This window comes from Mycobacterium sp. Aquia_216, assembly GCF_026723865.1.
GTDB lineage: Bacteria > Actinomycetota > Actinomycetes > Mycobacteriales > Mycobacteriaceae > Mycobacterium.
Genome location: NZ_CP113529.1, coordinates 5,164,665 through 5,222,335, shown reverse-complemented (window position 1 = coordinate 5,222,335; position 57,671 = coordinate 5,164,665). Strand labels below are relative to the sequence as shown.

The following is a 57,671-nucleotide window of genomic DNA, read 5'->3' as shown; positions in this document are numbered from 1 at the left end:
CCGAGCCCGGCCAGCAATTCGGCGATGCCGGCAACGGCATTGGGGTGATGACGTTCTTCGGCTTCTACCACCAGCGCTGGTTGGTTGCGCGCGACCGTGTCTGTGGCGCCGAGCAACACGGCCAGTTCGTGGCCCTCCACGTCGATCTTGATCAGGCCGATGCCGTCCAGGTGCAGGTCGTCGAGGCGTTTGACCGGCACGTCGATGCTCTGGACAGCGCCGCCGTCCACGTCGCTCAGCACGTTGTCGGTATCGATCGTGCTGCGCCCCGGCTCCGACTCAACCACCCGCATGGTCGTCACACCGGGCTTGTTCGACAGCGCGACCGCCTCCACCCTGACCGGGACGCCGACCGCGTCGAACATCGACGCCAAATCGTGGGCCTGGGTCGGCCGGGGTTCGAAAGCGATCACCGATCGCGACGTTGCGAGCATTCCGATCGTGAATTCGCCGACATCGGCCCCGATGTCCAGCGAAACGCGGTTGGGGTCGCACAGCGACGCGACCAACTGCACGTCCGGGCGGGTTTTTCCCAGCTGTTGCAGGATGCGGTACTTGCGCCGCCAGAACAACCGTGGTGCGACCGCCTTTACGGTCGGGGCGAGCCATTGTCTGGCCGAACGCGCGACGGGCATCTTCGGTGCCTCCAGCAGTGTGTTTCCCGGGGATCGCAAGCTCGGCAGAGCCGGACGCAGCTGGTCGCGAGCAGTACGCTTCAAGAGTCATCAGCGTAGTTGACATATCGGCGCGTGAGCGTTTGCGGGACTCTCGTCTGGAGCCCGTTTGAGGATGACGTTTGACATCCCGCCGGGGTCGGCTGCTGCGTGTTAAGCTGCGCCAACGCCAATTCGTGGCCTGCCACCGGCCGAAATTCCAGCCTGAAGACGACCGCCTGATTGGGCTAGGCGCCCAGCCGGGACATGTGCCCCGTATCGGAGGAGCCCGTGCCACGCAGCAGGCTGGATTTGGTTGTTACCTCTGTTGCTGCTCAGCTGATGGAGGCTACGGCGTCCACGGCGACTCAGGTGAGCCAAAAGGTCCTCGCGCAGCTTGTCGAGCAGTTCGGTCTGGACGCCAGCTTCCTGCGGCACCGCGACGAGCTTTCCGGCGCCTCGGTGCTGATCGCGGAGTGGCCACCGCGAATCGAGCTTCCGGATCCGGATCCTACGGCCGCTGCCCAATACGTCGGAACGGACGCCCTGCTCGCCCAATGCGAGCAGGGCAGGAAACCGGTGCTGATATCGGCCGGTCAGTCCCGCCGTTCGTGGAGGCGCCGGCCCGAGGGACCCCAGCAACCCGCCACTCCCTCGGTGGCGGCGGCACCGCTGGTCTCGGGCGAGGTGACGACCGGTTTGCTCGGGTTCGTGAAGTTCGGTGTCCGCAAGTGGAAGCAAGCCGAGATCAACACGCTCGAGGTGGTCGCGGCCCTGTTCGCGCAGCTGCAGGCTCGCATCGCGGCCGAGGAGAAGCTTCGCTACCTGGCCGAGCACGACGATCTGACCGGCCTGTATAACCGTCGGGCACTGGTCGCGCACTTGTCCGAACGGCTCGCCCCCGGAAAGCCGGGACCGGTTGCCGTGCTCTATCTCGACCTCGACCGATTGAAGCCGATCAACGATTATCTGGGCCATACGGCGGGGGACTGGTTCATCAGGGTCTTCGCGCAACGCATTCAGGCCTGCGCCGGCAGCGAAGCCATGATCGCCCGGCTGGGTGGCGACGAGTTCGTGGTTGTTCCCGGGCAATCGATGTCGCCGGAGACCGCGGAGTCGTTCGGTCGTCGCTTGTCGACGATGCTGTGTGAACGCTTGGCCATCGGTGGCCACATGATCAGCCGCACCGTCAGCATCGGGCTGGCGCTCGGTATGCCGGAGCGAGACAACTGCACGGCTCTCTTGCGCCGTGCCGACGAGGCTGTGCTGACCGCCAAGCGCGCCGGAGGCAACCAGATCGCGGTATTCACCGATGACATGTCGCTGAAAAGCGCGTTCCGCAACGACATTGAGCTGCATCTGCAGGGGGATATCGGCAGCGAGGCGCTGCTGTTGCACTATCTGCCCGAGGTCGACTTGTGGACCGGCGCGATCGTGGCCGCCGAGGCGCTGGTCCGTTGGCGGCACCCGATCTGGGGACTGCTGCTGCCCGACGCCTTCATCGGGGTAGCCGAATCCACCAACCTGGCCGCGGAACTGGGCCGCTGGGTGATGCGCACGGCGTGTGCCGAATTCAGTCGGTGGCGCGCCAACGGCGTGGGGCTGGGCGCCGTCTTGCGCATCAACGTGTCGCCCGTCCAGCTGATCACCCGCGGCTTCGTTCGCAGCGTCGCCGAAGCCATCGAAGAATTCGGCATCGATGCCGCATCGATATGCCTGGAAATCACCGAGCGCGCCGTCGTGCACGACATCGAAACCACCCGCAACACCCTCGATGAGCTCAAAGAGGTCGGGGTGCAGCTGGCTATCGACGACTTCGGTACCGGATATGCGGTGCTGTCACATCTGAAGTCGCTGCCGGTTGACATGCTGAAGATCGACGCCGGCTTCGTGCGCGACTTGGGATCAAACGCCGGCGACCTGGCCATCGTTCGGGCGATCATCGGACTCGCCGAGGCATTCGGTCTGCAAGTTGTCGCCGAGGGGGTCGAGACACCAGCTGCGGCACTGACTTTGATGCAGCACGGATGCCACCGGGCGCAAGGGTTCTTGTTGTCGAAACCCGTCCCCGGCGATGCGATGGAGGCGTTACTCTCGGCGCGCTGGATGCCGATGCCATTCCTCGCCGATCGCGAGGCGCTGTCACTCGGCGTGATCTAACTTAGAAGAGAATGGTCTGAAAAATTAGCAAGAAAGCACTGGCTATTGCCATGTTCGCAATGTTGGTACTCAACGGATGTGGCGGTCAGAAGCAAACCGGCCCGTTGAGCGCGATGGTCAGCCCGGCCATCCCGTCGAACACGCAGGAGATCCCCAACCCGCTGCGCGGCCAGTACGAAGATCTGCTGCAGCCCCTTTTCCCACAAGGAAATCCGGCGCAGCAACGGTATCCGTCCTGGCCGGCGTCCAACGATGCCAGCCTGCGTCTTTCGTGGCGCCAGATACAGCCCGTAGACCCGCACACGTTGCCACCCGATGCCCCCGATGATCGCAAGTTCGACTTCAGCGCGATCGACGATGCGCTGGCCAAACTGGCCGACCGCGGCATGCGAATGACGTTGCGGGTGATGGCCTACAGCTCCTGCTGCGACGACTCATACCCGAACAACACGAACATCGACGTTCCCGACTGGGTGCGCGCGATTCCGGGCGCGACCACCAACTACCCCAACCCGCCGACCGGTCCCGCGGCCGGGGTGATGCAGGTGGTGCCGAACTGGAACGACCCCAACTATTTGCGTGCTTTTCAGGATCTGCTCGGTGCGCTCGGGCGGCGCTACGACCGTGACGAGCGGCTCAGCGTGTTCGAGTTCTCCGGCTACGGGGATTTCAGCGAGAACCACATCGCGTATTTGCGTGACACGCTTGGCGCGCCCGGCCCGGACCCCGACAGCAGCGTCGCAAAGCTGGGCTACTACAGCCAGTTTCGTGATCAGAGCATCACCACCGCATCCGTCAGGCAACTGGTCGCGGCGAACGTCAACGCCTTTCCCCACACCCAATTGGTCACCGCGCCAGACAATCCGGAGATCGTGCGCGAACTGCTCGCCGACGACGTCACGAAGAAGCTGTCCGCGCCGGTCGGTATCCGCGCAGACTGTCTCGGTGTCTACTCACCGTTGCCGACCTGGGCCGAGTCCAACGACTCGCAATACGTTCGAACCAACGATGCGGTCGTCAACGCGATCAAGCAGCGGTTGTCTTCGGCGCCGCTGATCACCGAATGGTGTCAGCTGCCCAGCGGAACCAACCCCCGGACCTACTACGAAAAGGGTCTGCACGACGTCGTCAGATACCACGTGTCGATGACATCGAGCGTCAATTTCCCTGACCGGGACTCGAATTCGGCGATGGACCCCCAGCTGTACGTGTTGTGGGCCCAGGCCAACGCCTCCGCCGGCTATCGGTATTCGGTCGAGGCCCGCCCCGGATCGCAATCGCTGGACGGCAAGGTGGCGACGATTTTGGCGGTGTGGACGAATTACGGAGCCGCGGCTGCCACCGAAAATTGGTTGCCGAGTTACAAGTTGGTGGATTTCTCCGGAGCCGTCGTGCGGACGATACCGGCAACGGTCAACCTCAAGTCGCTGGTGTCCGACGACACCAGCCAATCGCGCGAGCAAGCGGTGCCGACGTCGGCCACCGAGACGGTTCACGTCGACTTGGGGGGCTTGGCGCCGGGGCATTACACGCTGCGCGCATCCGTCGAGTGGCAGCAGCACAAGCCGGACGCGACGCATGTGGTGAACTATCCGCCGATGCAGCTGGCGCGCGATGGCCGGGACAACTCCGGGCTGTATCCGATTGCGACACTTGATGTTCCGCGCGACACGCTGATCTCCGACCTCGGTAAGTAGCGTGTCGCAGCTCCCACGCGCGGGCCTTCGGGTGCTGTGGCTTTCGCCCTGGATGCGGCCGTTGGCGCGCGTCCAGGTGGAGGCGTTGCAGCGGCGTGGCGCCGACGTGTTGTTGGTGACCTGTGACCTGCACCCGGAGTCTGACGCGCCCCGCGATTATGAGCTGGTGCTCGATCCACGATTTCGCACGGCGGGGACCTGGCCCGCCAGCCTCGCGGCATGGCGGCACATTCGCACGTATCGGCCCCACGTCGTCGTTGCCGAGCTGGTCCGCGATCCACGGTGGATCGCGTTGGCCGGCCGGGTTCCGCGCGTTCAGCTGGTGCACGACGACCGTCCCCACGATGCGATCGAAGAACGGCCGGCGTACGAGAGTGTGGTGTTCGACCGTTGGGGCGCCCACTCGGCGGCCACGATTGCCTACAGCGACTATGTCGCGGCGGCCGTCGCCGACCGGCGCGATGTGCGCGGTACCCGGGTGCACGTGTTGCCACTCACCAGTGACCTCGATCCGGCTCTGGTTCCCCCGCTGGTGGGTGCCGAAGAACGCCGCGACTTCGTCATGATCGGGCGGCTGCACCCCTACAAGAACATCGAGCTGGTCCTTGAGGCCTGGCGTCAACACGTGGCCGGCGGCGCCTGGCACGGTGACGACCTGGTGCTCATCGGCGACGGATCATTTGATCCGGGCACGCTGCCCGAACATGCGCGGCGCTGCGCCGGCAGTTACCGCTATGCCGACATCGTTGCGACTCTGGCCGCGGCGAAGGGTTCGATCGCCCACTACCGGCGCGCGTCGCAAAGCGGGGTGCAGGTGCTGTCGATGCAGCTGGGCGTCACACCGATCGTTTCCACGGCGGCCGGCCTGCTCGAATACCAACCGCCGGGCTGCCCCGCAGTCGGTGTCGATGACATCGCCGGTCTGGTCACCGCATTCGACGAGCTGGCCGACCCGTCCATCGCGGCGCAGCGCGGAGCCATCGCTGCGCGTCACTACGCGCAGCGATGCGCCGTCGACTACGTCGCGGATCGATTGTTGGGCGTGCTTACCGACGTGGTGGCCACTCGGCGCTGACCGGGGCATTGCCCGGCGAGCCGGCCGCGACGTGTCAGCGCAGGATCAAACGGCGACGTTTTCGCGCTCTGGATCCAGCGGAAGCTCGAGCGCGGGAACGTAGGTGTCGCGGATGCGGTTGATTCGGCTCACGAATACCAGGTTTCCGGTGATGTAGCGGTGAAACAGCCGTTTCGGCTCGTTCAGCAGCCGGAAGACCCATTCCAGGTGGGCTTGGCGCATCCACAGCGGTGCCCTTTTCGCCTTCCCGCCGATGAAATCGATCAGCGCACCCGCATTGACGATCAGGGGGTTGTAGGTGACGTTGTCCTTCAGGTACGCGGCGACGAACTCCTGCTTGGGCATCCCCATTCCCAGGATGATGATCTTGGGGCGGTGCTGCTCGACCAATGACAGGTACGTCGACCTGTCCTGGAAGCCGTCCTTGCTCACCGTCACGTGGTGACCGGCCTGCGTGAGCTGGTCGACGGCACTGGACAGGTACGGGTCTGCGGTGCCCAGGATGCCGATCGTCTGGCCTTTGGCGCGGTCCAGCAAGCGGGGGATGAAATCGGTGCCGTTCATGTTCAGCCCGGCGTCGATCTTCAGCGCCTGGAAGAGCAACTGCATGCCGATGCCGTCACGCAAAATGACGTCTGACCGCAACAGGGCGTCGGCAAACTCGCGGCTCCGGTTGCACAGGTTGAAGGCGTGCGCGTTGACGAACGAGAGAATCCGACTGGTGGGGGAAGATAAGCACTCGCGGATCAGGGTTTCGGCCTCGTCGGTGGTCTGGACCAGGGTGATGCTGTTGATGATTTCGGTCGTCACTTCGCGGTCGAGCGTGGCCGTTGCGACTTCCGCCGGCGGGATCGGCGGGACCGCGGCAAACTGCGGCAGGCTGAGAGCCTCGCCGGGCCATCCAGCGGTGTCGGCGAAGCGGAACACGTCGAGACGAAGCGGCTGCGACGAACTGAAAGCCTGCACAAAAGTAATAATACATGCGTCCAGTATGGTTTAGAGGCAGAAACAGACTGTGAGTTGTTTAATAGCTGGACGACCGAGCCGGGTGGCAACCGCCGCGATCCGGTTTACGTCAATGCGACCGCGAGGAGTGCTTGGGCGACCCGATAGCGGCGCCCGGGCCTTCTACCAGCAGCGGGATCGGCTCGGTTATCGCGTGATCGGCGGCCGCGCCGTCGTCGAGGCCCGCGCTGCTTGGTTCATCCGGCCGTCTGCGAGCCACGTTGGCGAATCCCATCGCCGAACCGAGCACCATACCGAACACCACGGAATCGGGCGTGTCTTCGATGTTTGGACCGATGATGTTCAAAACCAGCAGGCCAGCGCTGACGGCGCCGGCGACCTTGGCCGGCTTGGATGCGCTGCGCAGCGCCCTGATCACCGGCCTGACCGCAAACCACGCGAAGACCGCCATACCCACGGCCCCGGCTTTGACGAGCCACCATAGATAGAAGTTGTGCGCGTAGGTGGTGCCCAGCAGCACGGTGAAGCTGTCGAACCCGAACGCGTCATTCCCCGATCCCTCGTCGCCGAAAGCCAGTCGATACGCGTACCCCATTCCGTGGCCGAACAGGGGTGCTTTGGCAATTTCGCGGGTGAGGTCGGCGTTTTCGATCAGCCGGTACTTCGTCGAATCGTCCACGGCGAGCGAACTGGCTTTGACGCCGCCGAGCACCCGGTAGCTGAAGCCGGCGAACTGATGGCCCAGCCATGCTCCAGCCTTCGAATCCTGCAGCAGGAACAGTGCGGCCGGCACCATTGCCGCCAACAGCGCCGCGCTGGTGACGGTAAACGTGGCCGAGCGGCGCAGCGCTTGCCAGCCGGGGTTGGCGAAGAACGCGGCGATGGCGGCCACCGCGATCGCGATCAGGGTGCCGCGGGAAAACGCCAGCAGCGAAATGATCAGTGCGGGCACGCCCATCGCGAAAAACGTCGCGGGCCTGACCCGGCCGAGGACCCGGGCGGCGACCAGCGCGGCCAGCACCGCGACGGCCGGCGCGGTGGTGGGGATGATCAAGCGGGTGACCGAGCCGCCGGTGGTCGACTCGCCGATGGTTTCGAAGCGGCCGGTCAGGCGCAGCCCCAACGACGAGCTCACGATGGCCATCGCCGCCGAGAACCACAGCGTCAGGATGAGCGTCTGCGTCGCTCCCTTGATGTAATCGCCGTAGACGATCAGCAGTGCCAGCAGGTACCCCGCGACCATCTCGAACAGGCATGCCACTTCGTGGAGTACCGCCTCCGGGGAGTGGCCGGCCGCGAACCCGACCCCGGTGAAAAACATGACGGTCAACAAGAAGATCCCCGGCGGTACGTAATCAGAGAACCGCGGCCGCACCAGTTGGACCAGATACAAGATCGCCAACAACACCACGACGTGCCAGACGTAGATCGTCGTCGGGCCGACGACCTTTCCGATATACAAACCAATGGGCAGCGCGCCGAAGGTGTAGAACAACGCGATCCACACCATCGCCTCGGGTCGCGCCCAGTACACGACCAGACTGAACATCGCGCCGACGAGCACGGCGCCTTCGTACGGGTCGCGGACCGAGGCCACGCCGAAGGCGAAACATCCGAACAGGAACACCGCCATGACCACGGCGGCCAATGCCAAGCGGTGGCGATAACGCAGGTACCGGATCACGCCGACCCGCCGAGCTTCGCCCGGTAGGTCCGGGCGGCAGCCCTGGTGTGCCGCGCCACTTTGGCGTCGGTCAGCACCGTGCCGATGACGCGGGCCCCGGCCGCGTTCAGCGCGGTCAAGGCATCGGCAAGTTCTTCCTCGGTGGTGCGCCGCGCCCGGACAACCAACACCGTGGCGTGTACGGCGCCGGCCAGCATGCCCGAGTCGGCCGTCGCCAGCACCGGGGGGCCGTCGACTACCGTCCGGGTAAAGGTGGCCGACAGCTCCTGCATCACGTTGTCCAGCACTTCCGGTGGGTACGCGCTGCAGGGCAGGGTGTCACGCCGGGCGGCACGTGGCGCAAGCATGAACAGTTTGGCAATCGGGGTCGGCTTGACCACCTCGACCGCGATTTCGGGGTTGGCCAGCGCGCTGGCCAGTCCTTCGCCCGATTCCACCTTCAGCAAGCCGGCGATCACCGGCCGACGGGTGTCGCCCTCAACGAGCAGCACATCCTCGCCGGCCTCGGCGGATGCCTTCGCCAGGTTCAGGGCCGTGGTGGTGGTTCCCTCGCCGCCGAACGGTGCCGTGACCACCATCCGGCTTGCCCCGGGTCCGGCCGCCCGGAGTAGACGTGCGCGCAGGCCTCGGACGGCGTCGTCGAATGAGACGTCGGTGCCGAATCGCGGTGCAGTACCGCGCTTTCCGGGCAGCTCGGCCAATGTCGGTAGGTTCGAAAGCCGTTCCAGCTTCTCGCGATCGCGAACCGTGTGATCGGTGGCCTCACGGGTCAACGCCACCCCGACGCCGAGGAGTACCCCGGCCACCAGGCCCAACGCCATGTTGCGCATCGGCACCGGGCTGATCGGTCGGCTTGATGCACGGGCCGGCTCGACCACTGTCGCCCTGGTCGCGATTGCCTCGATCGTCTGGGGTTGCGGCGCGGGTTGGCCGTCGGCGCTCGGCGGCGGCGGGAGCGTCCCTTTCGGATTCATGCCCAACGTCCCGACGACCTCGACGAACTCGTCGGCCATCCCTTTCGTCAGTGCCGCAGCCCGATTCGGGTCGGTGTCGGTGACCGAGATGGTGAACATCAACGACTTCGGGATGTACAGGACATGAGTCTTGCTGACCAGGGCCTCGGCGCTGATCGGCAGGTCGTAGTGCGCGACCGCGCGCTCTGCTATGGAGCGTCCACCGGCAATCGCCGCGTAGGACGGCAGCCGGTCCTGTGCGGCTTGCGTGCCGTAGTACAGCTGCGACGGGTCGGTCTGCCCGGGAAAGGAGATGAGGACGGTGGCCGACGACTCGTAGGCCTTCGTCTGAAACTCCGTGACGGCCGCGGCACCGGCGAGACAGGCCAGCAGGGCGCCGACCAACAGCTTCCAGTGGACGGTAAGCGTCCGGGCAAAGGTGCGGAAATCCATCGGGTGATACCTCTCTATGCCCTACCCGGGCATATTCTTCAGACTGAGTTTCTCCGGGCCCGGTAGAGGAGCACGCCGCCGCCGATAGCGGCAACGATCACCCAGGCGCCGGCGACCCACCACACCCAGGTGTAGTCGTCTTCCTGCGTCGTCGGTTTCGCCGCGATGTCGCTGGGCGGATTGGCAACCGTGATTGGTTCACTGCCCGGGACGGAGATGGCCATTCGGCCGTCCAGCCCGAACCACCGGCCCGGCTCCGCGCCTAACCACCGCAGCAATTCATCGAGCTGCCCCGGTGCCCCGTTGGAGGTCGCGATCAGGATCGAGCGGTGACCGTCGAACACGGTCTGCAGTGAGCCGAAGTGCACCGATGGATCGAGGGTCAGGGTGGTGGACTCGCCGCCGGCATCCAAGCCCTCGATCGTGATGCTGCCCTGTTCTGCGTTGAAGGGCAGCGCGATCGTCTGGACCGGCCAAGCGCCCGCAGAAATCAGGACCGCCGGGTCATTGCTGTCGATCGCCTGCTTGAGGCTGGTCACCTTCGTCGGCAACGGCACCGCACTCAGCTGTTGCAGGCCCACCGCGATCTGGACCGCGCGCACGGTGTCGTTGAATATGTCGTCACTGATGCCGAATTCGATCCGTGGCATCAGCGACTGCGGCAGCGACGGAAAGCCTTTCGGGATGGGCGGATTGGCGCGACCGGTCTGGACCTCGGCCTTGGGGTCGATCTTCAGGGTGATCGGAAGGTACTCGCCGCAATGTCCGGCGTCCCCCGTGGTGTGCACCTTGATCGACAGGCTGGTGGCGCGGGACAGCAGCCGGTCCGGAATGTCCACCCAGTGATCGATCGTGCCATTGGCTTCGGCCGGCCATCGGTTGACCGTCTGCCCGGCGACCGACGCGAGCACTTCACCGCCGAAATTGTTGGGCAGGGGGGTGTGCGAGCCGAGCACGTGCACTCGGATGTGGTCGAGCGAATGGCCCCATCGGGTCTGTTCCAGGCTGATGCTCACGTCGGGCCACAGGTCCTCCGCGCTGAGCCCGGTCTGATTCAGTTGTTCAAGCGTGGTGGTATCGGCGGCCAACTTCTGCTTGTTCGGCAGCGGGCCGGCAACCGCGGTGGGGCCGTATGCGAACTTCACCGAGGGATCCGTCAACAGGCGTGTCTGGTTGGTGAGGTCGTCACCGGTCCCCGAGATCAGTAGTGCCGGAACGCCCATGGTGCCCTGCAGCGAAAGGCCCTTATCCGGACCCTCTCTGATGATGATCTGCCGCTCCAGGGGGAGCGACGGATCCACCGCGGTGCTCCCACGGTCGTAGAGGGCTTCGACGACGATCTGCGGGTTCTGCCCGCCGAAGCGATCTTCCAGTGCGGCGGCCAATTGCACGGCCGCGTCGGACTCCTGCTGCGTCGGTTTCGGCGGGACGAAGATGGTCAGCTTGCGGATCACCGGAGGCAGGAACTCGGCGATGGTTTTCGGTGCGACTTCTCCGCCGGCAAACGTGATCGATCCGTTGACGAGCCGGATCGGGGTTAGCGGATCCCAGCAGTAATTCTCCAGCGGAAGCACCGTCGCGGTCAGGGTGAGGCTGACCGAATTACCGGTGACCTTCGTTCCGGCCAGCGGAATGACCATCGGAGTCTGGTCCTTGGACGGTAACTCCATCCGGCTGATGGTGCGATCGTCCTGGGTGACCGTCAGATTGCCGAACCGCAGATTGACCGGGATTTCGAGCGTCGCGTTCAACGATGCCGGGCTCAGTCCTTCGGGCACCGCGAACGTCAGACCGGTGATGGAGAGCTCGCGGTGCGGATAGAACTCGATCGTGCTCTGCGCGCCCAGATTGGGCAGCGGGATGGTCGGAGCCTCGATGAGGGCCCCGCCGACGCTGGGCGGGTCCGCGATTGCGGGCGGCGCCGCCAAGAGAAGCATCGCGATAACCCCGGCGATTGCCCCGAGGCGGCGCGGCAGGCTCCGTATCATCGCTGCATTGTAGGCAGTCGAGTGACGCCGATCAGGCCCGATGTTATCGAGCCGCCGGGAGGTAAGGACAACGCGTCGTCGACGAGCGTTGTGACCGGGCTCCGCATCGCGAATCTGCTTGTCGCTGATCTTAATTCCCTCCGGCTACTCGGCTGGCACGAGCCAAAACCATCTTCATTTTCCGTCGCTGTTGGTGAAAGTCGTTGTGGAGTAGTAGATTTGCGCGGGCATGTGTGGCGATGCACGACGCGTAGCATTCGGTTCGTTCACAGTATTGCGTCTATCGCGTCGAGGTAGGCGTCGGTCATGGCTTCCACGGTGTAGTGCTTGCGCATGCGTTCGAAGCCCTGCATCCCCACCGACGGCAGCGCGTCAGGGTCCGCCAGTATCTCGGCCAGGCGCTCCCGCCATCCCTGCGCCGTCGGCGGATCGACGAGGAAGCCGGCCTTTCCGAAATCCAACATTTCCGGGACCGCGCAGATCGCCGACGCGGCAACAGGTATCGCCCGGGCCATCGCCTCGAGTATTGACAACGGGAACGCCTCCAAGCGGCTGGGCAGGCACAACAGGTCGGCCTCGGCCAGCGCATGCGCCGGACCGGGCGACCAGCCGCGCCAATGCACCCGGTCGCGCAACGCGGCAGGAGTGCGGGCCTCGAGTTTCGCCCGGTCCGGTCCGTCGCCGAATATCGATAGCGTCCAAGGGAATTCGGTAAGGTCACTGAGCGCATCGACCAGCAGGTGGGGGTTTTTGTGCTCGACGATCCGCGACAGCACCACCAGATGCACCGGAGCATCGGGCGGGCGGATCCGCTGGCGCGGCTGGTCCTCCAGGGTGACGCCGTTGGGTGCCACGAAGCGCCGTCCGGTCAACCGATGCTGAGCGGCCAGCATTTCCCAATGACGTTGTGCCAGAACAATAAAACCGTCCGCTCGAGACATTGCGGCGGCGAGTGGCCGCGAGTAGATCGGCCTGTCCTGCTCCGGCGGAGTGTGCGGGGCGACCAGCCAGCGCCGCTCGCGGGAGGCGGCCCGCCACAGCGTGCCGAACCCCGTCTCGGTATTGGTGTCGCCGCTGATCAATACCGCCGGGCCGTCGCGCAGGTCGACGGCCGGCGCCCACCACGGTTGTCGCACCACCCGCACGCTGTTCGGAATCTCCCCGATCATCGGGCCGAATCGTTGCACGCAGACGATGGTCACCGGGTAGCCGCGGCGAGCCAATTCGGCTGCCAGCAATGCCTTCTGCCGCTCGGCTCCGCCGTAGACCAGGCGGTTGGTGGCGATCACGATCTCCGGCAGTCCGTGGCTCCGACTGCGCCGCGCCCTGCGGCGCTCGGCGCGCTTCGGGGGTTGCAGTCGGTCCAAAAGCGTTGTTCCGGCTAGGTATATATCCGCGTGGTGAACGCCGAACTGGTGCTCGAGCACCAGCGCGGTATTGGCCCGCAGCAAGTCGTGATCGCGGCGGCGTCCGTCGGCCGAACCGTTCCCGTCGGGCAATGCGTCGACTCCGAGCGCACCGAAGTCGGCCACCGGACTACCGCGACGGAAGCCAAGTTCGTTGGCGAGCAGAATGCGCCAGCCCGCCGCGCGGGCGCGGGTCTGCCAGTCGACGTCCACCCCGTAGCCGAAGAACTCCTCGTCGAAGCCGCCGACGGTGTTCCAGGCCGCGCGGCTGATCGCCAGGCAGCCGCCGTCGACATAGCCGTCGATGCTCCGCGATTCGCCGGGTTGGTGGGTATACCGGGGTGAAATCGGGCTTCGGCGTAGCGAATTCGAATGGCCGGTGGCCGCCACCAGCGCACGGAGCAGCGTGGGACGGCGCATCGCCAGGTCCCACGGGGACGACTCGGATGCGGTATCGGCATCCGCCATCGGCGATACCGCCGCCACTCGTGGCTGACGCAGTAGTTCCCTGGTGCGCGTCAACGGTCCGCGCAGCTGGGCGGCGGGATTCAGGAGCAGTAGGTCGGCGTCGCCGGGAACGTGCTCCACCAACGCGTTGAACGCCTCGCCGACGCCGAGGCTCGCCGACCCCAGCACCCAATGGACCGCCGGATACCGGGCGGCCAGCTCCCCGCGACCGGGATATCCCGCACCGCTGTTCTCGTAGACGTAGACGGGCAGCTCGGGTAGCTGCGCGGCGACGCTGGTCAGACATTTCGCAACCAGGGCGTGGTTCTTGTCGGTCACGATCAGCACCGCGAGCGGCCGCGCGGCCGGCAGCGCGGACGTGTCACCGATCGGGAGTTTCAGATAGGCCCGGTCCCGCTGCCGGGTCATGCCGGTGCCGTTTTCCGGGTGAGCGATGTCAACATCGACCAGTTGACGGGCCCGATTGCCATGTTGACAGCCAGGTAGACGGCGGCCGCAATCGTCAGCGCCAACACCACGTGCAGACCGGGGAGCAGCAGCACGACGGCGACACTGGCCGCGGTCGGCACCAGCACCCGCAGCAAGAACTTCACCGGTGCGCGGTAGCCGCACCGGCGTCGCAGCCGCCAGCTCGCGGCCGCCGTGCCGAACAGCTCCGTGCACACCAGCGTCACCCCCGCACCGACAGCGCCGAACCGGCCGGCCAGCACGAGATTCAGCGCGATGTTGAGCGCCAGCGTGACGACCCAGACCCGGAACAAGAACCGCTGTTGATGTGAGGCGAACAATCCCTGGCCGAGGGTGCTGGCGATGCACCGCAGCGCGGCCGCGGCCAACAGCAGTGCCAGCGTCGGGGTTCCGCGAGCGACGAAGGCCCGGTCGCCGAGCAACCCGATCAACGGCCCGGCCAGTAACCCGCCGACCACGGCGACCGGCACCATCAGGAAATACATCAGTTCGACGCTGCGGCGCAGGAACTCGGCGAAAGCGCCGACATCGCGCGAGAACAGCTCCGTGGCGGTCGACAGCGATGACTTCAGGAAGAACAGTGCCAGCACCTCGGTATTGAACGCGAGCGTGTAGGCCAATCCGTATATGCCGACCTCGGATTGAGTGCTCAGCAAGGACAGGATGACGCCGTCGGCGCGCCAGTACACGAGGGCGACCACCATGACACCCATCAGCGGCAGGCTTTCCCGCATCAAATCAGCGGCCTCTCGCAGCGCGAAGATGGGGCGCAGCGAGACCTGTCGCGCCGCGGCGGTGCCTTGGATCAACAGTTGCAGGGCCGGCGGGATGAGCTGGACCACCGCGAACCAGATCACGTCCGCTCGGCTGGTCACCAGCCAGCAGACCGCGGCCAGCACCGCCAACCGGCTGGCAACGTCGGAGATGGCCACCGCGGAGAACTTGACGGTGGCCATGAAAACCGGCTCGAACCGAGTGGTCATCGTCATCATCAACAGCTGCCCGGACAAGACCACGAGCATCACCCGGACGTCGGCATCGTGGTACACGAGCAGCCCGGTGACTGCCGCCGCGGCGGCCAGCGGCAGGCAATACAGCAGGGACAGGCCACTGTTGACCCGGACGAGCCGCTCGAGATCGCCCCGGCCGGATGTGACGCGCCGGACGATGACGGTGCCAATGCCGAGATCGGCCAGGCTGGACCACATCCCGATGAACACGACCGCGATCGTGAGCTGTCCGTAGAGCCCGGGGCCCAGGTAGTGGGCAGTCATCGCCACCGACACGACGGACGCCACCATTCCCAAGGCCCGGCAGACCAGCTGGATTGCGTAAGCGTGAGCGATCTGCGAGAGCGGCACCGTCGGCCCGACTGCGGGGTCGACCACCGGTCCTGTCATCGCTGTGTCATCAGTAGGCCCCATCGCCTACCAGGACGGCCTTGACCGTCTTCGCGACGATTATCAGGTCCCCTGCCATTGACCAGTTATCGACATAGGACAGATCCAACCGGACCGAATCTTCCCAGGAAAGGTCTGAACGGCCGCTGACTTGCCACAGTCCGGTGACGCCCGGCTTCACCAGCAACCGGCGTTTGGCTTCAACGTCGTACATCTCCACCTCGCGCCGCAGCGGCGGCCGTGGTCCGACGACGCTCATGTCCTGCTTCAGCACATTGATGAATTGCGGCAACTCGTCGATGCTGAGCTTGCGCAGCACCCGCCCGACCGGTGTGATGCGTGGGTCCCGGCGAATCTTGAACAGCATGCCCCCGGCGGTCTCGTTGTGCGCCAGCAGATGTGCGACTTGCGCTTCGGCGCCATCCACCATGGTGCGGAATTTGAGCATCGTGAACGGCTTGCCCTCGAGGCCGATGCGTTCGGCCCGGTAAAAGACCGGTCCCTTGCTCGTCAGCTTGATTGCGACGGCGCAGGCGATCATGACCGGCGTCGTCGCGACGACGGCGGCCAGTGCGAAACAGAAGTCGAAGGCCCGTTTCTGAAAGCGGTTGGTCTCTTCGTATTGGGGCTTTTCCACGTGCAGCAGCGGGAAGCCCGCGTAAGGGCGAAGGGTCAACCGCGCGTTGGCGACGTCCATTACCCCGGGTGACACCACAAGGTCGATGTCCGTGGTTTCCAACTGCCACATCAGCTCTCGGATGCGCTGCACGCCCAAGCGCTCCGTGCGGGCCACCGCCACGGTGTCCGCCCCGCAACCCTCGACCGCGCGCGCCGCATAGCTGTCGTCGCCGAGAACCGGGATCGCGTGGCCATGAACCTCGAGCGTCTCGCCGCGTGGTGCTCCGTACCCGGGAATGCACACGCCGACCACGACATAGCCGTTTCTCGGGTTGCGCTCCAGTTCGAGCGCCAGATGCTGCACACCGGACCGGTCCCCGATCGCCAATACCTTCGTCAGGTATTCGCCGTCGGCGCGCTTGCGGCCGACATACCGGCGCCACCGGTTGCGGCTCACCAGCAATCCCAGGGTGCCGACGGGAAGCGCGACCGCCAGGTACCCACGCGCCAGCTCGATCTTGGCGAGCAGCGTGATGATCGCGATGATCCCGAAAGTCTGGAACGACGCGTGAGCGATGCGCCGGTACTCGTCGATTCCGGCTCCGATGACGCGGGTTGACCGTGTTTGAAAAATTTCGAGCGACGACAGCCACAGCGCCGCGAAGAGCACCGAGAACATCGACATGACCCCGCCGGCGTATCCGGAGGCGGAGGGTGAATCGCCGAACCGGGCAAACTGCGCAAGCATCACCGACCCGGCCACGATCGCCGCGTCGGTGATGCGCACGCGGTTGGCATACTTCCTCTGCCAGCGACGGAGGTTGCGGCTGCCGGTCGTTGGCACGGGAAGCGCGGCTGCTGGCGCGCTGCGAGTCCGGGTGTGTAGCAAGGCGGTTATGCTGACCCGCTCTCGTGGCGATGCGACAGCGCGTCGGGGCTGAACCGCGCGCCGGACGGCGTGGCGCATTCGCTGAGATGGACTGGCCGGCGCGGCGGTGCGATGCGTGCCGGGACAGCGGAGGCGTCATAGGTTGGCCGTTCGGCCAGCAGTCGATCGACGTCCACCATCACGATGACGTCGCCGTCGACGCTCTCCAACTTCGGCCAGGTGGCGTCCTCTTCGGAGATGACCGTTACCGGCAGCGGCCAGTCGATTCCGAATTCCGGCTCGTTGAACCGGAACCCCTCTTCGCCGGCAGGCTTGACCGAACCGCTGACCTGGCAGCTGACTTCGGTCTTGTCTCTCAAGGTCTGGAAGCCGTGGGCGACGTAGGGCGGCACGAACAGCGCCCGGTGGTTATCGGCGCTCAGCTCGACCATGACGTGTTTGCCGTAGGTCGGCGACTCGGGACGAACGTCCACCACGACGTCGGCGATCGCACCGCGAGTGCAGCGAATCAGCTTCGCCTCGGCGTGCGGCGGCGCCTGACGATGCAAGCCTCGCACCGTGCCCCGGGTGTAGTTGAAGGAGATTTGCGTCTGCACGACATCGGCGATCAGCCCGATTTCGGCGAATTCCGGAGCGGAGAAGGACTGTGAGACGAAGCCGCGGTGATCGCAGGTGGGTTCGATGTCGACGATCGTGACCCCCGCGATGCTCGTCGGCGTGTATTTCACTTGCCTCTCCTTTCGGAACAGAAGCTCATAGGGGTTGGGTAGGTCGTCGTTGCCGCGCATGCCGTAGCCGCCGCACATCGGGAGTGGTTATCCGTATCCGGCGGACGGCGGCTGGGCCATGACGGTGGGCACCAGGCCATATCGCGGCCCAGGGGTGGGCCCCGACCCGGACCCCGGCGCCCGTAATGGCACTCCGCCCAACATGCTTGGTGGTGCGCCCGCAGCGCCTGCAGCGCCGGGCAGTGTCGAAGGAACACCGCCTAGCGGGGACGGCGGAATCACGCTGGTCCAGCCCTGCGGCACCGACATCGGGCCCAAGGAGGTAGCCGAGCCCATGCTGCCCAGCACGCCGGCGTTTCCGAGGCCGGCGGCGCCGGCCTCGACCGCTCCCGCCGCACCTGCCGCTCCCGCCGCTCCGAGGTCGGTGCCGACGGCGCCCGTGGCCATGCCCATGGATTGCGCACTCTGGGCGATTCCAAAGAGGCTGGACATCGCGTACAGCGGGGTGGGCAGCGCCATGATCCAGATGGCCGAGATGTTGCTAAGAGCGGAAATGGTGTCCGAGTTGAACAATCCCGACAATCCCGAGGCCGTGTCTCCGACCACACTTGACGACACGAGGCCGGTCGGCGTCGACATCGCGTTCAATGTCGGCGAAACCGTCGCTACCAGACTCTGCAGCGCCGCTTGCTGCCCGCCTGAGAGGCCGGTGGCCTTGGCAACCGCGATCTCCTGCGAGGACGCCCCGCCCTCATCGGTCACGTCCGGCGCCGGGGTGAACGGCGTCACGTCGGTCGCAAGCGCCGAATTCGCCGCGTACTGGTACATCGCCGCAGCGTCCTGCGCCCACATCTCGCCGTATTGGGCCTCGTTGATCGCGATTGCCGGCGAATTCTGGCCGAAGAAGTTGGTGGCGGTCAGCGAGGCGAGTTGGGCCCGGTTGCCGAAGACGGCCGGGGGTGGGACGGTCATCGCGAAGGCGGCTTCATAGGCTTCCACGCCTAGTCGGGCTTGGCCCGCGGCCTCGGCGGCCCGCGCGGCCGCCCCCGTGGTCCACGCCACGTACGGTCCGAACGCAGACGCCATGGCTAGCGAGGAAGGTCCCAGCCAACGTCCGGTGGTCAATCCCGCGATCACTGTTCGGTAAGAGCTCGCCACGAAATGCAGGTCGGCGGCCAGATTGTCCCAGGCCACCGCGGCCGCTGACAGGGATAGCGGGCCGGGACCGGCATACATCCTGGTGGAGTTGATCTCCGGTGGTAACGCGCCAAAATCCAACACTTCGAACCCGCGCGTCAGTTGGCCGCGACCGCGTGGGCGGCGGCTTGGCTGGGGGTGGTTCCGCCGGCAGCAGTTGCCGCAGTCGGACGTCCGCGGTTCATCGCGGAGTCGGTTTCCGATGGTCTGCAGCCCGGCGCGGCCAGGCCACCGGGCTGCGTGGTGACCAGCGACATGTACTTCTCCCTTATCGGACGACCAAACTGACCGACTTACAATAACGCACGAAACATACTATTAGTCCTTATCTACTCCGCGAGCCTTACTAGAAGTATTGAAGAGTTACGGCTCGCGGACCCAGGGAAGGCCTCTTCGGCGGCTGCTAACCTCAGTAGTGCCCAAACGTCGCTTGAGACACTGGCGCGTGTTCGCTCTGGACCGCTGACGAAGCGAGGTGCCTGCCCTGCTGAAAGACGGCTTCAATATCGCGGAGGCGATCGACCTCGCCCCGGACCCCGGCCTAGCCAACGGTGATCGGCGATGCACGGCATCGCAAGGATGAGTTATCCGATCCGATGAGTTCCCAATCCCACGATGGCCGCGCGGACGCGACGCGGCGACAGATTTTGCGAGCCGCCTCGCATCAGTTCGCGCGCCGGGCTTATCACGAAGTGGGTCTCGACGACATCCTCGCCGAGGCCGAGCTGACCAAGGGCGCGATGTATTTCCATTTCAAGTCGAAGCACGCGCTGGCGGTGGCGATCATCGACAAGCAGACCGCCGCGGGCGAGAGCGCAGTGCGGGACTTGATGAAGCGGGGACTTTCGGGCCTCGAGACCTTGATCGACTTCTCGTATCTGATCGCCGTGGGGGACCTCCAGACCGATGCCGTGCGGGCGGGGCTCAACCTCATCGAGTCGGTGGGTCGGACCCAGGGGCTGCAGGAAAAGCTGTTCGGCAACTGGGTCAGATCCTTGGCCGACGTGGTTGAGAAAGCCATCGCCGAAGGTGACATCGACCAACGGTGCGATCCGGTGACTGTCGGACGCTTACTGGTGTCCCTGCATATGGGACTGCGGCAAACCAGCACTCTGGATGAACCCCAACGGTTCCTGCTCGACGTAGAGAAGTGCTGGACCTTCATTCTGACCGGGATCCTGCAACCGGACCGGTTCGATTACTTCGGCCAATTTCTCAAGCGGCGGGCGACGCTCGCGATCAACTCCACCTCTGGCGGCACGAAGTCGCCGCAGTAACAACGACGCGGGCTACGGATCGGCGTAGCGGCAACGGCTGTTAATCTGCTTGCGAGACAATGGGAGACGAGATCAACAGAATCTGCGCACCGAAGATAGTCCGGAGGCATAGCGGCAATGGCGCGCCAGGTTCGGTCTGAAGCGACTCGGCGGAAGATCCTCACCGCCGCGATCGAGGTGTTCGGCGACGTGGGGTATGCGGCCGCTGGGTGGAGCGCAATCATCGAGCGGACGGGGATGACCAAGGGTGCCCTCTACCATCACTTCGATTCGAAAGAAGCGTTGGCGTCGGCCATCATTGAGGAAGGCTCCGACAAGCTCCTCACCGCCTTCCGGAATGTGTGCGGGTCGTCATCGCCGGGGCTGGAAAACCTGCTACACGGCACCTTCACGATCGTCAAAGTGCTGAGTTCCGACGAAATCGCCAGCGCCACTGAGCATTTGATCTCTACGCTGGGTCGCTACAACACGGCTGCCGGGCGGTTCTGCACGGACCTCGTCGCATTGGTGGCTGCCGAGGCCCAACGGGCAATCACCGAAGGAGACCTGCGCAGCGACGTCGATCCGGAAGTGATCGGCGAGTCGATCGTCGGGGCCATTCTCGGGATGCGCTTGCTGTCCAACACGATATCCGGGCACGACAACACCGGGGGCGCCGGCGCAGACGGCATCGAGCGCCTGACGCGAATATGGGGACTTCTTCTCCCCGGGATCGTCGCGGAACCGTCGCAGGCTTACTTCAAGCAATTCCTCAGTCGCGAGGCGATGCGTCATGCCCGGGCGACCGCGCCGACGCCGGCGCAACCGGAATCGCGCTAGCTTCGCGAGCGCCGCAAACCGGGCAGGCTAGTGCTCTTCGTCCCACAACTGTTCGGTGAGGTCCTGAAACGTCGCGAGGGCGAATTGGTCGTCGGCCCGCATTCCTACCGACCTGCTCATCAGCGCGCGCACGACCGAGCCGTCCTTGTGCGCCAATTCGACGACCATGTTCGCCAGGGCATGAACGACCGGCAGCAGGGATTCCGAGTCGGGAGCTTGGTAGAAAATCTCACGGAATCGCAGCGCCAAGACTTCGTCCGGCTCGTAGCCCACCATTTCCGCAAATGCGGTGTTGGTGAACAAGATCGTGCCGTCATCGCCGACCGCCAGCACCGGAACCGGAATCCGTTCCAGGACCACCAAAGCAGGCAGCTGCTTCAACGTGGTCATCGGCGATTGGTTGTTCTGGTGCCGATTCTGTCGTCGTTCCACAGGCCGATTATGGTCTATGCCAGAGGTCATGTTGGCCCTATTTCCTAACGCACGCGCTGACGGCCGTTTGGTGTCACTTCTCTTGGTTTCCGCTCACTCGACTTCGGTAGTCGGCTGGTATCGGGGGAACACGCCCGTGGGCGGCGGCAGCACCGAGCCAGGGATTAGCCGCGCAGCGATCGCGGTAAACGTTCGTTGGTCGTCGGGCTGTCCGAGCAGGTCCAGGAGCTTGCCGGCCGACTCCGGCATGACCGGCGCAACCAGCAGCGCCGCGATGCGGACCGCCTCGCAGGTCGTGTACAGCACGGTGCGGAACCGCACCTGGTCCGCCTCGGATCCGCTCTTGCGCAACACCCACGGCTGCTGGGCCGAAAAGTACTTGTTGGCCTCGCCCAGCATCAGCCAGATCGCTTCCAGCGCCAGGTGCATCGCCTGCTGGTCGAAGCTGGTGCGCACCCGCTCCAGCAAGGCGTCGGCGGTCTTGAGCAGCTCGGAGTCGGCGGCGGTGAACTCACCGGGTTGGGGCATCACCCCGTCGAGGTTCTTGGCGATCATCGACAACGACCGTTGCGCCAGATTCCCCAACTCGTTGGCCAGATCGGTGTTGATCCGGTTGATGATGGCCTCTTCGCTGTAGCTGCCGTCCTGGCCGAAGGGCACCTCGCGCAGCAGGAAATAGCGCAGCTGGTCCACGCCGAACGCGTCCGCCAGTGCCACCGGATCGATGGTGTTGCCCACCGACTTACTCATCTTCTCGCCGCGGTTGTGCAAGAAGCCGTGTGCGAAAACCCTTCGCGGCAGCTCGATCCCGGCTGACATCAAAAACGCCGGCCAGTAGACCGCGTGGAACCTGATGATGTCCTTGCCGATCATGTGCAGATCGGCGGGCCAGTAGCGGAACAACTCCGAGTCCGTATCGGGGAACCCGGCGCCGGTGAGGTAGTTGGTCAGCGCGTCGACCCACACGTACATGACGTGGTCGGGATGACCCGGCACCCCAACGCCCCAGTCGAACGTGGTTCGCGAAATCGAGAAATCGGTCAGTCCACCGGAGACGAAGCTGACCACCTCGTTGCGGCGTACCTCGGGCCCGATGAAGTCGGGGTTGGCGTCGTAGTGAGCCAGCAGCTTGTCGGCGTACGCCGAGAGCCGGAAGAAGTACGTCTGCTCCTTTTCGCTCCAGGTCACCGGCGCACCGGTTTCGGTGGCAATGCGGGTGCCGTCGAGCACCTCGGTTTCCGAGTCGCTGAAGTACCGCTCGTCGCGCACCGAGTACCAGCCGGAGTAGGTGGCCAGATAGATATCTCCGGCCGCCTCCATGCGCCGCCAGATCTCCTTGGACGCCTCGTGGTGGTCGGGGTCGGTGGTGCGGATAAAGCGATCGAACGAGATGTTCAGCGCTTCCTGCATGCGCTGGAACACATCGGAATTGCGTCGGGCCAGCTCGGCGGTCGGCACCCCCGCGGCCGCCGCGGTCTCGGCGACCTTCTGGCCGTGCTCGTCCGTACCGGTCAGGAAGCGCACGTCGAAACCGTCGAGCCGCTTGAATCGGGCGATCGCGTCGGTGGCGATGTATTCGTACGCATGACCGACGTGCGGCGCACCGTTTGGATACGCGATCGCAGTGGTGACGTAATAGGGCCTCATCGAGATTCACCCTATTGTGTGCGCGTGAGCTCCAGCCGACCTGGTAAACGAGAAGCCCCGCCCGCCCCGGAACCGCTGTCGCCCCTCATCGACGCCCACACCCACCTCGACGCATGCGGCGCCCACGACGCCGAAGGGGTGGTGGCGATCGTCGAGCGCGCCGCGGCGGTCGGAGTGGGCGCGGTCGTCACGATCGCCGACGATCTGGATTCGGCGCGCTGGGTCACCCGGGCCGCCGATTGGGACCCGCGCGTGTACGCCGCGGTGGCGTTGCACCCGACGCGCGCGGACGCCCTCGACGGTGAGGCTCGGGCGGAGATCGAGCGGCTGGTGGCCCACCCCCGAGTGGTGGCCGTCGGGGAGACGGGCATGGATCTCTACTGGCCCGGTCGGCTGGACGGCTGCGCCGCGCCCGAGGTGCAGCGGGAGGCCTTCGCATGGCATATCGACCTGGCCAAGCGGTGCGGCAAACCGCTGATGATTCATAACCGGGAAGCCGACGCCGCGGTGCTCGACGTGCTGGCGGCCGAGGGCGCACCCGAGGTCGTCATCTTCCACTGCTTTTCGTCCGACAGCGCAATGGCCCGCCGCTGCGTCGACGCGGGCTGGTTCGTCAGCCTGTCCGGGACGGTGAGCTTCCGCAATGCTCGCGCCCTGCGCGAAGCCGTGCCGCTAATACCCGCCGACCAGCTGCTGGTGGAAACGGACGCGCCCTTCTTGACGCCGCATCCCTACCGTGGCGCGCCGAACGAGCCGTACTGCCTTCCTTATACTGTTCGAGCGATCGCTGAACTCGTCGATCGTCCGGCAGAAGAATTGGCGCGCAGCACTACTGGCAATGCCCGGCGCGTCTACGGACTGGGCGCCCTGACCGGGTGATTTCCATAACACCTTCGTGCCGGAGTTGCCCAACATTGACCAGTTCGTTACCGTCTTGTGATCGAATCGTCCGTTTATTGCACTGCTGTCGAATGCTGCTGGATAGGTCGTTAAGTGGTTGTTGAGGTCGGGGTAGACGCGCGTTGACTGTATTGAGAAGGCTTGATCAGAACCCATCGCCGATGTTGCGGCTGGTCGCGGGAGGGCTGCTTTTAGTACTCGCCTTTGCCGGCGGTTTCGCGGTCTCGGTCTCCAAGACGGTGACCTTGACCGTCGACGGCATCGCGATGCGGGTGACGACGATGAAGTCGCGAGTCATCGACATCGTCGAAGAGAACGGCTACTTCGTCGACCAGCGCGACGATCTGTACCCCGCCGCCGATGTCCAGATTCACAACGCCGACAAGATCGTGCTGCGGCGCAGCAGGCCCCTGGAGATCTCGCTGGACGGCCACGACACCAAGCAGGTGTGGACGACGGCATCCACCGTCGACGAGGCGCTGGCTCAGCTGGCGATGACCGACACCGCTCCCGCCGCTGCGTCGCGTGGCAGCCGGGTTCCGCTGGCCGGAATGGCCCTGCCGGTCGTCAGCGCCAAGACCGTTCAGATCAACGACGGCGGCACGATCCGTACGGTGCACCTGCCGGCGCCCAACGTCGCGGGGTTGCTGAATGCCGCCGGTGTACCGCTGCAAGACAGCGACCAGGTGACGCCCGCGGCGGCCTCGCCGATCGTCGACGGTATGCAGATCCAGGTGACGCGTAACCGCATCACCAAGGTCACCGAGCGAATCCCGTTGGCACCCAACGCGCACCGGGTCGAAGACCCCGACATGAACATGAGCCGCCAGGTTGTCGAAGACCCGGGTAGTCCGGGCACCCAGGACGTGACCTATGCGGTGGCCACGGTCAACGGCGTGGAGACCGGTCGGCTGCCGATCGCCAACATCGTGATCGCGCCGGCCCGCGACTCCGTGGTGCGGGTGGGCACCAAGCCCGGTACCGAGGTGCCACCGGTGACCGACGGATCCATCTGGGATGCCATCGCGGGCTGCGAGGCCGGCGGCAACTGGGCGATCAACACCGGTAACGGCTATTACGGCGGCGTGCAATTCGACCAAAGCACCTGGGAGCGCAACGGCGGGTTGCGGTTTGCCGCCCGCGCCGACCTCGCCAGCCGAGACGAGCAGATCACCGTCGCCGAGGTGACCAGGGAGCGCCAGGGGTGGGGCGCGTGGCCAGTGTGCAGCGGAAGAGCTGGTGCGCGCTGACGATCCAGCTGCTCGGACGCACCGATATCAGGCGGCTGGCCAAAGAACTTGAGTTTCGGCCACGAAAATCGTTGGGCCAGAATTTCGTTCACGATGCCAACACGGTCCGGCGGATAGTTTCGACCTCCGGAATCGGTCGCACCGACCACGTCCTGGAGGTCGGCCCGGGCCTCGGCTCGCTCACGCTGGCACTGCTCGACCGCGGCGCCACGGTCACCGCCGTCGAAATCGACCCGGTGCTGGCCGACCGGCTGCCGCAAACCGTCGGCGAGCATTCGCATAGCGAGATCCAACGGCTGACGGTGCTGAATCGTGACGTGCTGAACCTGCGGCGCGACGAGCTGGCTTTCGAACATGGCCAAGCGCCGACCGCGGTCGTCGCCAATCTGCCCTACAACGTCGCGGTTCCGGCGCTGCTGCATCTGCTTGCCGAATTTCCGTCCATCCAGGTCATGACCGTGATGGTGCAGGCGGAGGTCGCCGAGCGCCTCGCCGCCGAACCGGGTGGCAAGGAGTACGGCGTACCCAGCGTCAAAGTCCGCTTCTTCGGGCGGGTCCGTCGGTGCGGCATGGTTTCGCCGACCGTGTTCTGGCCGGTGCCCCGCGTCTATTCCGGGCTGGTTCGCATCGACCGGTACGACACCGCGCCGTGGCCAACCGATGACGTGTTCCGGCGGCAAGTGTTCGAACTGGTCGATATCGCCTTCGCGCAACGGCGCAAGACGTCTCGCAACGCCTTCCTGCAGTGGGCGGGCTCGGGCAACGAGTCGGCAAATCGATTACTGGCGGCCAGCATCGATCCCGCCCGACGCGGTGAGACGCTGTCCGTCGACGACTTCGTGCGACTGTTGCGCCGTTCCGGCGACCCGGCACAACCGCAGGCTTCCGGCAACTGACCCCGGCGCCGCTGCGTGTGGTTGGCTCCCCGCAGCGATAGTCTGCTGCGGTGGCGGAGGCTGGCTGGGTGACCGAGGATGTCTGACGGCAACACCGCTGCGCAGTGGGTGCCCACCGGGTCCATCACGGTTCGGGTGCCCGGAAAGGTCAACCTGTACCTCGCGGTCGGCGACCGCCGCGACGACGGTTACCACGAGCTGACGACCGTGTTTCAGGCCGTCTCGCTGCTCGACGAGGTGACGGTGCGCAATGCCGACGTCTTGTCGCTCGAACTCGTCGGCGAAGGTGCCGACACGCTGCCCACCGACGAACGCAATCTGGCGTGGCAGGCCGCCGAGCTGATGGCCGAACACGTCGGCCGGGCGCCCGACGTCTCGATCATGATCGACAAATCCATTCCGGTGGCCGGCGGTATGGCGGGTGGCAGCGCCGACGCGGCGGCCGTGCTGGTCGCGATCAACTCGCTGTGGGAACTCAACGTGCCCCGCCGGGATCTGCGCATGCTGGCCGCGCGGTTGGGCAGCGACGTGCCCTTCGCACTGCACGGTGGCACCGCGCTGGGCACCGGGCGCGGCGAGGAGTTGGCCACCGTGTTGTCCCGGAACACCTTCCACTGGGTGCTGGCCTTCGCCGACGGCGAGCTGCTCACCCCGGCGGTGTTCGGCGAGCTCGACCGGCTCAGGGATGCGGGAGACCCGCCGCGGCTCGCCGAGCCCGGGCCGGTGCTGGCCGCATTGGCCGCGGGCGATCCGCAGCAGCTGGCGGCGCTGCTGGGCAACGAATTGCAAGCCGCCGCGGTCAGCCTGAATCCGGGGCTGCGGCGCACCCTGCGGGCCGGTCAAGAAGCGGGCGCGCTGGCCGGCGTCGTCTCCGGCTCGGGGCCGACGTGTGCATTTTTGTGCACGTCAGCGATCTCGGCGGTCGACGTCGGCACGCAGCTGTCGGGAGCCGGCGTCTGCCGGACGGTGCGGGTCGCGAGCGGTCCGGTGCCCGGCGCGCGCGTGGTCCCGACACCGATGACCGAAGGTTGAATGAACTGTGAAATCCACCTCAAAATGCCGAATAGTTGGGTTGTTACTTAAGAGGAGCTTAAGATAGCTCGCGGTGACAATTATTGATCAGGAAAAGCACTCGGCTTGGCCGTCCGCCGGCAACTGCGGTGGACGGCCAATTCGTCGACGCCGGCCGGATGTCACGGCCCGTGCCCAAGCTGATCGGGCAACCGGACACGGGGTTGCTGGTTTATCACAATTTCGAGATCTAACCGCTTCCCAATTGTGCTCGCGCGCCTGCTGCAAAGTTTTGCCGAGCGCGCGGAACATGAAAAACCGGGTGTTGGGGATAGCGCCGGAGCCGAGGAGGTTTGCGTGAGCAGGTTTACCGAGAAGATGTTCCACAACGCCCGCATTTCGAAGAAGGGCATGGTTACCGGTGATCCGCACGCGCCCGTCCGCCACACCTGGGGCGAGGTTCACGAGCGTGCCCGCTGCATCGCGGGCGGCTTGGCCGCCGCGGGCATCGGCCTCGGCGACGCCGTCGGCGTGCTCGCCGGCTTCCCGGTAGAGATCGCCCCGACCGCGCAGGGCCTGTGGATGCGCGGAGCCAGCCTGACCATGCTCCACCAGCCCACCCCGCGGACGGACCTGGCCGTGTGGGCTGAGGACACGATGAACGTCATCGGCATGATCGAGGCCGACGTGGTGATCGTCTCCGAGCCCTTCCTGGTCGCCATCCCGGTACTGGAGGAGAAGGGCATCAACGTCCTGACCGTCACCGACCTGCTGGCGTCGGAGCCGATCGACCCGATCGAGGTCGGCGAAGACGATCTCGCGCTGATGCAGCTGACGTCCGGATCGACCGGCTCGCCGAAGGCCGTCCAGATCACCCACCGCAACATCTACTCCAACGCCGAGGCGATGTTCATCGGCGCGCAGTACGACATCGACAACGACGTGATGGTCAGCTGGCTGCCCTGCTTCCACGACATGGGCATGGTCGGCTTCCTCACCATCCCGATGTACTTCGGCGCGGAGCTGGTCAAGGTCACCCCGATGGACTTCCTGCGTGACGCGCTGCTGTGGGCCAAGCTGATCGACAAGTACAAGGGCACCATGACCGCGGCGCCCAACTTCGCGTACGCGCTGCTGGCCAAGCGGCTGCGCCGCCAGGCCAAGCCCGGCGACTTCGACCTGTCGACGCTGCGGTTCGCGCTGTCCGGCGCCGAGCCCGTCGAGCCCGCCGACGTCGAGGACCTGCTGGACGCTGGAAAGCCGTTCGGCCTGAGGTCATCGGCGATTCTGCCGGCCTACGGCATGGCCGAGACGACGCTGGCCGTGTCGTTCTCGGAGTGCAACGCCGGTTTGGTCGTCGACGAGGTGGACGCCGATCTGCTGGCCGCCCTGCGCCGGGCCGTGCCCGCGACCAAGGGCAACACCCGCCGGCTGGCCACCCTCGGCCCGCTGCTGAAGGATCTCGAGGCGCGCATCATCGACGAGCAGGGCAATGTGATGCCACCGCGCGGCGTCGGCGTCATCGAGCTGCGCGGCGAGTCGCTGACGCCTGGCTACCTGACCATGGGCGGCTTCATCTCGGCCCAGGACGAGCACGGCTGGTACGACACCGGCGACCTCGGCTACATCAACGAAGACGGCCACATCGTGGTCTGCGGCCGCGTCAAGGACGTCATCATCATGGCGGGCCGCAACATCTATCCGACCGACATCGAGCGGGCCGCTTGCCGGGTCGACGGGGTCCGCCCCGGTTGCGCCGTGGCGGTCCGCCTGGACGCCGGCCACTCCCGCGAGACGTTCGCCGTGGCGGTCGAGTCCAACGCCTTCCAGGACCCGGCCGCGGTGCGCCGGATGGAGCACGAGGTCGCCCGCGAGGTGCTCAAAGAGGTCGACATGCGGCCCCGCAACGTTGTGGTGCTCGGTCCCGGGACCATCCCCAAGACGCCGTCGGGCAAGCTGCGCCGGTCCAACTCCGTCACCCTGGTCACCGGCTAGCGGACGCCGCCACTACCAGGCGTGGACGCGGTTCTGCGCGGGCTCTAGCCCCAGTTCGATCAGCAGCTCGGTGGCGTCGGCCGCCTGCTCACAGATCGTAGGAATCTCGGGGCGCTCACTGGCGGTGAAGCTCTCCAGCACGAACGCCGCCGGGTCTTTGCGCCCGGGCGGACGCCCGATGCCGACGCGCACCCGCTGAAAGTCTTTGGTGCCCAGCGCCGAAGCCACCGAGCGCAGCCCGTTGTGGCCGCCTTCGCCGCCGCCGATCTTGAGCCGGATGCGACCGAAGTCGAGGTCGAGTTCGTCGTGGACGACGATGATGTCGGCGGGCGCCACGGAGTAGAACTTCGCCAGCGGGCCGACCTGGCGGCCGGACTCGTTCATGTAGCAGCGCGGCTTGGCGACCAACACCGAGTGCCCGGCGAGCCGACCGTTGACCACTTCAGCGCCGGAACGCTTGTGCACCTTGAACTTCGAGCCCACCCGGGCGGCGAGCAGGTCGGCAACCATGAACCCGAGGTTGTGCCGGGTACGGGCGTAGTTGTCCCCGGGATTGCCCAGGCCGACCACCAAAAGCGGTTCGGCCACGTCGTCGGCCGCCTACTCGGACTCGTCTTCGGCGGCCTGGTCGTCGCCGGCCCCGTCGGCTGCTTCCTCGCCCTCGGCGGCCTCGCCGGAACCCTCTTCCTCGAGGTCTTCGGCGGTCGGTGCGTTCACCACGTTGACCACCAGCGTGTCCGGGTCGGAAACCAGGGTGACCCCCGACGGCAGCGTGATCTGTCCGGCCGTGAACTGGGTGCCGGGTGCGGCGCCCTCGACCGACACCGTCAACTGTTCGGGAATCGACAAGGCCTCGGCCTCGATCTCGATGGTGCTGGTCTCCTGGGTGACCAGGGTGTCAGGCCCGGCCTCGCCCTCGATCACGACGTTGACCTCGACGTTGACCTTCTCGCCGCGACGCACGACCAGCAGGTCGGCGTGCTGAATGGTGCGGCGGATCGGGTGGATATCGAGCACTTTGGTCAGCGCGAACTGCTCTTTACCGGCGATATCGAGGGTCAGCACGGCGTTCGTGCCGGCGTGCCTGAGCACAGCCGCGAAGTCGCGCCCGGGCAACTCGAGGTGCTGCGGGTCGGCGCCGTGGCCGTAGAGGACGGCGGGAATCCTGCCCTCGCGCCGGGCACGCCGGGACGCGCCCTTGCCGGTCTCGGCCCGCACCGTGGCGGTGATTTGGTTGGTTACGGCTTTTGTAGCCATCGTGTCGCTCCTGTGTGCTGAAGTACCCGGGTCTCAAGGCACGGCGAGGTTCGCGACATATGTCGGTCGCCGTCGATAACGGTGCTGGCTAGACGCCTGCCACCCTCGCCGTGACGCCCGGCAAGGTTAGCGCATCGGCACCTCGGAGCGGAAATTTGGAATCCGCTCGCGACCAGTGAACGTCACATCGGCCCCACTGGTGTCTGGTCGCGGGGACGTTCGACGTGCCCGCCTCCGACGACAAGACCGGATGGTGGCGCACCGGAAGCCCACTTGTCGCTCAGAGGTGGGCAAAACGCCGGCCGATCCCAGCGGAGGCCGGTGTGGCACCGGTGGCCAGCCTTAAAGCGGAAATTTAGTGCCGGTGAGCTCCTCGGATAGGTCCCAGAGCGCGGTGGCGGTGGTTGGATCTTGTGCCCGCCGACTGCGACTGACGGGCTGCGTTCGGCCGATCCAGCCGAATTTGGGACCGATGAACGTGTCGCCCGGCAGGTCCTGCGACGCGGCGTACAGCGTTTGCTGCCCCCCGAAGTCTGCGCTGGTGGCGACCACCCGGGTGGCGGCCGACATCAGCGCGTCGCCCACTTTGCGACCTGTCGCACCCTGCAGGTTGGTGTGCGAGTAGCCGGGGTGGGCGGCCACCGCACGCAGCGGCGAGCCGGCCAACCTGAGGCGTCGCTGCAGTTCACTGGTGAACAGCAGGTTGGCCAGCTTCGACTGGCTGTAAGCCAGCCAGGCCGAGTATCGCCGCGTCTTCCAGTTGATGTCGTCGAAATCGATCCGACCGGGCCAGTGCGCGAACGACGACAGCGTCACCACCCGGTCGGTGAGCTTGGGTAGCAACAGGTTGGTCAGCGCGAAATGGCCGAAGTGGTTGGTGCCGATCTGGCTCTCGAAGCCGTCGGCGGTCAGCGCGAAGGGGGCGGCCATGATGCCGGCGTTGTTGATCAGCAGGTCGGCGCCGACGATCCGGTCGGCGAATTGGTGTACCGACGACAGGTCCTGCAGATCCAGCTGGCGCACCTCGACGTCCCCGGACATCTTCGCGGCGGCGGCCTCACCCTTGCTCGGGGTGCGCACGGCCAGGATGACGTTGGCGCCGACGCGGGCCAACTCACGGGCGGTGATGGCTCCCAGCCCACTGTTGGCGCCGGTGATGATCACGGTGCGCCCGGCGAACGACGGCAGATCGGCGGCGGTCCAGTCGGTCATGCCCCTAGTGTCTCCTAGTTCCCCGGGTCGAACTCCAGTGGCACGCGCAGCGGTCCGGTAATCCCGGCCATGCCTTTCCACGGGCTCGGTCCCGTCGGGCGCGCGTTGGGCATGCGTCGGGTGATAACCCGAAGAGCCTCAGTCAGTTCCAGCCGCGCCAGGTGGGCGCCCAGGCAATAGTGCACGCCGCCACCGAAGTTCAGGATGGGGGCCGCGTTCTGACGGGTGATGTCGAGCCGGTCCGGGTCGTCGTAAACGCACGCATCGCGGTTTGCCGAGGCGGTGTTGGCAGCCACCAGAGTCCCGGCCGGGATGCGGATACCGTCCAGATCGATGTCTTCGGCGGCCCGCCGAACGGTGCTGAAAACGATGGGGCAGTACCGCATTAGCTCCTGGACCGCGTTGGGCACCAATTCCGGTTGCCGGGCGACCAGCGCCCATTGGTCGGGGTGGGTGCAGAGCACGCCTATCGCCGCGGCCAGCTGGTTGCGGGTGGTGTCGGTGCCGGCGCCGAGCAGGGTGCCGCAGAGCATGATCAGTTCGTCGTGGGTGAGGCGGTCGCCTGGAACAGCCGGGTCTTCGGCGCGGATCAGATCGGAGATCAGATCGTCGGTCAAGTTCTCTCGGCGGTGGTCGATCAGGTCTTCGAGGTAGGCGTCGAGTTCGTTCCATGCGGCCAGAATCAGCGGCTCGTCCGCGGCGATGTTCCATTCGAAGATTTTCTTGATGTCGTTGACCCAGTCGGAGAACAGCTGCCAATCCTTGGCCGACGCGCCCAGCAGCGCGCAGATGACCGGAGTCGGGTAGCCCTGGGCGATGTCGGAGACGATGTCGCAATGCCCCGTCTTGGTGAACGGGTCCACCAGCGAATCGATGATCTCGGCGGCGAGGGTTCGCAGTCGTTCGGCGGCACGAGGCGCGAAGGCCTTGGACACCAGCCGGCGCAGGCGCTGATGCGCGGCGCCGTCGAGGCCCAGGATGTTGGCGGTCGCGCGGTCCCACAGCGGGCCCGAAGTGACGCCCTGTGCGTCGAGTCCGAGGCCCTGCGCGGTGACGAACCGGTGGTCGCGCAGCACCGTGCGGACCAGCTTGTAGCTCAGCACCTCGGGTCCGTAGCGGCCGATCGCGATGGGGGCCTGCCTTCGGGCGTCGGCCAGGATGCGGTGTGCCTCCTCGGGATCGGCGAGGTGGTCGTAGGCGATGGCGGGCAATCCCGCGTCAAAAACGCTCGGGCAGTTGTTGATGAGGGCGGTCATGGCAGTCGACTATCCGGCGACGGGAAACGAAGACCATCCGCCACAGCGCGTAGATCTACGCGCGGCATGTCGTAATTGCGTTGGCTCGATAGTAGTCATCTACGCGTTCTGGCCGATGTTTTGCCTCGACTGCGTCGCCATGCTGGCTAATATGAGCCAGAATGCGGAAATACCGTCGCTAACCTGGAGCGATTTGGGCGTGAGCGAGTTGCTGCCGACCGGAACGGTGACATTGCTACTGGCCGATGTCGAGGGTTCGACGCGACTGTGGGAAGCCGAGCCCGAGAAGATGACGGCCGCGCTCGCGCAACTGAATCGCACCGTGAACGAAACCGTCGGTGCGTACGACGGCGTGCGCCCGGTGGAGCAAGGCGAGGGCGACAGCTTCGTGGCCGCGTTCGCCCGGGCCAGCGACGCCGTCGCGTGCGCGTTGCTGTTGCAGCGCGCCCCACTGGCGCCGATCCGGCTGCGTATCGGTATACACACCGGCGAGATCCAGCTGCGCGACGACGCAAATTACGCCGGACCCACGATCAACCGCACCGCACGGCTGCGCGATCTGGGCCACGGGGGACAGACGGTGTTGTCGGGGGTGACCGAATCGCTGGTGGTGGATCGGCTACCCGATGGAGCGTGGCTCACCGATCTGGGCAGCTATCCGCTGCGCGATCTGCCGCGCCCGGAGCGGGTAGTGCAGCTATGTCACCCGGATTTGCGCAACGACTTTCCGCCGCTCCGCGCGACGAATGACGTTGTCAGTTCCCGTCTTCCGGTCCAGTTGACCAGCTTCGTGGGCCGTGATGCTCAGATCAGCGACATCGGGCAGATCTTGAAAGACAACAGGCTGGTGACTCTGACCGGCGCGGGCGGCGTCGGGAAGACACGCTTGGCAATTCAGGTCGCCGACGAAATAGCAGCCGAATTCGGCGGCGGAGTCTGGTTCGTCGATCTGGCGCCGGTCACCAATCCCGTTGTCGTGCCCGTTGCCCTGGCCCGCACTTTGGGCCTGGCCGACCAACCGGGCCGTTCCACCATGGAGACGGTGTCGAGGTTTGTCAGGAACCGAAAGATGTTGCTGCTTCTCGACAATTGCGAGCATCTACTGGACGCGAGCGCGGCCCTGGTAGTGGCGCTGCTGGATGCCGGTCCGGACGTCACGTTTCTGGCTACCAGCCGCGAGCCGATCGGCATCGTCGGTGAGCTGACCTGGCGGGTCCCGTCGTTGTCGGTAGATGGCGAAGCCATCTCGTTGTTCGTCGACCGTGCCCGTCGCACGAAGCCGGATTTCCGCCTCACCGAGGATAATTCGTCCGCGATCGCGCAGATCTGCCGGCGCCTGGATGGTATGCCGCTGGCGATCGAGCTCGCCGCCGCGCGCACGCGCACCCTGTCGTTGACCCAGATCGTCGACGGCCTGCATCGCAACTTCCGGCTGCTCGCGGGCGGCGCGCGCACCGCGGTTCGCCGTCAGCAGACGCTGCGCGCGTCCATCGACTGGTCACACGCCATGCTCACCGAACCGGAACGCATCTTGTTCCGCCGCCTGGCGGTGTTCATGGGTGGCTTCGACCTCGACGCCGCGCACGCCGTCGGGGCTGACGGCGGCGTGGAGCAGTTTCAGCTCGTCGATCTGCTCGGGCTGCTCGTCGACAAGTCGCTGATCGTCGCCGAGGAGATCCAAGGCGCGATGCGGTACCGGCTGCTGGAGACCGTCCGCCAGTACGGTCTGGAAAAGCTCGCGGAATCAGGCGAAGCCGAGGCCGTGCGGACCCGCCACCGTGACCACTACACCGCCGCCGCGATGACGCTGGAATCGCAGACAGGCGGCGACGGGACACCGTTAGTCCCCTGGGCTGAACTCGAAATGGACAACCTCCGAGCGGCCCATGCGTGGAGTTGCGACGCCGCCGATTTCGACCCGGCTTTACGCCTCGTGTCGGCGTTGCAGCGATTGTGGGTGACCCGCGGGCGATTCCGGGAAGGCGTCGCCGGGATGGACGCCGTCTTCACCGACGAGCGCTACCGCGACGATCAGGTCGCTGCCGAAGTTTGGATACGAGCGGTGGCAGACTGCGGGCGGCTAGCGGTCTGGTGCTCCATGCAAGCCAGTCGGCAACGGGCAGAAGAAGCCCTGGCCGCGGCACGCGAACTCGACAACGCGGCACTGGTCGTGGACAGCATGATGACCTGCGGTCTGCTTGCGATAAACGAACCCGAGCTGGCAAGCCCGTATTTGGCCGAAGCGGTCGATTTAGCTCGCGCGGCGGGTGATTCCGTCGCTCTTTGCCAGGTGCGTGGCTACCAGTGCTTCATCGCGAGTGTCGCCGGAGATGCAACCGCTTCCGTCGCGGCCGGTGTGGAAGGGCGAGACCTTGCCGACGCGCTCGGCGATAGCTTTATGTCCCGGTACAGCCGGACGTTTCTCAGCGGCTCGCTGGTGTTGCAGGGCAACCTGGCGGAGGGTCTCTTGGTATCCCGTGCGCTGGTAGCGGAGGCGCGAGCCGCTCAGGACCGCCCGATGGAAGCATTCGGACTGATGACCTTGGCACAAGCGCTGGTATTCGGCGGCGATGCTGCCGCAGCGCGCGCCGCGGGCGAAGCCGCCCTCGAAATTGGGGCCGCTATGGGTGGTTTCCACGAGGACACCGCCTATGTGGCAGTGGCGAATGCAGAGCTGGCAAGGGGCAACACGGTGGCGGCCAAGGAAGCCTGCGAGGCGGCCTGGCGGCACACTACGGCGCTGAAGGAGCTATTCGTCAGAAGCGTCCTGCCCATGGCTGAGGCGGCGTTGGTGTGCGGGGATCTGGTCGCCGCGCGACGCTGGGCGGATGACACCGTCGCCTCGGTTCCCGGATCGCATCAGGTACGGGCGCTGACGGCGCGCGGTCGAGTCGCCGTCGCCCAAGGCGAACTGCAGCAGGCCGAACGCGACCTGCACGAAGCCGTCGAAGTTGCCGAGCGCACGGGCGGACACCTACATCTGCCCGACGCCCTCGAATGCCTTGCCGCACTGGCCGCCATCGTCAACCCTGAACACGCGGCGCGGCTGTTCGGTGCGGCCGAAGGCATCCGGCAGCGGCAAGGCAACGTGCGCTTCCTGGCCTTTCAAGCGAGCTACGATGCCTCGCTGTCTCAAGTACGAAAAACCCTGGGGCAGAATTCGTTCGAAAGCGCATGGTCGGAAGGGAATGCTCTGTCCACCTCCGAAGCCATCAGCTACGCGCGGCGGGGTCGCGGTGCACGCGGCCGCCCCGCCAGCGGCTGGGGATCACTTACACCCACCGAGCTCGAGGTGGTCCGCCTGGTCTCAGAAGGCTTGGGCAACAAGGACATAGGTCTGCGGCTTTTCATCTCACCGCGCACGGTGCAGACACATCTCACGCATGTGTACGCCAAGCTGGGGCTGACCTCCCGCGTGCGGCTGGTGCAGGAAGCCGGACGCCACGCCTGATTACTTCGCGGCGACGACGAATCCGTGGATGATCGTGTCGACGTCGGTCGACTGCGCGGCCGCCTGATCGGCCAGACCGGTGATGGTCAGCTGAACGAAGTACTTCTGCTTGGCCGGTGGTGATCCGGTGGGCAGGACGATCCGGTTCCAGCTGTGCAGCCGGGTGCCGTCGCTGTTGTTGTAGCTTCCCTGGAGCATCGACGACGGAAACCCGTTGAAGGGCGCCATCGAGGCATCCAATTGCTTGAAGTTCTCGAACAGTTGGGCATCGTCGTTGCCGTGCTTGATGACTTGCGCCGGGTCGAAGTCGCCGTTCAGCTTGAACACCACCAGCCTCGCCGTCGGATACTTGCCGCCCTTGGCCAGTATTAGCGTCTCCGGCGCGATGTGCGGATTGGTGAACGGCGCCCAGCCCGGAGGCGTCGGTATCGACACCGTCAGGTCGATCAAGGAGCTCGGCGCTACCTGCTTGCCGGTCACGCCGATGCTGTCCAGATACTGCGACAGGGGGACAGGCTTGTCGATCGTCGTGGTGGTCGCGGTCGTCGAACTCGTCGTCCAGACCGACTGGTAGTCGGGCGTTTTGGGCCCACAAGCAGCCGTCAGCGCGGCAATCGCGACAGCGGCCGCGAGCCGTCTCACAGAATCTCGCGGACCGCGTCGATCGGACGGGCCAGCCGGGTTCCCTTCGTCGTCACGACGAACGGGCGCTCGATCAGAATCGGGTGTTCTGCCATCGCGTCGAGCAGTTGATCGTCGGTCGCATCGGCCAGTCCCAGTTCGGTATACAGCGATTCACGCTTACGCACCGCGGTGCGCACGTCGATACCCGCGTCGCGAATGATCTTCACCAGCTCGGCCCGGGACGGCGGGATCTTCAGGTACTGAACGACGGTGGGTTCTAAACCGTTGTCCCGCAACAAGTCCAGCGTCTTGCGTGACGTGCTGCACTTTGGGTTGTGGTAGATGACGGCTTCGGCTGGCTTGGCAGCCATCTAGGCGTCTCCGTCGAATAGCCCTGTGACAGAGCCATTTTCGAATACGGCACGGATGGTGCTGGCCAGCAGCGGTGCGATCGACAACACCGTGAGCTGAGGGAAACGCTTCTCCTCGCCGATCGGCAGCGTGTTCGTGACGATGACCTCGCGGGCGCCGCAGGAGGCGAGCCGCTCGGCGGCCGGCTCCGACAGCACACCGTGGGTTGCCGCGACGATCACGTCACTGGCGCCGTCCTCGCGCAACAGGTTGACGGCGCCGGCAATCGTGCCGCCGGTGTCGATCATGTCGTCGATCAGCACGCAGGTGCGGCCTTCGACTTCACCGACCACGCGGTTGGAAACGACCTGGTTGGGCACCCGCGGGTCACGGGTCTTGTGAATGAAGGCCAGCGGGACCCCACCCAGCGAGTCGGCCCACTTCTCGGCGATGCGCACCCGGCCGGAGTCGGGGGAGACCACGACCATGTTGTCGTCCGGATAGTTGTCCTTGATGTAGGTCGTCAGCAGGGTCTGGCCGCGCATGTGGTCGACGGGGCCGTCGAAGAAACCCTGAATCTGATCGGTGTGCAGGTCGACGGTCACGATCCGGTCCGCTCCCGCGGTCTTGAGGAGATCGGCAACCAGCCGTGCCGAGATCGGCTCGCGGCCGCGATGCTTCTTGTCCTGGCGGGCGTACGGATAGAACGGCATGACGGCGGTGATCCGCTTGGCGCTGCCTCGCTTCAGCGCGTCGATCATGATCAGCGCTTCCATCAGCCAGTTGTTCACCGGGTCCGGACAGGACTGCAGGACGAACGCGTCGCACCCGCGCACCGATTCGTCGAAGCGAACAAAGATCTCGCCGTTGGCGAACTCCCGCGCGGTTTGCGCGGTGACGTGAACGTCGAGTTCCTTGGCGACCTGCTCGGCCAGCTCGGGGTGCGCCCGGCCGGAGAACAGCATCAAATTTTTGCGGTTATCGGTCCAGTCGTGGCTCACCGTGCTGCCCTCGCCGTATCGGGGTCGAGATTGGAAATGGAGAAGATGCCCATCGTACGTAGCGAATGGTACGGAACGATTGCCGGGTTGCCAGACACCAAATTCATGGTGTCTATTCGGATTCCGGTGATTCCGGCGGCGGGCTGGCTGCTGGAGCTTGCTGGGCGGCCTTGTCCGCGGCTTGCGCGGCGGCACTGCCTGGACGTTTCCGTTGCACCCAGTTCTCGATGTTGCGTTGCGGCCCCGCTGAAACCGCCAGCGCGCCGGGCGGGACGTCGTCACGCAGCACCGTGCCCGCACCGGTGTAGGCCCCGTCGCCGACGGTCACCGGTGCCACGAACATGGTGTCCGAACCGGTGCGGACGTGCGAGCCGACGGTGGTGCGCCGCTTGGTGGTGCCGTCGTAGTTGACGAACACGCTGGACGCGCCGATGTTGCTGTACTCGCCGATGTCGGCGTCGCCGACGTAGGTCAGATGCGGCACCTTGGTGCCGGCCCCGATGTCGGAGTTCTTGACCTCGACGAACGCGCCCAGCTTCCCGCCGGCTCCCAGCACCGTGCCGGGCCGCAGGTAGGTGTACGGGCCGACCGTGGCACCGCCGCCGATCGCCGCCGACTCGCCGTGCGTCCGGATCACGGAGGCGCCGTCGGCGACGGTGACGTCAGTGAGCGTGGTGTCCGGGCCGACGACACAACCGCCGCCGATCTGGGTGCGGCCGAGCAGCTGGGTGCCGGGGTGGATGACGGTGTCGCGGCCGATCGTCACGTCGACGTCGATCCAGGTGGTGGCAGGATCGTCCACGGTCACGCCGGCCAGCTGATGGCCCGCGACGATGCGGCGGTTCAGCTCGGCGCCCAATTCGGCGAGCTGCACGCGGTTGTTGACGCCGGCCACCAGCGCGCTGTCGTCCACGTGCCGCGCATGAACGGTCTGCCCGTCCCCGCGCAAGATGGCGATGACGTCGGTCAGGTAGAGCTCCTGCTGGGCGTTGTTGGAACTCAGCCGGCCCAGCGCCGAGCGCAAAGCGGTGACGTCGAAGGCGTAGACACCGGCATTGACCTCGCCGATCTTGCGCTGTGAGGCGGTCGCATCCGCTTCTTCCACGATCGCCATCACCTCATCGTCCTGGGTACGCAGGATGCGGCCGTAGCCGAAGGGATCGCGCAGGGTGGTGGTCAGTACCGTCGCCGCGGCCGACACCGCGTTGTGGGTCGCGATCAGATCGGCCAGGGTGTCGGAGTCCAGCAGCGGAGTGTCGCCCGAGGTGATCACGACGACGCCGGCATAGTCCTCCGGCAGCGCCGACAGGCCGCAGAGCGCGGCGTGACCGGTGCCCCGGGGCCGGTCCTGCAGCGCGACGTCGATCCGACGTCCGAGCGTGTCGGCGAGTTCGGCGACGATCGGCGCGACGCGCTCGTGCTCATGGCCCAGTACCACGACCAGCCGCTGCGGTGCCATCTTGGCGATCGCGTGCAGGGAATGCGACAACATGCTGCGGCCGGCGAGGGTGTGCAGCACCTTCGGGGTGTCCGAGCGCATCCGGGTGCCGGGCCCGGCCGCTAACACCAGGACCGCTGTGTCACCGCCAAACGACATCGACTCTCCTCGTGCTGTGTCCCACGCGAGGCGGGCCGCCGCAGCGCCGCCACGGCGTCAAGACTGTCATTTCACCTGCACCGGTGGCAAAAATCCCACACCCCGTGCCCTGGTCAGACAAGCACCCGAAGCTCCGTCGCCAGGACTCGAACCTGAACTATCTGAACCAAAATCAGAGGTGCTGCCGATTACACCACGACGGACTGCAGATCACGGGCGGTGGCGGCTAACGCCGACCGCGCCACCAAGACTTTAGACGGTGTGCCGTTCATTGGCGGGCCCCAGGGAAAGTCGGGCATTTTCACCTGCGCAAACCGATACCCTGAGTGACGTGGCAGCCCCGGATAAAGAAGTACGGGCGCCCCGCGCCCGGATGACCGGCAGCGAGCGTCGACACCAACTGATCGGCATCGCGCGCTCGCTGTTCGCCGAGCGCGGTTACGAGGGCGCGTCGATCGAGGAGATCGCGCAGCGCGCGAACGTGTCCAAACCGGTCGTCTACGAGCATTTCGGCGGCAAGGAGGGCCTCTACGCCGTGGTCGTCGACCGCGAGATGTCGGCGCTGCTGGACGGCATCACCTCGTCGTTGACCAACAATCGGTCCCGGGTGCGGGTCGAGCGCGTCGCCTTGGCGCTGCTCACCTACGTCGAGGAACGCACCGATGGCTTCCGGATCATGATCCGCGACTCGCCCGCGTCGATCAGCGCGGGCACCTATTCCAGCCTGCTCAACGACGCCGTCAGCCAGGTCAGTTCGATCCTGGCCGGCGACTTCGCCCGCCGCGGCCTGGATCCGGATCTGGCGCCGCTGTACGCCCAGGCGTTGGTCGGCTCGGTGTCGATGACCGCGCAGTGGTGGCTCGACACCCGGGAGCCCAAGAAGGAAGTCGTCGCCGCGCACCTGGTCAACCTGATGTGGAACGGCCTGACTCATCTGGAATCCGACCCCCGGCTGCAAGACGAATAGGCCCCGACGGGGCGCCGCCCTCTTCGCGAGCGTAACGCCGGTGCGATATTCGGTCTGATTTTTCGCAGCGGCGTTACGCTCGGCGATCTAAGTGGTCGTAGCGTTGGCCCCGAGGGGCCGAATTCAACCGCAATCGCGCGACATCAGGTCCGCGACCGTCTCGCGGCGGACCAGTTGGCGGACCCGACCGTCCTTGACGGCCACCAGCGGCGGCCGGCACACCATGTTGTAGTTCGACGCCATGCTGTGGTGGTACGAGCCGGTGCAGGCCACGGCCAGCAGGTCGCCGGGATGCAGGTCTACCGGCAGCTCGATATCGCGGGCGATCTCGTCGCCCGCCTCACAGTGCCGGCCGGCCACCGTGACCCGCTGCTTGAGTCCCAGCGAATGGCGGTTGGCCAACGTGACCGTGTACTGGGCGCCGTACAACGACACCCGCGGGTTGTCACTCATGCCGCCGTCGACCGCGACGAAGGTTCGCCCACCCGGCTGCGTCTTGACCGAGCACACGCGATACAGCGTCACGCCGGCCCGGCCGCTGATGGCGCGACCGGGTTCGACCACGATCGTGGGGCGCGGGAAATGCTCTGCGGCGCAGGCGTCGTCCAGCGCGTCGTCGATGACGACGGCCAAGTCGTCGATCTCGAGTTCGCGATCGCCCGGCAGGTAGGGGATGCCGTGGCCGCCGCCGATGTTCAGCTCGGCGAGGATGACGCCGTGCCGGGCGCGAATGTCGGCCATCGCGGCGATCATCCGGTGGATCGCCTCGCCGTACAGGGCCGCGTCGGTGACCTGGGAGCCGATGTGGCAATGCAGTCCGACCAGGTCGAGGATCGGGTGCGCCAGCACCCGCTTCACCGCGTCGGCGGCATGGTCCTCGGCAAGGGTGAACCCGAATTTCTGGTCGGTGACGCCGGTGGTGACCGCGCGGTGCCCGTGAATGTCGATGTCCGGGGTGACCCGGATCAGCACCGGCTGGCGCTTGCGCGCGCATCCCGCCAAGTAGGCGATCTCGATGCAGGAATCCAGCACGATACGCCCGACCCCGGCACGCACCGCCTCTTGCAACTCGTCGGGTGATTTCGCGTTGCCGTGCATGATGATCCGGGCCGGGTCTACGCCGCCGGCCATCGCGACGGCCAGCTCACCGGCCGAGCAGACGTCGACGCCCAGGCCTTCTTCCCGGGCCCAGCGCGCCACCGCCGTCGTCAGCAAGGACTTTCCGGCGTAGACGACAGAAACTCCGGGGTCGCGCAGCACCTTGCGGTATCGGCGGGCGCGGTAGCGGAAGTCGGTTTCATCGATGACGTAGGTGGGGGTGTGGAACTCGTCGGCGATGTCCGAAAGGGGTACGCCGCCGATGCACAGGTGACCCTCCTCGTCGGAATGTGTAGTGACAGGCCAGATCGCGGGATCCAGCCGTCGGGGCGCCGCCCGACCAATGGAGGGCAGCATGTCAAGCAATGTCATGCTTTCAAGTTGCGCCCGGCCAGCACCGGATGGCGCGATCCTTACGATCCTTTGACGGCCCCAGGGGCAAAATTGACGATGTTCTGTGATTTTTTTAGGCACCTAGAATGGGTGCATCATGACCTCACCGGGGCCTGCTCGCCCAGAAACCCCGATCGCGGGGCTCGTTGATCTGGCGCTGACCGCGCCGACTTTTGATCAGCTCGCCGAGAACGCGGCTGCTCGGCCCGCCGAAATGAATCTAGTCGGCCCGGCCAGCGCGCGCTTGTTCGTGGCCAGCGCACTGGCGCAACGGGGTTCGCTGCTCGTCGTCACCGCCACCGGGCGCGAAGCCGACGATCTCGCTGCTGAGCTGCGCGGCGTTTTCGGCAGCGCGGTGGCCGTCTTCCCGTCCTGGGAGACCCTGCCGCACGAGCGGCTCTCGCCGGGCGTCGACACCGTGGGCACCCGCTTGATGGTGCTGCGGCGGCTGGCCTACCCCGACGACACTCGCCTGGGCCCGCCGTTGCGAGTAGTGGTGACCGCGGCGCGGTCGCTGCTGCAGCCAATGGCCCCGCGGCTGGGCCACCAGGAGCCGGTCACCCTGCGTATCGGCCAGGAGATCGGCTTCGAGGAAGTGATCGCCCGGTTGGTCGAGCTGGCCTACACCCGGGTCGACATGGTCGGCCGGCGCGGCGAGTTCGCCGTGCGCGGCGGGATCCTCGACATTTTCGCCCCCACCGCCGAACACCCGGTGCGCATCGAGTTCTGGGGCGACGAGGTCACCGAGATGCGGATGTTTTCGGTCGCCGATCAGCGTTCGATCCCCGAGATCGAGGTCGAAACGCTTGTCGCGGTCGCCTGTCGCGAGTTACTGCTGACCGACGACGTGCGGGCGCGGGCCGCCGAGTTGGTCGCCCAACACCCGCCGGGCGAGAACGCGATCACCGGCAGCGTTTCCGACATGCTGGCCAAGCTGGCCGAGGGCATCCCGGTCGACGGGATGGAGGCGTTGCTTCCCGTCCTGAAGCCCGACGACCACGCGCTGCTGGTCGAACAGCTGGCCGAGGGAACACCGGTGCTGCTGTGCGACCCGGAAAAGGTGCGCACCCGGGCCGCCGACCTGATCAAAACCGGCCGCGAGTTCCTCGAGGCGTCCTGGTCGGTGGCCGCGATGGGGACCGACGCTCCCGTCGACGTCGAGCAGCTGGGCGGGTCGGGCTTCGCGGAGCTGGACGACGTGCAGGCCGCCGCGGACCGGTCCGGGCATCCGTGGTGGACGTTGAGCCAGCTGTCCGACGAGTCGGCGGTGGAGCTGGATGTCCGGGCGGCGCCGTCGGCGCGCGGGCATCAGCACGACATCGAGGGCATCTTCGCGATGCTGCGCGCCCATGTCTTGACCGGCGGCTACGGCGTGATCGTGGCGCCGGGCACCGGCACCGCCCACCGTGTCGTGGAGCGGCTGGCCGAGTCCGACACCCCGGCCGCCATGCTGGAATGCGGTGCGGCGCCCAAGGCCGGTGTGGTCGGGGTGCTCAAGGGGCCGTTGCACGGCGGCGTGGTCATCCCCGGCGCCAACCTGGTCGTCATCACCGAAGCCGACCTGACCGGCAGCCGTGCCACCGCCGTGGACGGCAAGCGGCTGGCGGCCAAACGGCGCAACACCGTCGACCCGCTGGCGCTGACGGCCGGCGACCTGGTGGTGCACGATCAGCACGGCATCGGGCGGTTCGTGGAGATGGTCGAGCGCACCGTCGGCGGCGCCCGGCGCGAGTACCTGGTGCTCGAATACGCGTCCAGCAAGCGGGGACAGCAGGCCGACAAGCTCTATGTTCCGATGGATTCGCTGGACCAGCTGTCGCGCTATGTCGGCGGGCAAGCCCCGGCGCTGAGCAAGCTGGGCGGCAGCGACTGGACCAACACCAAGACCAAGGCGCGGCGCGCGGTGCGCGAGATCGCCGGCGAGCTGGTGTCGCTCTACGCCAAGCGGCAGGCCAGCGCGGGGTACGCCTTCGGGCCGGACACGCCGTGGCAGGCCGAGATGGAGGATGCGTTCGGGTTCACCGAAACCGTCGACCAGCTGACCGCGATCACCGAGGTCAAGGCCGATATGGAGAAGCCGATCCCGATGGACCGGGTGATCTGCGGCGACGTCGGCTACGGCAAGACCGAGATCGCGGTGCGGGCGGCGTTCAAGGCGGTGCAGGACGGCAAACAGGTGGCCGTGTTGGTGCCTACCACCCTGCTGGCCGATCAGCATCTGCAGACGTTCAGCGACCGGATGGCTGGCTTCCCGGTGACGGTCAAGGGGCTGTCTCGGTTCACTGACCCGGGCGAGTCCCGCGCCGTGGTCGACGGCCTGGCCGACGGGTCGGTGGACGTGGTGATCGGCACGCACCGGCTGCTGCAGACCGGGGTGCGCTGGAAGGATCTGGGCCTGGTCGTGGTCGACGAGGAGCAGCGGTTCGGCGTCGAGCACAAGGAGCACATCAAGTCCCTGCGCACCCACGTCGACGTGCTGACCATGAGCGCCACCCCTATCCCGCGGACCCTGGAGATGAGCCTGGCCGGGATCCGCGAGATGTCGACGATCCTGACGCCGCCCGAGGAGCGCTACCCGGTGCTGACCTACGTCGGCCCGCAGGAGGAAAAACAGATCGCCGCCGCGCTACGCCGCGAGCTGTTGCGCGATGGGCAGGCCTTCTACGTGCACAACCGGGTCAGTTCGATCGATGCCACCGCCGCCCGGGTGCGCGAGTTGGTGCCCGAGGCACGCGTCGTCGTCGCGCACGGGCAGATGCCAGAGGACCTGCTGGAACGCACCGTAGAGGGGTTCTGGAACCGGGAGCACGACGTCCTGGTGTGCACCACGATCGTGGAGACCGGGCTGGACATCTCCAACGCGAACACGTTGATCGTCGAGCGCGCCGACACCTTCGGACTGTCCCAGCTGCACCAGCTGCGAGGCCGGGTCGGCCGCAGCCGCGAACGCGGCTACGCCTACTTCCTCTATCCACCGCAGGTGCCGCTGACCGAGACGGCCTACGACCGGCTGGCGACCATCGCCCAGAACAACGAATTGGGCGCCGGCATGGCGGTCGCGCTGAAGGACCTCGAAATCCGCGGCGCCGGCAACGTGCTGGGTGTCGAGCAGTCGGGGCACGTGGCCGGGGTCGGCTTCGACCTGTACGTGCGGCTGGTGGGCGAGGCCGTCGAGGCCTACCGGGCGGCCGCCGACGGCCAAACGGTCCTCAGCCCCGAGGAGCCGAAGGATGTGCGCATCGACCTTCCGGTGGACGCGCACCTGCCGCCGGACTACATCGCCAGTGACCGGCTCCGGCTGGAGGGCTATCGGCGCCTGGCCGCCGCGGCCGACGACGCGGGCGTCGACGCCGTCGTCGAGGAGCTCACCGACCGCTACGGGGCACTGCCCGAACCGGCCCAGCGCCTGGTGGCCGTGGCGCGGCTGCGCCTGCTGTGCCGCGCCTCCGGCATCACCGAAGTATCGGCCCCGTCTGCGGCGACGGTGCGGCTGTCGCCGATCACGCTGTTAGATTCTGCCCAGGTGCGGCTCAAGCGGATGTATCCGGCCGCCAACTACCGCGCCACGACGTCCACGGTGCAGGTTCCGATTCCACGAGCCGGCGGTGTGGGCGCGCCGCGGCTCCGCGATGTCGAGTTGGTGCAGATGGTGGCCAACCTGGTGACGGCCCTGCAAGGTAAACCGCAGCAAGAAATTGGTATAACGAGTGCGTCACCGCCGCGCGAGGACGATGCGGGCCGCAAATCGGCCGGCTGAGGAGTCGGGCTATCAGTTTCAGCGATGACGAGGGAGGAACGGCGCAGGTGATAGTCGTCTTGTTCGACCCCCGCCGTCCATCGCTGGTGCCGCTCCAAGCGATCGAGCACCTCACCGGCGAGATCCAATACACCGAGGAGATGCCCGTCGCGGTGCCCTGGTCGCTGTCTTCCGCACGCCCGGTCGACACCGGGGACGACGCGCCCGTGTTGTTGTCCTCGGACCCCGACCACCCGGCGGTGACCGCGCGGTTGGCCGCGGGAGCCCGGTTGATCGCGGCGCCGGACACGCCGCGCGGTGAACGATTGGTCGATGCCGTCGCGATGATGGACAAGCTGCGCACCGCCGGCCCGTGGGAAAGTGAGCAAACCCACGACTCGCTGCGCCGGTTTCTGCTCGAGGAGACCTATGAGCTGTTGGACGCGGTCCGCAGCGGCAACGCCGAGCAACTGCGCGAAGAACTCGGCGACGTGTTGCTGCAGGTGCTGTTTCACGCCCGCATCGCCGAGGAGGCGCGCCAATCCCCGTTCGACATCGACGACGTGGCCGCCACGCTGATGCGAAAGCTCGGCAACCGGGTGCCGGGAGTGCTGGCGGGTCAATCGATTTCACTCGAAGAACAACTGGCCCAATGGGAAGAGCGCAAAGCCGCCGAGAAACCCCGCAATTCGGTGATGGATGACGTCCATACCGGTCAGCCGGCGTTGGCGCTGGCGCAGAAGGTGATTCAACGCGCGCACGCGGCCGGGCTGCCCGCCGACTTGATTCCCGCCGAGATCACCTCGATCTCCGTATCGGCCGACATCGATGCGGAAAGTTTCCTGCGCACAGCGGTTTTGGAGTTTGTGGACACGGTCCGTGCGGTCGAGAAGTCGATCGCGGCAACGCGTCGCGGGGACAGCGTGCCAGAAGAGTTCGATGTGGCTCCGCTGGGCAAGGTCACCGAGGGGGAGTGGCGCGAGCACTGGCCCTCCGCGGTCGACGACGTCGCGCCGGACGAGTCGGACGGTGCCGGCCAGAGCGAGGCGGCCGAGCACGCCGGCGACGAGGACGACGACGACGTCGCGCCGAACGACGAGTCCGAGGCCGGCGATGAGGACGACGCGGGCGAGGCTGATGACGAGCCCGGCGCGGAGTCCAAACGGTCCGGCAAAGGCTCCAAGCGGGGCCGAGACCGGGACTGATCCCGGTTTGGATCGCCCATGCGGATTTGCCCATCAGTGATCGCTGCGATGTTTGCCGTTCGCTTCGTCGAGACGGGTAATGTGCCTTGTGAGTTGGCGAATCCCGGTGGTCGGCATTGTGCGGACTTTGCTAGCCCCGGTAGGTGGCAGCTAATCGATACATTGGCTGAAACCGGGTGCGTCGGCTCGACGCAACCGGCTACGGCGCGAGGTCATGGGACGATAATCAGTGGGTGACGTTGATGTAGGGGAAGTCGAGGGGAACGTGGTGTCGCCGGGGCGTTGGGTGCGCGCGGGCGCCGTGATCGGCGCGACCGCGATGCTTCTGGCCTCCAGCTGTACCTGGCAGCTCAGCCTCTTCATCCCCGCCGGCGTGCCGCCGCCGTTCGGGGATCCGGTGCCGGCGGTGAACACTCATGCCAGTGGCCGGCCCGCGGACCAGCTGCGGGCCTGGGCGCTGCCACGCTCCGCGGCATTGGAGATCCCGGTCATCGCCTTGGAGGCCTACGCGTATGCCGCGCGGGTCGCCGAGGTCGAAAACCCGAAGTGCCATATCGCGTGGACCACGCTGGCGGGCATCGGCCAGGTCGAGAGCCACCACGGCACCTACCGGGGCGCGACGCTGTCGCCGAATGGGGATGTGAATCCGCCCATCAGGGGTGTCCAGTTGGACGGTAGCGGGGGCAACCTGCGCATCGTCGACGCCGCACAAGACAGCACAGACAGTCAGCCCGCGGTCGCGCGCGCGATGGGTCCCATGCAGTTCATTCCGGAGACATGGCGGCTGTACGGGGTCGACGCCCACAACGACGGCCGCCTGTCCCCGGACAACATCGACGACGCGGCGCTGGCGGCGGCGGGTTACTTGTGCTGGCGCGGAAAGGATCTCGCGACACCCCGGGGCTGGGTCACCGCGCTGCGGGCCTACAACAACTCCGGCGTCTACGCGCGGGCCGTCCGGGACTGGGCGACCGCTTATGCGGCGGGTCACCCGTTGTAGCAGGATGAATCGCTGACCCAGGCTTTAGGCTGGGCCTGTTTGAAGGCCGGCCCAGAGCGCGCCATCAGCTACGACGCAAGGAGATCCCAGTGCCGATTATCGAGCAGGTCGGGGCCCGCGAGATCCTCGATTCCCGAGGTAACCCGACCGTCGAGGTCGAGATAGCCCTGATCGATGGAACCTTTGCCCGCGCGGCGGTGCCGTCCGGCGCGTCGACCGGAGAGCACGAGGCCGTGGAGCTCCGCGACGGCGGCGAGCGCTATGGCGGCAAGGGCGTGCAAAGAGCCGTGCAAGCCGTGCTGGACGAGATCGGCCCGGCCGTGATCGGCCTCAACGCCGACGATCAGCGTTTGGTCGATCAGGCGCTGGTGGACCTCGACGGCACCCCCGACAAATCGCGGCTGGGCGGCAACGCGATCCTGGGCGTGTCGCTGGCCGTCGCCAAGGCGGCCGCCGATTCGGCCGGGCTGCCGCTGTTCCGCTACCTCGGCGGGCCGAACGCGCACATCCTGCCGGTGCCGATGCTGAACATCCTCAACGGTGGCGCCCACGCCGACACCGCCGTCGACATCCAGGAGTTCATGGTCGCGCCGATCGGCGCGCCCAGCTTCGTCGAGGCGCTGCGCTGGGGTGCCGAGGTGTACCACTCGCTGAAGTCGGTGCTCAAGAAGCAGGGCCTGAGCACCGGCCTGGGCGACGAGGGCGGCTTCGCCCCCGACGTGGCCGGAACCACCGCGGCGCTGGACCTGATCGGCTCGGCCATCGAGTCGGCCGGGTTCAAGCTCGGCACCGACGTGGCTCTGGCCCTGGACGCGGCGGCCACCGAGTTCTACACCGACGGCACCGGGTACAGCTTCGAGGGCTCCACCCGGACCGCCGGGCAGATGACGGAGTTCTACGCCAAACTGCTCGACTCCTACCCGCTGGTGTCCATCGAAGACCCGCTGTCCGAAGACGATTGGCAGGGCTGGGCGGATCTGACTTCCGCCATCGGTGACCGCGTGCAAATCGTGGGCGACGACATCTTCGTCACGAATCCCGAGCGGCTCGAGGAGGGGATCGAAAAGGGTGTCGCCAACGCGCTGCTGGTCAAGGTGAACCAAATCGGCACGCTGACCGAGACACTCGACGCCGTCGCCCTGGCCCACCACAGCGGGTACCGCACGATGATGAGCCACCGCAGCGGCGAGACCGAGGACACCACGATCGCCGACCTGGCGGTCGCCGTCGGCAGCGGACAGATCAAGACCGGCGCGCCCGCCCGCAGCGAGCGAGTCGCCAAATACAACCAGCTGCTGCGCATCGAGGAAGCGCTCGGCGACGCGGCCCGCTACGCCGGCGACCTGGCTTTCCCGCGCTACGCACTGGACGTGAAATAGCGTGACGGTCAACGAGAAACACGGGTAGATCGCGGATGCCCGACGCGAAACGGCCAGATCCGAAGCGGCGCTCCCCGGCATCGCGCCCGGGGAAGGCCGGCGACTCGGTTCGGCGCGGTCGGGCTGCCAAACCTTCGTCCAAGCCGTCGTCGCGCACGTCGAAGCTCGCACAGAACGCCGCCGCTGCCCGGTCGACGGCCGAGCACATCGTCGAACCCATCAAGCGGCAGATCGCCGAGTCCGTCGAGCAACGCTCCGAGCAGCGGCTGGGTTTCACCGCCCGGCGTGCCGCGGTGCTGGCCGCGGTGGTCTGCGTGCTGACGTTGACCATCGCGGGCCCGGTGCGCACCTATTTCGCGCAGCGCACCGAGATGGCCCAGTTGACGGCCAGTGAAGCCGCATTGCGCCGTCAGATCGCCGACCTCGAACAGAAGAAGGTCAAGCTCGGCGACCCGGCCTACATCGCGGCGCAGGCCCGCGAGCGCCTGGGGTTTGTGATGCCCGGGGACACGCCGTTCCAAGTCCAGCTTCCGGCGGCCGCGGCGGTGTCCCCGCCGCCGGGCGCTGAGACGGCGAAGCCGACGGACAACGCGCCGTGGTACTCCTCGCTGTGGCACACCATCGCCGACGCCCCGCACCTACCCCCGGCCGGCCCGGCGCCCGCGCCGGCCGAGCCCGCACAGCCCGCGGCGCCCGAATCACCGAAACCCACGACTCCCGGTGGTTGATCGTGCCGACCTGGAAGCGGTGGCACGCCAACTCGGTCGCGAGCCCCGCGGTGTGCTGGAGATCGTCTACCGGTGCCCCAACGGCGAGCCCGGCGTGGTGAAGACCGCGCCGAAACTTCCTGACGGCACCCCGTTTCCGACCTTGTATTACCTGACACATCCGGCGCTCACCGCGGCGGCGAGCAGGCTGGAGACGACGGGACTGATGCGGGATATGACCGAGCGACTGGGCACGGACCCCGAGTTGGCTGCCGCCTACCGGCGGGCCCACGAGTCGTATCTGGCCGAGCGCGACGCGATCGAACCGCTCGGGACCACCTTCTCGGGCGGCGGCATGCCGGACCGGGTCAAGTGCCTGCACGTGCTGATCGCGCATTCGCTGGCCAAGGGACCCGGAGTCAATCCGCTCGGCGACGAGGCGGTGGCGCTCCTTGCCGCCGAACCGGCCGTGGCCGCGGCGCTGGATGGTGAGTTGTGGCGCTGAGGGCAGCCGGTGTCGACTGCGGCACCAACTCCATCCGGTTGCTGATCGCCGACGTTTCGGACGGGCAGCTGCACGATGTGCATCGTGAGACGCGGATCGTGCGCTTGGGCCAGGGCGTCGATGCCACGGGTCAGTTTGCGCCGGAGGCGATCGAGCGGACCAGAGCCGCGCTCGTCGATTACGCGGACCTGATGAGAGCCCATGGCGTTGAGCGGGTTCGGATGGTTGCCACCTCGGCCGCCCGGGACGTCACCAACCGCGACGTCTTCTTCGCGATGACGGCCGACGTGCTGGGCAGGGTGCTACCCGGCGCGGTTGCCGAGGTGATTACCGGTGCCGAAGAGGCCGGGCTGTCGTTCCGCGGCGCGGTGGGGGAATTAGACGGCAGCAGTGGGCCTTTCGTCGTCGTCGACCTGGGCGGCGGCTCGACCGAGATTGTGCTGGGCGCAGATGCGGTGGCGGCGAGCTACTCGGCCGACATCGGCTGCGTCCGCCTGACCGAACGCTGCTTGCACTCCGACCCGCCGACGCGCGAGGAGGTGGGCGCGGCGCGTCAGTTCGTGCGCGATCGGCTCGAGCCTGCATTGCGGACCGTGCCCGTCGAGGAGGCCCGGACCTGGGTCGGATTGGCCGGCACGATGACCACGCTGTCCGCGCTGGCGCACAACATGACGACGTATGACGCTGAGGCCATTCATCTTTCACGGGTCGCCGGCGATGATCTGTTGTCGGTGTGCGAACGGCTGATCGGCATGACACGATCCCAGCGTGCGGCGCTGCCCCCGATGCACGAAGGCCGGGCCGATGTGATCGGTGGCGGCGCGATCGTGGTCGAGGAGTTGGCGCGTGAGTTGCGCGCCCGGGCGGGTATCGACGAACTCGTCGTCAGCGAGCACGACATCCTCGACGGCATCGTGCTGTCGATCGCGCAGTAGCACCCAACTGCTCAGCAAGCTTTGGGTGCCCGCGCGTTCGCCGGTTGCCGTATGTTCCGAGCGCCGGACGGCAAATCGGTCCCGCTACCTGGTCTACCACGACGGTGCGGCCCTAACTGTCGCTCGGAGGCGGGCGAAAAGTGGTCCGCCTTCCGGAGGCCGTTGCTGCGGCTGAGGACGCGACAGCCGGCGGTCCGTACTCGAGTGTGTACGTTCGCCGCCGTGGACGCACACTCGACGTCCTGGACGCACACTCGAGGCCGTGGAGCTCAGGCCTCGAACCGGTAGCCCATCCCCGACTCTGTCAACAGGTGCTTGGGATGCGACGGGTCGTCTTCGAGTTTGCGCCGCAGCTGCGCGAGATACACACGCAGATAATGAGTTTCGGTGGCATATGCCGGACCCCACACCTCTTTGAGCAGCTCCTCGCGGCCGACCAGCTTGCCGCGATTGCGCACCAGTACCTCGAGCATGCCCCATTCGGTCGGGGTGAGGTGGACTTCGGTGCCGTTCTTGGTGACCTTCTTGGCGGACAGGTCGACAGTGAAGGCGTCGGTTTCGATCACCGGCTCGTCGGTTTCGGAGGCTGCGGCATTGCGGCGGACCGCGGCCCGCAGGCGAGCCAGAAACTCGTCCATCCCAAACGGTTTCGTGACGTAGTCGTCGGCCCCGGCGTCCAGCGCCTCGACCTTGTCGGAGGAATCGGTGCGCGCGGATAACACGATCACCGGTGCGGTCAGCCACCCGCGCAGACCGGCGAGTACCTCGATACCCGAGATGTCGGGCAGACCGAGATCGAGGATCACCACATCGGGTTTGTGCTCCGCTGCGGCGCGCAGGGCGCCGGAACCGGTTGCCGCGGTGACTACCTCGTAGCCGCGCACCGACAGATTGATGCGCAGCGCGCGCAGGATGTGCGGCTCGTCGTCGATCACCAATACTCGGGTCATCGGCGCCGCTCCTCTCCTCCGCGAGCGGGAGGTGCCCCCACTGCATCGTCGCCGGTGCGGGTCATTGGACACCAATCGGTTGCGGCGGTGCGGCCAACTCTACGACGACGGTGAGTCCACCCCCGGGCGTGTCGCCGGCCTGGATGCTGCCTCCCATGGCTTCCACGAAGCCGTGTGCTACCGACATCCCCAGCCCCACACCGGTGGTGTTGTCGTGATCGCCCAGCCGCTGAAACGGTTCGAAGATCTGACCGTCGGTTCCGTGCGGGACTCCCGGGCCTTCGTCGATGACGTTGATCAGCACCCGGTCGCCGACCCGCCCCGCGTTGACCCTGACCACGCAGTTGGGTGCATAGCGCAGCGCGTTGTCGATCAGGTTGGCGAGAACCCGCTCCAGGAGCCCGGCGTCGGCCATCGCCACGGTGCCACCCACGTCAACCTTGACGCGGTCGATCGCGGATCGGTAGAAGCCGGTGGCGCCCTTGCCGATACTGACCAGCGCGCGTTGCACCGTTTCCTCCAGATAAACCCGCTGCAGATCCGGGCGGACCACGCCGGCGGCCAGACGCGAGGAATCGAGCAGGTTTCCGACCAGCGCGGTCAGCTGGTCGATCGACTCCTCGATGGTGGCCAGTAATTCCGCGGTGTCCTCGGGGGAGAACGCGACATCTTCGGCTCGCAAACTGGATACCGCGACCTTGGCCGCCGCCAGCGGTGTACGCAGGTCATGGCTGACCGCCGAGAGCAGCGAGCGGCGCAGTTCGTCGGCCCGCCCGATGGCTTCGGCCCGGCTGGCTTCCTCGGCCAGTTCGCCCTGCCGGATCAGGCCCGCGGCCTGCTTGGCGACCGCGGTGAGTACTCGACGATCGCGAGCGGACAGCTTCCGGCCCGCCATCAGCATCCAGAACTCGTCGTCGCCGACCTCGATCGCGGTGTCAGCGGAATCGACCGTCACACAAGGATCTTTGCCCACGCAGGCGACGATGTAGCTCTTCCTGCCGGCGGCGCGGTCGTCCTGGTCGGGTTCGCGCAGCACGCTCACCGCGCGCTGCGAGTAGGTCTCGCGCACCCGTTCGAGCAGCGTGTCGAGATCGGCGCCGCGCAGCACCGATCCCGCGAACAGCGTCAGCAATTCCGCCTCTTGGGAGGCCAGCCGGGCCTCCCGGGCACGTTTGGCCGCGAAGTCGACGAGCACCGCGACAGCGACCGCGATCAGCAACAGCACCAACTCGGTGATGGCGCTGCTGGGTTCGGCGATCGTGAAGCTGTGCCGCGGAGCGATCAGGTAGTAGTTCAGCAGCAGCCCGGACAGCACGGCCGAAAGAGCCGCCGGGGCGACACCTCCCAGCAGACCTACGACCAGGACCCCGACGAAGAACAGCGCGCTCTTCCCGCCGGTGTCCAGATACCGGTCGAGCATCGTCACCGTGACCGCGCAGATCACCGACGGGACGATGAAGGCCGCCAGCCAAGAAGCGGTGCGTCGCTCGCGGGGCGCCAGCGACGCGATGTGAAAGCCGCGTTTGGATTCCTCGTGCGTGACGATGTGCACGTCGATCTTGCCGGAGCGTTGCACGATGGTCGGGCCGATACCCTCCTCGAATATCCGCGACCACCGAGACCGGCGCGAGCTGCCGATCACCAACTGGGTGGCATTGATCTCGCGGGCGAAATCCAGTAGCGCCGTGGGCACATCGTCGCCGACCACGGTGTGCACCGAAGCGTCCAGGCTGTTTGCCAGTTCACGGACCTTGTTCATCCGGGTTTCCGACAGGCCGGCCAGCCCGTCGCCCCGGATCACGTGTACAACCATCAGCTCGGCGCTGGACTTCGACGCGATCCGGGATGCTCGCCGTACCAACGTCTCCGATTCCGGGCCGCCGGTGACGGCGACCGCGACTCGCTCGCGTGCTTCCCACATGTCGGTGATCTTGTTATCCGCGCGGTATTTGGCCAGCGCGGTGTCCACCTGGTCGGCCAGCCACAGCAGCGCCAATTCCCTTAGCGCAGTGAGGTTTCCGCGGCGGAAGTAATTCGACAGCGCAGCATCTACTCGTTCGGGAGCGTAGACATTTCCATGGGATAGCCGGCGCCGCAGTGCTTCCGGCGTGATGTCGATGAGCTCGACCTGTGCGGCCTCGCGCACGATCGAATCCGGCATCGTCTCCTTCTGCTCGATCCCGGTGATCTGCGCGACGACGTCGTTGAGACTTTCCAGGTGCTGGATGTTGACCGTGGAGATCACGGTGATCCCGGCGTCGAGCAGCTCCTCGACGTCTTGCCACCGTTTCTGGTTCTTGCTGCCCGGCGTATTGGTGTGGGCGAGTTCGTCGACCAGAACCACTTGCGGATGGCGCGCCAGCACGGCCGGCACGTCGAGTTCGGGAAAGCTTCCGCCGCGGTATTCGAGGTAGCGCGGCGGGATGATCTCGATGCCTTCCATCATCTCCGCGGTTTTCCGGCGCCCATGGGTCTCCACCACGGCGGCCACCAGATCGGTGCCGCGTTCCAAGCGCCGGTGGGCTTCGCCGAGCATCGCGTAGGTCTTGCCGACGCCCGGAGCCGCGCCGAGGTAGATGCGTAGCTCCCCGCGCTTGGGATGATGGTCCCCGTGGCTGACGTCGCTCACGTCAACCATCATCCCCCCGCGTCACTAGCTCGTGGCCGGAAACCGGTGGTCGAGTTCGGCGTTCAGTTGCGCGACATTGACCGTCGGCTCGCCGAAGAATCCCAGCGCGCGCCCATCGCGGAACTGGGCGAGGACCGCGCGGATCTGGTCCGGGCTGACGTGCCGGGCCTTGGCCACCCGGGCGACCTGAATGTCGGCGTAGGCCGGTGAGATGTGCGGATCCAGGCCGCTGCCGCTGGCGGTGACCGCGTCGGCAGGCACCTGCGGGTTATCCGGGGCGGCGCCGCGAATGGGCACGATCTGCCCGCTCGAGTAGTCGTCGCCGAACTTCGCGCACTCGACTCGAACGCCTTCGTAGAGGTCCAGGAAGGGCTGCTTGGTCGTCGCGCACGGCTCGTTGACACTGATCACCTGGGTCGGGTGGACGACGTAGCCGCGCGAATCGCGGGGGCCGATCACCGACAGTACGGCCCCGACCCCGCCGCCGGTGCAGAACGGGCGGGATCCGTTGACGCCCTCGAGTTGTCCGATCGACGCACTGCGGGTGCACACCTGGGTCAACAGGCTGGGCTTGAACCCGGCATCGGAGGCGCTGGCGCCGGAAGCCAGCTTGGCCGGATCGCCCGGTGTGTCGACAATGCTCTCGGGGCCAAGGTTGCTGCCACCGCTCGCCGTCGGGTCATACCCGTTGCTGCCCGCGGCCGAGGGACGGCTCTGGAAGTACTTCGGCAACGGGTTGCCGCTAGCGTCGGTGAACGACTGCCCGATGATCTTGCTGCCGATGGGTTTCCCCCCGGCGGTCAGGATCGAGCCCTCCGCCTTGTCGTGCAGTCCCGGGATGAAGGCAATCAGCCAAATCAGCAGGGGGTAGCCGAAACCCAGGATCACGGTGAAGACGAGCAGCGCGCGCAGCGCGGCCCAGTGTTGGCGAAGCGTGTTGACTAACTTCATTTCACGTCCATTTCTAGCCGATTCCAGGAAGCAGTTGGACCAGCAGGTCGATGAGCTTGATCCCGACGAACGGGGCGATGATGCCCCCCAAGCCGTAGATGTAGAGGTTGCGGCTGAGCAGTTTCGACGCACGGCTGGGCGTGTACCGAACGCCGCGCAGCGCCAACGGAATCAGGGCGATGATGACGACGGCGTTGAAGATGACCGCGGACAGGATCGCCGATTGCGGGCTGTGCAGCCGCATCACGTTGATCAGGTCCAGGCCGGGGAAGATCGCCACGAACATCGCCGGGATGATCGCGAAATATTTGGCGATGTCGTTGGCGATGGAGAACGTGGTCAGCGCGCCGCGGGTGATCAGCAATTGCTTGCCGATCTCCACGATCTCGATGAGCTTGGTCGGATCGGAATCCAGATCGACCATGTTGCCGGCCTCTTTGGCCGCCGACGTGCCGGTGTTCATCGCCACGCCGACGTCGGCCTGAGCCAGTGCCGGCGCGTCGTTGGTTCCGTCACCGGTCATGGCCACCAGGCGCCCGCCCTGCTGCTCCTTCTTGATCAGCATCATCTTGTCTTCGGGGGTGGCCTCGGCGAGGAAGTCGTCCACCCCTGCCTCGTCGGCAATTGCCTTGGCGGTCAACGGATTATCGCCGGTGATCATCACCGTGCGGATACCCATCAGGCGCATCGCGTCGAACCGTTCGCGCATGCCCTGTTTCACCACGTCTTTGAGGTGAATGACGCCCAGCACTTCGGCATGCCCGTCGGTGATCTGTCCGACAACGAGCGGCGTTCCACCCGCCGCCGAGATGCCATCGACGATCTCGCCGAGTTCGGGCGGGACGCTGCCGCCGTGACTGCGGACCCACTCTGAGACCGAGCTGGCCGCGCCCTTGCGCAGTTGCCGTCCGTCGACGTCGACACCCGACATCCGCGTCGTCGCGGTGAATTCCACCCAGCTGGCGTGCGCCAGCTCTCCGGGTGTCCGGGCGCGCAGCCCATACGCCTCTTTGGCGTACACGACGATGGAGCGGCCCTCGGGCGTCTCGTCGGCGAGGCTCGACAGTTGCGCGGCGTCGGCCAGGTCCGCATTGGTCACCCCGGTCACCGGAATGAATTCCGACGCTTGACGATTCCCGAGCGTGATCGTTCCGGTCTTGTCCAGCAACAGGGTGTTGACGTCACCGGCGGCTTCGACCGCGCGGCCCGACATGGCCAGCACGTTGCGTTGCACCAGTCGGTCCATGCCCGCGATGCCGATCGCGGACAGCAGCGCGCCGATGGTGGTCGGAATCAGGCACACTAGCAGTGCCACCAGGACGATGCCACTGATGCCGTCCGAGCTCAGCGCCGAGGTGTCCGGCACGCCGGGGTTGTTCACCTTGGAGTAGATCGCGAGCGGCTGCAGCGTCGCCACCGCGAACACGAAGATGATGG

45 protein-coding genes and 1 tRNA gene (2 of these 46 cut by a window edge) are annotated in these 57,671 nt (G+C 66.4%); 19 read left to right on the top strand and 27 right to left on the bottom strand.

Going from position 1 to position 57,671, the window contains the following annotated elements:
* On the bottom strand, positions 1-635 hold the 5' portion of the coding sequence (locus tag OK015_RS24305; protein ID WP_268133051.1) for an FkbM family methyltransferase. It extends 160 nt beyond the left edge of the window; only the first 635 of its 795 coding nucleotides appear in the window; the start codon lies at positions 633-635; its stop codon lies beyond the left edge, outside the window.
* Between the two features lie 309 nt (positions 636-944).
* On the opposite strand from OK015_RS24305, the gene OK015_RS24300 reads away from it, so the two are divergent.
* The 3 genes from OK015_RS24300 to OK015_RS24290 are packed head-to-tail and all read left to right on the top strand — an operon-like array spanning position 945 to position 5,585.
* Entirely contained in the window at positions 945-2,813 is a 1,869-nt protein-coding gene (locus OK015_RS24300) for a putative bifunctional diguanylate cyclase/phosphodiesterase (RefSeq protein ID WP_326498498.1), read from the top strand.
* 50 nt (positions 2,814-2,863) lie between these two features.
* Positions 2,864-4,510, top strand: a complete 1,647-nt coding sequence (locus OK015_RS24295) for a hypothetical protein (protein ID WP_268126861.1) — start codon at positions 2,864-2,866, stop codon at positions 4,508-4,510.
* A gap of 31 nt (positions 4,511-4,541) precedes the next feature.
* The gene (locus OK015_RS24290) at positions 4,542-5,585 is read left to right on the top strand and encodes a glycosyltransferase family 4 protein (RefSeq protein WP_268133049.1); all 1,044 of its coding nucleotides are present in this window, start codon (positions 4,542-4,544) and stop codon (positions 5,583-5,585) included.
* Positions 5,586-5,630: 45 nt separating this feature from the next.
* Here OK015_RS24290 and OK015_RS24285 read toward each other — a convergent pair whose 3' ends face one another.
* The 10 genes from OK015_RS24285 to OK015_RS24240 all read right to left on the bottom strand — a co-directional run bounded on the left by OK015_RS24285 (position 5,631) and on the right by OK015_RS24240 (position 19,060).
* Positions 5,631-6,551 (bottom strand): WecB/TagA/CpsF family glycosyltransferase, encoded by a 921-nt coding sequence (locus OK015_RS24285; RefSeq protein WP_268126860.1) that lies wholly within the window; start codon positions 6,549-6,551, stop codon positions 5,631-5,633.
* A 109-nt stretch (positions 6,552-6,660) separates the two neighbouring features.
* Positions 6,661-8,184 carry an O-antigen ligase family protein gene (locus OK015_RS24280; protein WP_442791327.1) on the bottom strand — a complete coding sequence of 508 codons (1,524 nt, stop codon included), beginning with the start codon at positions 8,182-8,184 and terminating at the stop codon, positions 6,661-6,663.
* A gap of 47 nt (positions 8,185-8,231) precedes the next feature.
* Positions 8,232-9,641 (bottom strand): polysaccharide biosynthesis tyrosine autokinase, encoded by a 1,410-nt coding sequence (locus tag OK015_RS24275; protein ID WP_268126855.1) that lies wholly within the window; start codon positions 9,639-9,641, stop codon positions 8,232-8,234.
* A gap of 38 nt (positions 9,642-9,679) precedes the next feature.
* Complete coding sequence (locus tag OK015_RS24270) at positions 9,680-11,629, bottom strand: hypothetical protein (RefSeq protein ID WP_268126853.1); 1,950 nt, start codon at positions 11,627-11,629, stop codon at positions 9,680-9,682.
* 266 nt (positions 11,630-11,895) lie between these two features.
* A complete protein-coding gene (locus OK015_RS24265) occupies positions 11,896-13,911 on the bottom strand; it encodes a glycosyltransferase (protein ID WP_268126851.1) in 2,016 nt (671 codons plus the stop codon).
* Positions 13,908-15,371 carry an oligosaccharide flippase family protein gene (locus OK015_RS24260; RefSeq protein ID WP_268126848.1) on the bottom strand — a complete coding sequence of 488 codons (1,464 nt, stop codon included), beginning with the start codon at positions 15,369-15,371 and terminating at the stop codon, positions 13,908-13,910. Before OK015_RS24260 ends, OK015_RS24265 begins: the two co-directional genes overlap by 4 nt.
* Positions 15,372-15,381: 10 nt before the next feature.
* Positions 15,382-16,887, bottom strand: coding sequence for a sugar transferase (locus OK015_RS24255; protein ID WP_442791326.1), 1,506 nt, complete (start codon positions 16,885-16,887; stop codon positions 15,382-15,384).
* Positions 16,884-17,606 carry a dTDP-4-dehydrorhamnose 3,5-epimerase family protein gene (locus tag OK015_RS24250; RefSeq protein ID WP_268126843.1) on the bottom strand — a complete coding sequence of 241 codons (723 nt, stop codon included), beginning with the start codon at positions 17,604-17,606 and terminating at the stop codon, positions 16,884-16,886. Before OK015_RS24250 ends, OK015_RS24255 begins: the two co-directional genes overlap by 4 nt.
* An 87-nt stretch (positions 17,607-17,693) precedes the next feature.
* The gene (locus tag OK015_RS24245) at positions 17,694-18,887 is read right to left on the bottom strand and encodes a PPE family protein (RefSeq protein ID WP_326498497.1); all 1,194 of its coding nucleotides are present in this window, start codon (positions 18,885-18,887) and stop codon (positions 17,694-17,696) included.
* A 14-nt stretch (positions 18,888-18,901) separates the two neighbouring features.
* Positions 18,902-19,060 (bottom strand): hypothetical protein, encoded by a 159-nt coding sequence (locus tag OK015_RS24240; protein ID WP_268126841.1) that lies wholly within the window; start codon positions 19,058-19,060, stop codon positions 18,902-18,904.
* A gap of 339 nt (positions 19,061-19,399) precedes the next feature.
* On the opposite strand from OK015_RS24240, the gene OK015_RS24235 reads away from it, so the two are divergent.
* Together OK015_RS24235 and OK015_RS24230 are read left to right on the top strand one after the other, a co-directional pair.
* Complete coding sequence (locus OK015_RS24235) at positions 19,400-20,080, top strand: TetR/AcrR family transcriptional regulator (protein WP_268133045.1); 681 nt, start codon at positions 19,400-19,402, stop codon at positions 20,078-20,080.
* A gap of 117 nt (positions 20,081-20,197) precedes the next feature.
* A complete protein-coding gene (locus OK015_RS24230) occupies positions 20,198-20,899 on the top strand; it encodes a TetR/AcrR family transcriptional regulator (protein ID WP_268126840.1) in 702 nt (233 codons plus the stop codon).
* 27 nt (positions 20,900-20,926) lie between these two features.
* Here OK015_RS24230 and OK015_RS24225 read toward each other — a convergent pair whose 3' ends face one another.
* On the bottom strand, positions 20,927-21,289 hold the full coding sequence (locus tag OK015_RS24225; RefSeq protein WP_268126838.1) for a PAS domain-containing protein: 363 nt from the start codon (positions 21,287-21,289) through the stop codon (positions 20,927-20,929).
* 135 nt (positions 21,290-21,424) lie between these two features.
* Positions 21,425-22,978 (bottom strand): methionine--tRNA ligase, encoded by a 1,554-nt coding sequence (metG, locus tag OK015_RS24220; protein ID WP_268126835.1) that lies wholly within the window; start codon positions 22,976-22,978, stop codon positions 21,425-21,427.
* An 18-nt stretch (positions 22,979-22,996) separates the two neighbouring features.
* Here metG and OK015_RS24215 point away from each other — a divergent pair, with 18 nt between their 5' ends.
* The 5 genes from OK015_RS24215 to OK015_RS24195 all read left to right on the top strand — a co-directional run bounded on the left by OK015_RS24215 (position 22,997) and on the right by OK015_RS24195 (position 29,030).
* Complete coding sequence (locus OK015_RS24215) at positions 22,997-23,857, top strand: TatD family hydrolase (RefSeq protein WP_268126834.1); 861 nt, start codon at positions 22,997-22,999, stop codon at positions 23,855-23,857.
* A 182-nt stretch (positions 23,858-24,039) separates the two neighbouring features.
* Positions 24,040-25,128: a transglycosylase family protein gene (locus OK015_RS24210; RefSeq protein WP_442791155.1), complete on the top strand. Its 1,089-nt coding sequence runs from the start codon at positions 24,040-24,042 to the stop codon at positions 25,126-25,128.
* Entirely contained in the window at positions 25,092-26,024 is a 933-nt protein-coding gene (gene rsmA, locus OK015_RS24205; protein ID WP_268126830.1) for a 16S rRNA (adenine(1518)-N(6)/adenine(1519)-N(6))-dimethyltransferase RsmA, read from the top strand. The genes OK015_RS24210 and rsmA overlap by 37 nt, the downstream gene beginning before the upstream one ends.
* Before the next feature lie 78 nt (positions 26,025-26,102).
* Complete coding sequence (locus OK015_RS24200; RefSeq protein WP_268126827.1) at positions 26,103-27,056, top strand: 4-(cytidine 5'-diphospho)-2-C-methyl-D-erythritol kinase; 954 nt, start codon at positions 26,103-26,105, stop codon at positions 27,054-27,056.
* A 336-nt stretch (positions 27,057-27,392) separates the two neighbouring features.
* Entirely contained in the window at positions 27,393-29,030 is a 1,638-nt protein-coding gene (locus tag OK015_RS24195; RefSeq protein WP_268126826.1) for a fatty acyl-AMP ligase, read from the top strand.
* Between the two features lie 12 nt (positions 29,031-29,042).
* On the opposite strand, the gene pth is transcribed toward OK015_RS24195, so the two are convergent.
* The 4 genes from pth to OK015_RS24175 all read right to left on the bottom strand — a co-directional run bounded on the left by pth (position 29,043) and on the right by OK015_RS24175 (position 32,755).
* Complete coding sequence (gene pth, locus OK015_RS24190) at positions 29,043-29,618, bottom strand: aminoacyl-tRNA hydrolase (protein WP_268126824.1); 576 nt, start codon at positions 29,616-29,618, stop codon at positions 29,043-29,045.
* Between the two features lie 12 nt (positions 29,619-29,630).
* A complete protein-coding gene (locus OK015_RS24185; RefSeq protein ID WP_268126823.1) occupies positions 29,631-30,287 on the bottom strand; it encodes a 50S ribosomal protein L25/general stress protein Ctc in 657 nt (218 codons plus the stop codon).
* 342 nt (positions 30,288-30,629) lie between these two features.
* A complete protein-coding gene (locus OK015_RS24180; RefSeq protein WP_268126822.1) occupies positions 30,630-31,499 on the bottom strand; it encodes an oxidoreductase in 870 nt (289 codons plus the stop codon).
* Between the two features lie 14 nt (positions 31,500-31,513).
* Positions 31,514-32,755: a cytochrome P450 gene (locus tag OK015_RS24175; protein ID WP_268126820.1), complete on the bottom strand. Its 1,242-nt coding sequence runs from the start codon at positions 32,753-32,755 to the stop codon at positions 31,514-31,516.
* Between the two features lie 139 nt (positions 32,756-32,894).
* Here OK015_RS24175 and OK015_RS24170 point away from each other — a divergent pair, with 139 nt between their 5' ends.
* Positions 32,895-36,206, top strand: a complete 3,312-nt coding sequence (locus tag OK015_RS24170) for a helix-turn-helix transcriptional regulator (protein WP_268133043.1) — start codon at positions 32,895-32,897, stop codon at positions 36,204-36,206.
* On the opposite strand, the gene OK015_RS24165 is transcribed toward OK015_RS24170, so the two are convergent.
* The 5 genes from OK015_RS24165 to OK015_RS24145 all read right to left on the bottom strand — a co-directional run bounded on the left by OK015_RS24165 (position 36,207) and on the right by OK015_RS24145 (position 39,982).
* Positions 36,207-36,848 carry an LpqN/LpqT family lipoprotein gene (locus OK015_RS24165; RefSeq protein WP_268126818.1) on the bottom strand — a complete coding sequence of 214 codons (642 nt, stop codon included), beginning with the start codon at positions 36,846-36,848 and terminating at the stop codon, positions 36,207-36,209.
* Positions 36,845-37,201 carry an arsenate reductase (glutaredoxin) gene (gene arsC, locus OK015_RS24160; protein WP_268126815.1) on the bottom strand — a complete coding sequence of 119 codons (357 nt, stop codon included), beginning with the start codon at positions 37,199-37,201 and terminating at the stop codon, positions 36,845-36,847. The genes OK015_RS24165 and arsC overlap by 4 nt, the downstream gene beginning before the upstream one ends.
* Positions 37,202-38,182: a ribose-phosphate diphosphokinase gene (locus tag OK015_RS24155; RefSeq protein ID WP_268126813.1), complete on the bottom strand. Its 981-nt coding sequence runs from the start codon at positions 38,180-38,182 to the stop codon at positions 37,202-37,204.
* Between the two features lie 112 nt (positions 38,183-38,294).
* Positions 38,295-39,779: a bifunctional UDP-N-acetylglucosamine diphosphorylase/glucosamine-1-phosphate N-acetyltransferase GlmU gene (gene glmU, locus OK015_RS24150; protein ID WP_268126811.1), complete on the bottom strand. Its 1,485-nt coding sequence runs from the start codon at positions 39,777-39,779 to the stop codon at positions 38,295-38,297.
* A 131-nt stretch (positions 39,780-39,910) separates the two neighbouring features.
* Positions 39,911-39,982, bottom strand: a tRNA-Gln gene (locus tag OK015_RS24145).
* Between the two features lie 170 nt (positions 39,983-40,152).
* Here OK015_RS24145 and OK015_RS24140 point away from each other — a divergent pair.
* Positions 40,153-40,746: a TetR/AcrR family transcriptional regulator gene (locus OK015_RS24140; RefSeq protein ID WP_267735371.1), complete on the top strand. Its 594-nt coding sequence runs from the start codon at positions 40,153-40,155 to the stop codon at positions 40,744-40,746.
* Between the two features lie 123 nt (positions 40,747-40,869).
* Here the strand turns inward: OK015_RS24140 and lysA are convergent, their stop codons facing one another.
* Complete coding sequence (lysA, locus tag OK015_RS24135; protein WP_268126808.1) at positions 40,870-42,216, bottom strand: diaminopimelate decarboxylase; 1,347 nt, start codon at positions 42,214-42,216, stop codon at positions 40,870-40,872.
* A 118-nt stretch (positions 42,217-42,334) separates the two neighbouring features.
* On the opposite strand from lysA, the gene mfd reads away from it, so the two are divergent.
* The 7 genes from mfd to OK015_RS24100 all read left to right on the top strand — a co-directional run bounded on the left by mfd (position 42,335) and on the right by OK015_RS24100 (position 51,704).
* Positions 42,335-45,994: a transcription-repair coupling factor gene (gene mfd, locus OK015_RS24130; RefSeq protein ID WP_268126807.1), complete on the top strand. Its 3,660-nt coding sequence runs from the start codon at positions 42,335-42,337 to the stop codon at positions 45,992-45,994.
* A 47-nt stretch (positions 45,995-46,041) separates the two neighbouring features.
* Complete coding sequence (locus OK015_RS24125) at positions 46,042-47,178, top strand: nucleoside triphosphate pyrophosphohydrolase (RefSeq protein WP_268126806.1); 1,137 nt, start codon at positions 46,042-46,044, stop codon at positions 47,176-47,178.
* Positions 47,179-47,446: 268 nt separating this feature from the next.
* Positions 47,447-48,178: a lytic transglycosylase domain-containing protein gene (locus OK015_RS24120; protein WP_268133041.1), complete on the top strand. Its 732-nt coding sequence runs from the start codon at positions 47,447-47,449 to the stop codon at positions 48,176-48,178.
* A gap of 89 nt (positions 48,179-48,267) precedes the next feature.
* Positions 48,268-49,557: a phosphopyruvate hydratase gene (gene eno / locus OK015_RS24115; RefSeq protein ID WP_268126805.1), complete on the top strand. Its 1,290-nt coding sequence runs from the start codon at positions 48,268-48,270 to the stop codon at positions 49,555-49,557.
* A 35-nt stretch (positions 49,558-49,592) separates the two neighbouring features.
* Positions 49,593-50,285, top strand: a complete 693-nt coding sequence (locus tag OK015_RS24110; protein WP_268126804.1) for an FtsB family cell division protein — start codon at positions 49,593-49,595, stop codon at positions 50,283-50,285.
* Positions 50,278-50,769 carry a DUF501 domain-containing protein gene (locus tag OK015_RS24105; RefSeq protein WP_268126802.1) on the top strand — a complete coding sequence of 164 codons (492 nt, stop codon included), beginning with the start codon at positions 50,278-50,280 and terminating at the stop codon, positions 50,767-50,769. The genes OK015_RS24110 and OK015_RS24105 overlap by 8 nt, the downstream gene beginning before the upstream one ends.
* On the top strand, positions 50,760-51,704 hold the full coding sequence (locus tag OK015_RS24100; protein ID WP_268126800.1) for a Ppx/GppA phosphatase family protein: 945 nt from the start codon (positions 50,760-50,762) through the stop codon (positions 51,702-51,704). The genes OK015_RS24105 and OK015_RS24100 overlap by 10 nt, the downstream gene beginning before the upstream one ends.
* A 269-nt stretch (positions 51,705-51,973) precedes the next feature.
* On the opposite strand, the gene OK015_RS24095 is transcribed toward OK015_RS24100, so the two are convergent.
* The 4 genes from OK015_RS24095 to kdpB form a co-directional block, all read right to left on the bottom strand.
* Positions 51,974-52,654 carry a response regulator gene (locus tag OK015_RS24095; RefSeq protein WP_268126797.1) on the bottom strand — a complete coding sequence of 227 codons (681 nt, stop codon included), beginning with the start codon at positions 52,652-52,654 and terminating at the stop codon, positions 51,974-51,976.
* 61 nt (positions 52,655-52,715) lie between these two features.
* Entirely contained in the window at positions 52,716-55,295 is a 2,580-nt protein-coding gene (locus tag OK015_RS24090) for a sensor histidine kinase (RefSeq protein WP_268126795.1), read from the bottom strand.
* A 12-nt stretch (positions 55,296-55,307) separates the two neighbouring features.
* Positions 55,308-56,234, bottom strand: a complete 927-nt coding sequence (locus tag OK015_RS24085; protein WP_268126792.1) for a potassium-transporting ATPase subunit C — start codon at positions 56,232-56,234, stop codon at positions 55,308-55,310.
* A gap of 13 nt (positions 56,235-56,247) precedes the next feature.
* On the bottom strand, positions 56,248-57,671 hold the 3' portion of the coding sequence (gene kdpB / locus OK015_RS24080; RefSeq protein ID WP_442791325.1) for a potassium-transporting ATPase subunit KdpB. 709 nt of this gene lie beyond the right edge of the window; 1,424 of the gene's 2,133 nt are visible here — the last part of the coding sequence; its start codon lies off the right edge, out of view — the gene reads right to left on this strand; it ends in the stop codon at positions 56,248-56,250.

Bases quoted from the DNA above. Each gene is read 5' to 3' on its own strand.
- OK015_RS24295 (WP_268126861.1), top strand. From the start codon at position 2,864: ATGTTCGCAATGTTGGTACTCAACGGATGTGGCGGTCAGAAGCAAACC.
- OK015_RS24280 (WP_442791327.1), bottom strand. From the start codon at position 8,184: ATGGCGGTGTTCCTGTTCGGATGTTTCGCCTTCGGCGTGGCCTCGGTC.
- OK015_RS24275 (WP_268126855.1), bottom strand. From the start codon at position 9,641: ATGGATTTCCGCACCTTTGCCCGGACGCTTACCGTCCACTGGAAGCTG.
- OK015_RS24270 (WP_268126853.1), bottom strand. From the start codon at position 11,629: ATGATACGGAGCCTGCCGCGCCGCCTCGGGGCAATCGCCGGGGTTATC.
- OK015_RS24265 (WP_268126851.1), bottom strand. From the start codon at position 13,911: ATGACCCGGCAGCGGGACCGGGCCTATCTGAAACTCCCGATCGGTGAC.
- OK015_RS24260 (WP_268126848.1), bottom strand. From the start codon at position 15,371: ATGACAGGACCGGTGGTCGACCCCGCAGTCGGGCCGACGGTGCCGCTC.
- OK015_RS24240 (WP_268126841.1), bottom strand. From the start codon at position 19,060: ATGTCGCTGGTCACCACGCAGCCCGGTGGCCTGGCCGCGCCGGGCTGC.
- OK015_RS24235 (WP_268133045.1), top strand. From the start codon at position 19,400: ATGAGTTCCCAATCCCACGATGGCCGCGCGGACGCGACGCGGCGACAG.
- OK015_RS24230 (WP_268126840.1), top strand. From the start codon at position 20,198: ATGGCGCGCCAGGTTCGGTCTGAAGCGACTCGGCGGAAGATCCTCACC.
- OK015_RS24225 (WP_268126838.1), bottom strand. From the start codon at position 21,289: ATGACCACGTTGAAGCAGCTGCCTGCTTTGGTGGTCCTGGAACGGATT.
- metG (WP_268126835.1), bottom strand. From the start codon at position 22,978: ATGAGGCCCTATTACGTCACCACTGCGATCGCGTATCCAAACGGTGCG.
- OK015_RS24210 (WP_442791155.1), top strand. From the start codon at position 24,040: ATGTTGCGGCTGGTCGCGGGAGGGCTGCTTTTAGTACTCGCCTTTGCC.
- OK015_RS24200 (WP_268126827.1), top strand. From the start codon at position 26,103: ATGTCTGACGGCAACACCGCTGCGCAGTGGGTGCCCACCGGGTCCATC.
- OK015_RS24185 (WP_268126823.1), bottom strand. From the start codon at position 30,287: ATGGCTACAAAAGCCGTAACCAACCAAATCACCGCCACGGTGCGGGCC.
- OK015_RS24180 (WP_268126822.1), bottom strand. From the start codon at position 31,499: ATGACCGACTGGACCGCCGCCGATCTGCCGTCGTTCGCCGGGCGCACC.
- OK015_RS24175 (WP_268126820.1), bottom strand. From the start codon at position 32,755: ATGACCGCCCTCATCAACAACTGCCCGAGCGTTTTTGACGCGGGATTG.
- OK015_RS24170 (WP_268133043.1), top strand. From the start codon at position 32,895: ATGCTGGCTAATATGAGCCAGAATGCGGAAATACCGTCGCTAACCTGG.
- arsC (WP_268126815.1), bottom strand. From the start codon at position 37,201: ATGGCTGCCAAGCCAGCCGAAGCCGTCATCTACCACAACCCAAAGTGC.
- glmU (WP_268126811.1), bottom strand. From the start codon at position 39,779: ATGTCGTTTGGCGGTGACACAGCGGTCCTGGTGTTAGCGGCCGGGCCC.
- OK015_RS24140 (WP_267735371.1), top strand. From the start codon at position 40,153: ATGACCGGCAGCGAGCGTCGACACCAACTGATCGGCATCGCGCGCTCG.
- lysA (WP_268126808.1), bottom strand. From the start codon at position 42,216: ATGACATTGCTTGACATGCTGCCCTCCATTGGTCGGGCGGCGCCCCGA.
- mfd (WP_268126807.1), top strand. From the start codon at position 42,335: ATGACCTCACCGGGGCCTGCTCGCCCAGAAACCCCGATCGCGGGGCTC.
- OK015_RS24110 (WP_268126804.1), top strand. From the start codon at position 49,593: ATGCCCGACGCGAAACGGCCAGATCCGAAGCGGCGCTCCCCGGCATCG.
- OK015_RS24095 (WP_268126797.1), bottom strand. From the start codon at position 52,654: ATGACCCGAGTATTGGTGATCGACGACGAGCCGCACATCCTGCGCGCG.
- OK015_RS24090 (WP_268126795.1), bottom strand. From the start codon at position 55,295: ATGATGGTTGACGTGAGCGACGTCAGCCACGGGGACCATCATCCCAAG.
- OK015_RS24085 (WP_268126792.1), bottom strand. From the start codon at position 56,234: ATGAAGTTAGTCAACACGCTTCGCCAACACTGGGCCGCGCTGCGCGCG.